General features: G+C 73.1%; 52 protein-coding genes, 1 pseudogene and 1 other annotated feature (1 of these 54 running past the window's edge). Of the genes and pseudogenes, 33 read left to right on the forward strand and 20 right to left on the reverse strand.

Features of this window, described 5'->3' with window-relative positions; all coding sequences use genetic code 11:
• Together MY520_RS02315 and MY520_RS02320 are read right to left on the reverse strand one after the other, a co-directional pair.
• Window positions 1-509: DDE-type integrase/transposase/recombinase (locus tag MY520_RS02315; protein WP_436689681.1), on the reverse strand; the 509-nt coding region annotated here is incomplete at its 3' end.
• Window positions 510-581: 72 nt separating this feature from the next.
• Window positions 582-709 (reverse strand) — a sequence feature (AL1L pseudoknot).
• 29 nt (window positions 710-738) lie between these two features.
• Window positions 739-1026 (reverse strand): annotated as a pseudogene (locus tag MY520_RS02320) (transposase); the annotation flags it as partial.
• A gap of 939 nt (window positions 1027-1965) precedes the next feature.
• Here MY520_RS02320 and MY520_RS02325 point away from each other — a divergent pair.
• Window positions 1966-2466 carry a hypothetical protein gene (locus MY520_RS02325; protein ID WP_436689683.1) on the forward strand — a complete coding sequence of 167 codons (501 nt, stop codon included), beginning with the start codon at window positions 1966-1968 and terminating at the stop codon, window positions 2464-2466.
• A 250-nt stretch (window positions 2467-2716) separates the two neighbouring features.
• Here MY520_RS02325 and MY520_RS02330 read toward each other — a convergent pair whose 3' ends face one another.
• Entirely contained in the window at window positions 2717-3340 is a 624-nt protein-coding gene (locus MY520_RS02330) for a hypothetical protein (protein ID WP_436689685.1), read from the reverse strand.
• 1519 nt (window positions 3341-4859) lie between these two features.
• On the opposite strand from MY520_RS02330, the gene MY520_RS02335 reads away from it, so the two are divergent.
• The 4 genes from MY520_RS02335 to MY520_RS02350 all read left to right on the forward strand — a co-directional run bounded on the left by MY520_RS02335 (window position 4860) and on the right by MY520_RS02350 (window position 7174).
• Complete coding sequence (locus MY520_RS02335) at window positions 4860-5312, forward strand: SRPBCC family protein (RefSeq protein ID WP_436689687.1); 453 nt, start codon at window positions 4860-4862, stop codon at window positions 5310-5312.
• Entirely contained in the window at window positions 5305-5829 is a 525-nt protein-coding gene (locus MY520_RS02340) for a TetR/AcrR family transcriptional regulator (protein WP_436689689.1), read from the forward strand. The genes MY520_RS02335 and MY520_RS02340 overlap by 8 nt, the downstream gene beginning before the upstream one ends.
• 197 nt (window positions 5830-6026) lie before the next feature.
• Window positions 6027-6413: a hypothetical protein gene (locus MY520_RS02345; RefSeq protein WP_436689691.1), complete on the forward strand. Its 387-nt coding sequence runs from the start codon at window positions 6027-6029 to the stop codon at window positions 6411-6413.
• Between the two features lie 224 nt (window positions 6414-6637).
• Complete coding sequence (locus MY520_RS02350) at window positions 6638-7174, forward strand: tryptophan-rich sensory protein (protein WP_436689693.1); 537 nt, start codon at window positions 6638-6640, stop codon at window positions 7172-7174.
• Between the two features lie 143 nt (window positions 7175-7317).
• On the opposite strand, the gene MY520_RS02355 is transcribed toward MY520_RS02350, so the two are convergent.
• Window positions 7318-9336 (reverse strand): transcriptional regulator, encoded by a 2019-nt coding sequence (locus MY520_RS02355; RefSeq protein WP_436689695.1) that lies wholly within the window; start codon window positions 9334-9336, stop codon window positions 7318-7320.
• Window positions 9337-9500: 164 nt separating this feature from the next.
• On the opposite strand from MY520_RS02355, the gene MY520_RS02360 reads away from it, so the two are divergent.
• From MY520_RS02360 to MY520_RS02380, 5 genes are all read left to right on the forward strand, one after another.
• Complete coding sequence (locus MY520_RS02360; RefSeq protein WP_436689697.1) at window positions 9501-10319, forward strand: alpha/beta fold hydrolase; 819 nt, start codon at window positions 9501-9503, stop codon at window positions 10317-10319.
• A 167-nt stretch (window positions 10320-10486) separates the two neighbouring features.
• On the forward strand, window positions 10487-11101 hold the full coding sequence (locus MY520_RS02365; RefSeq protein WP_436689699.1) for a hypothetical protein: 615 nt from the start codon (window positions 10487-10489) through the stop codon (window positions 11099-11101).
• Between the two features lie 109 nt (window positions 11102-11210).
• On the forward strand, window positions 11211-12023 hold the full coding sequence (locus MY520_RS02370) for an SRPBCC family protein (RefSeq protein WP_436689701.1): 813 nt from the start codon (window positions 11211-11213) through the stop codon (window positions 12021-12023).
• 134 nt (window positions 12024-12157) lie between these two features.
• Complete coding sequence (locus tag MY520_RS02375) at window positions 12158-12664, forward strand: SixA phosphatase family protein (RefSeq protein WP_436689703.1); 507 nt, start codon at window positions 12158-12160, stop codon at window positions 12662-12664.
• Window positions 12665-12837: 173 nt separating this feature from the next.
• Window positions 12838-13485, forward strand: a complete 648-nt coding sequence (locus tag MY520_RS02380) for a DUF6308 family protein (RefSeq protein WP_436689705.1) — start codon at window positions 12838-12840, stop codon at window positions 13483-13485.
• 7 nt (window positions 13486-13492) lie between these two features.
• Here the strand turns inward: MY520_RS02380 and MY520_RS02385 are convergent, their stop codons facing one another.
• The 3 genes from MY520_RS02385 to MY520_RS02395 all read right to left on the reverse strand — a co-directional run bounded on the left by MY520_RS02385 (window position 13493) and on the right by MY520_RS02395 (window position 16658).
• Complete coding sequence (locus MY520_RS02385; protein ID WP_436689707.1) at window positions 13493-14956, reverse strand: protein adenylyltransferase SelO; 1464 nt, start codon at window positions 14954-14956, stop codon at window positions 13493-13495.
• 9 nt (window positions 14957-14965) lie between these two features.
• Window positions 14966-15934: a hypothetical protein gene (locus tag MY520_RS02390; protein ID WP_436689709.1), complete on the reverse strand. Its 969-nt coding sequence runs from the start codon at window positions 15932-15934 to the stop codon at window positions 14966-14968.
• Window positions 15935-16238: 304 nt separating this feature from the next.
• The gene (locus tag MY520_RS02395) at window positions 16239-16658 is read right to left on the reverse strand and encodes a DUF1761 domain-containing protein (protein WP_436689711.1); all 420 of its coding nucleotides are present in this window, start codon (window positions 16656-16658) and stop codon (window positions 16239-16241) included.
• Between the two features lie 86 nt (window positions 16659-16744).
• Between MY520_RS02395 and ppk2 the strand changes: the two genes are divergently transcribed.
• The 3 genes from ppk2 (at window position 16745) to MY520_RS02410 (ending at window position 20434) form a co-directional block, all read left to right on the forward strand.
• Entirely contained in the window at window positions 16745-17581 is an 837-nt protein-coding gene (gene ppk2, locus MY520_RS02400; RefSeq protein WP_436689713.1) for a polyphosphate kinase 2, read from the forward strand.
• 66 nt (window positions 17582-17647) lie between these two features.
• Complete coding sequence (locus MY520_RS02405) at window positions 17648-18946, forward strand: nucleotide disphospho-sugar-binding domain-containing protein (RefSeq protein ID WP_436689715.1); 1299 nt, start codon at window positions 17648-17650, stop codon at window positions 18944-18946.
• A gap of 87 nt (window positions 18947-19033) precedes the next feature.
• A complete protein-coding gene (locus tag MY520_RS02410) occupies window positions 19034-20434 on the forward strand; it encodes a TonB-dependent receptor (protein WP_436689717.1) in 1401 nt (466 codons plus the stop codon).
• A gap of 16 nt (window positions 20435-20450) precedes the next feature.
• Here MY520_RS02410 and MY520_RS02415 read toward each other — a convergent pair whose 3' ends face one another.
• Window positions 20451-20669: a hypothetical protein gene (locus MY520_RS02415; RefSeq protein WP_436689719.1), complete on the reverse strand. Its 219-nt coding sequence runs from the start codon at window positions 20667-20669 to the stop codon at window positions 20451-20453.
• A gap of 191 nt (window positions 20670-20860) precedes the next feature.
• Between MY520_RS02415 and MY520_RS02420 the strand changes: the two genes are divergently transcribed.
• The gene (locus tag MY520_RS02420; RefSeq protein WP_436689720.1) at window positions 20861-21076 is read left to right on the forward strand and encodes a hypothetical protein; all 216 of its coding nucleotides are present in this window, start codon (window positions 20861-20863) and stop codon (window positions 21074-21076) included.
• Between the two features lie 9 nt (window positions 21077-21085).
• Here MY520_RS02420 and MY520_RS02425 read toward each other — a convergent pair whose 3' ends face one another.
• Window positions 21086-22438, reverse strand: a complete 1353-nt coding sequence (locus MY520_RS02425) for a GmrSD restriction endonuclease domain-containing protein (protein WP_436689722.1) — start codon at window positions 22436-22438, stop codon at window positions 21086-21088.
• Between the two features lie 201 nt (window positions 22439-22639).
• Here MY520_RS02425 and MY520_RS02430 point away from each other — a divergent pair, with 201 nt between their 5' ends.
• The 6 genes from MY520_RS02430 to MY520_RS02455 all read left to right on the forward strand — a co-directional run bounded on the left by MY520_RS02430 (window position 22640) and on the right by MY520_RS02455 (window position 28426).
• On the forward strand, window positions 22640-23035 hold the full coding sequence (locus tag MY520_RS02430) for a nuclear transport factor 2 family protein (protein ID WP_436689724.1): 396 nt from the start codon (window positions 22640-22642) through the stop codon (window positions 23033-23035).
• A gap of 126 nt (window positions 23036-23161) precedes the next feature.
• A complete protein-coding gene (locus tag MY520_RS02435) occupies window positions 23162-24343 on the forward strand; it encodes an acyl-CoA dehydrogenase family protein (RefSeq protein WP_436689726.1) in 1182 nt (393 codons plus the stop codon).
• A 113-nt stretch (window positions 24344-24456) separates the two neighbouring features.
• The gene (locus MY520_RS02440) at window positions 24457-25461 is read left to right on the forward strand and encodes an ABC transporter substrate-binding protein (RefSeq protein WP_436689728.1); all 1005 of its coding nucleotides are present in this window, start codon (window positions 24457-24459) and stop codon (window positions 25459-25461) included.
• A 63-nt stretch (window positions 25462-25524) separates the two neighbouring features.
• A complete protein-coding gene (locus MY520_RS02445; protein WP_436689730.1) occupies window positions 25525-26397 on the forward strand; it encodes an alpha/beta hydrolase in 873 nt (290 codons plus the stop codon).
• A gap of 122 nt (window positions 26398-26519) precedes the next feature.
• Window positions 26520-27659: a globin domain-containing protein gene (locus MY520_RS02450; RefSeq protein ID WP_436689732.1), complete on the forward strand. Its 1140-nt coding sequence runs from the start codon at window positions 26520-26522 to the stop codon at window positions 27657-27659.
• The gene (locus MY520_RS02455; protein ID WP_436689734.1) at window positions 27656-28426 is read left to right on the forward strand and encodes a DivIVA domain-containing protein; all 771 of its coding nucleotides are present in this window, start codon (window positions 27656-27658) and stop codon (window positions 28424-28426) included. The genes MY520_RS02450 and MY520_RS02455 overlap by 4 nt, the downstream gene beginning before the upstream one ends.
• 16 nt (window positions 28427-28442) lie before the next feature.
• Here the strand turns inward: MY520_RS02455 and MY520_RS02460 are convergent, their stop codons facing one another.
• Window positions 28443-28622: a hypothetical protein gene (locus MY520_RS02460; RefSeq protein WP_436689736.1), complete on the reverse strand. Its 180-nt coding sequence runs from the start codon at window positions 28620-28622 to the stop codon at window positions 28443-28445.
• 192 nt (window positions 28623-28814) lie between these two features.
• On the opposite strand from MY520_RS02460, the gene MY520_RS02465 reads away from it, so the two are divergent.
• A complete protein-coding gene (locus MY520_RS02465) occupies window positions 28815-29573 on the forward strand; it encodes a DUF5642 family protein (protein WP_436689738.1) in 759 nt (252 codons plus the stop codon).
• 2 nt (window positions 29574-29575) lie between these two features.
• On the opposite strand, the gene MY520_RS02470 is transcribed toward MY520_RS02465, so the two are convergent.
• Window positions 29576-30925 (reverse strand): multidrug effflux MFS transporter, encoded by a 1350-nt coding sequence (locus MY520_RS02470; protein ID WP_436689740.1) that lies wholly within the window; start codon window positions 30923-30925, stop codon window positions 29576-29578.
• A gap of 138 nt (window positions 30926-31063) precedes the next feature.
• Here MY520_RS02470 and MY520_RS02475 point away from each other — a divergent pair, with 138 nt between their 5' ends.
• From MY520_RS02475 to MY520_RS02490, 4 genes are all read left to right on the forward strand, one after another.
• Window positions 31064-31678: a hypothetical protein gene (locus MY520_RS02475; RefSeq protein WP_436690004.1), complete on the forward strand. Its 615-nt coding sequence runs from the start codon at window positions 31064-31066 to the stop codon at window positions 31676-31678.
• A gap of 139 nt (window positions 31679-31817) precedes the next feature.
• Window positions 31818-32825 (forward strand): ABC transporter substrate-binding protein, encoded by a 1008-nt coding sequence (locus MY520_RS02480; protein ID WP_436689742.1) that lies wholly within the window; start codon window positions 31818-31820, stop codon window positions 32823-32825.
• A gap of 142 nt (window positions 32826-32967) precedes the next feature.
• Entirely contained in the window at window positions 32968-34413 is a 1446-nt protein-coding gene (locus MY520_RS02485) for a M1 family aminopeptidase (RefSeq protein ID WP_436689744.1), read from the forward strand.
• An 89-nt stretch (window positions 34414-34502) separates the two neighbouring features.
• A complete protein-coding gene (locus MY520_RS02490; RefSeq protein ID WP_436689746.1) occupies window positions 34503-35360 on the forward strand; it encodes a CmcJ/NvfI family oxidoreductase in 858 nt (285 codons plus the stop codon).
• A 5-nt stretch (window positions 35361-35365) separates the two neighbouring features.
• On the opposite strand, the gene MY520_RS02495 is transcribed toward MY520_RS02490, so the two are convergent.
• Window positions 35366-36253, reverse strand: coding sequence for an acetoacetate decarboxylase family protein (locus MY520_RS02495; protein ID WP_436689748.1), 888 nt, complete (start codon window positions 36251-36253; stop codon window positions 35366-35368).
• A gap of 220 nt (window positions 36254-36473) precedes the next feature.
• Here MY520_RS02495 and MY520_RS02500 point away from each other — a divergent pair, with 220 nt between their 5' ends.
• Together MY520_RS02500 and MY520_RS02505 are read left to right on the forward strand one after the other, a co-directional pair.
• Window positions 36474-36824, forward strand: coding sequence for a hypothetical protein (locus MY520_RS02500; RefSeq protein WP_436689750.1), 351 nt, complete (start codon window positions 36474-36476; stop codon window positions 36822-36824).
• Window positions 36825-36915: 91 nt separating this feature from the next.
• Complete coding sequence (locus MY520_RS02505; RefSeq protein ID WP_436689751.1) at window positions 36916-39213, forward strand: putative bifunctional diguanylate cyclase/phosphodiesterase; 2298 nt, start codon at window positions 36916-36918, stop codon at window positions 39211-39213.
• Between the two features lie 2 nt (window positions 39214-39215).
• Here MY520_RS02505 and MY520_RS02510 read toward each other — a convergent pair whose 3' ends face one another.
• The 4 genes from MY520_RS02510 to MY520_RS02525 all read right to left on the reverse strand — a co-directional run bounded on the left by MY520_RS02510 (window position 39216) and on the right by MY520_RS02525 (window position 43418).
• On the reverse strand, window positions 39216-39755 hold the full coding sequence (locus MY520_RS02510) for a PaaI family thioesterase (RefSeq protein WP_436689753.1): 540 nt from the start codon (window positions 39753-39755) through the stop codon (window positions 39216-39218).
• A 170-nt stretch (window positions 39756-39925) separates the two neighbouring features.
• Window positions 39926-40759, reverse strand: a complete 834-nt coding sequence (locus MY520_RS02515; RefSeq protein WP_436689755.1) for a succinate dehydrogenase/fumarate reductase iron-sulfur subunit — start codon at window positions 40757-40759, stop codon at window positions 39926-39928.
• Window positions 40756-42702 carry a fumarate reductase/succinate dehydrogenase flavoprotein subunit gene (locus tag MY520_RS02520; protein ID WP_436689757.1) on the reverse strand — a complete coding sequence of 649 codons (1947 nt, stop codon included), beginning with the start codon at window positions 42700-42702 and terminating at the stop codon, window positions 40756-40758. Before MY520_RS02520 ends, MY520_RS02515 begins: the two co-directional genes overlap by 4 nt.
• An 11-nt stretch (window positions 42703-42713) precedes the next feature.
• Window positions 42714-43418 carry a succinate dehydrogenase cytochrome b subunit gene (locus MY520_RS02525; RefSeq protein WP_436689759.1) on the reverse strand — a complete coding sequence of 235 codons (705 nt, stop codon included), beginning with the start codon at window positions 43416-43418 and terminating at the stop codon, window positions 42714-42716.
• Between the two features lie 179 nt (window positions 43419-43597).
• On the opposite strand from MY520_RS02525, the gene MY520_RS02530 reads away from it, so the two are divergent.
• Genes MY520_RS02530 through MY520_RS02540 form a run of 3 tightly spaced genes read left to right on the forward strand, consistent with a single transcriptional unit; the run spans window position 43598 to window position 46530 of the window.
• Window positions 43598-44206 carry a molybdopterin-dependent oxidoreductase gene (locus MY520_RS02530; RefSeq protein ID WP_436689760.1) on the forward strand — a complete coding sequence of 203 codons (609 nt, stop codon included), beginning with the start codon at window positions 43598-43600 and terminating at the stop codon, window positions 44204-44206.
• The gene (locus MY520_RS02535) at window positions 44199-44921 is read left to right on the forward strand and encodes an FAD-binding oxidoreductase (protein ID WP_436689762.1); all 723 of its coding nucleotides are present in this window, start codon (window positions 44199-44201) and stop codon (window positions 44919-44921) included. The genes MY520_RS02530 and MY520_RS02535 overlap by 8 nt, the downstream gene beginning before the upstream one ends.
• A 31-nt stretch (window positions 44922-44952) precedes the next feature.
• Window positions 44953-46530 (forward strand): succinic semialdehyde dehydrogenase, encoded by a 1578-nt coding sequence (locus MY520_RS02540; protein WP_436689764.1) that lies wholly within the window; start codon window positions 44953-44955, stop codon window positions 46528-46530.
• A gap of 27 nt (window positions 46531-46557) precedes the next feature.
• On the opposite strand, the gene MY520_RS02545 is transcribed toward MY520_RS02540, so the two are convergent.
• Entirely contained in the window at window positions 46558-48039 is a 1482-nt protein-coding gene (locus MY520_RS02545) for a M1 family metallopeptidase (protein WP_436689766.1), read from the reverse strand.
• A gap of 137 nt (window positions 48040-48176) precedes the next feature.
• Window positions 48177-49481, reverse strand: coding sequence for a BtrH N-terminal domain-containing protein (locus MY520_RS02550; RefSeq protein ID WP_436689768.1), 1305 nt, complete (start codon window positions 49479-49481; stop codon window positions 48177-48179).
• 266 nt (window positions 49482-49747) lie between these two features.
• Here MY520_RS02550 and MY520_RS02555 point away from each other — a divergent pair, with 266 nt between their 5' ends.
• Window positions 49748-50263 carry an N-acetyltransferase family protein gene (locus MY520_RS02555; protein WP_436689769.1) on the forward strand — a complete coding sequence of 172 codons (516 nt, stop codon included), beginning with the start codon at window positions 49748-49750 and terminating at the stop codon, window positions 50261-50263.
• Here MY520_RS02555 and MY520_RS02560 read toward each other — a convergent pair whose 3' ends face one another.
• Window positions 50264-50962 carry a monooxygenase gene (locus MY520_RS02560; RefSeq protein WP_436689771.1) on the reverse strand — a complete coding sequence of 233 codons (699 nt, stop codon included), beginning with the start codon at window positions 50960-50962 and terminating at the stop codon, window positions 50264-50266.
• Window positions 50963-51198: 236 nt separating this feature from the next.
• Between MY520_RS02560 and MY520_RS02565 the strand changes: the two genes are divergently transcribed.
• Together MY520_RS02565 and MY520_RS02570 are read left to right on the forward strand one after the other, a co-directional pair.
• Window positions 51199-54315: an ATP-binding protein gene (locus MY520_RS02565; RefSeq protein WP_436689773.1), complete on the forward strand. Its 3117-nt coding sequence runs from the start codon at window positions 51199-51201 to the stop codon at window positions 54313-54315.
• Between the two features lie 154 nt (window positions 54316-54469).
• On the forward strand, window positions 54470-56467 hold the full coding sequence (locus tag MY520_RS02570; protein ID WP_436690006.1) for an AarF/UbiB family protein: 1998 nt from the start codon (window positions 54470-54472) through the stop codon (window positions 56465-56467).
• A 39-nt stretch (window positions 56468-56506) separates the two neighbouring features.
• Here MY520_RS02570 and MY520_RS02575 read toward each other — a convergent pair whose 3' ends face one another.
• On the reverse strand, window positions 56507-56546 hold the final stretch of the coding sequence (locus tag MY520_RS02575; protein WP_436689775.1) for a hypothetical protein. 350 nt of this gene lie beyond the right edge of the window; 40 of the gene's 390 nt are visible here — the last part of the coding sequence; the start codon falls outside the window, past its right edge — the gene reads right to left on this strand; its stop codon occupies window positions 56507-56509.

A 56546-nucleotide genomic window follows, 5' to 3' on the forward strand; every position in this document is an offset into this window, starting at 1 on the left:
CCATCGAACACCTCCGTGATCACGGGGTGTTGCGACGACCGGTTGAGTCCGCCCTGCGACCCGCGGTCGGTGTGGTGAATGAGCCCGCGGACTCCGTGGCCGTCGACGGCGCGCTGCCACAGCCCCTGCTCGAGGGCGTCGGCAGCCAGGTCGGTGCGCAGCGAGGTCGAGCAGCGCCAGCCGACGATGCGCCGCGAGTAGACGTCCATGACGAAGGCGACGTACACCCAGCCCGACCAGGTCGCGACGTAGGTCAGGTCGGCCACCCACAGCCGGTTGGGCGCCGAGGACCGGAAGACGCGCTGCACCAGGTCATCGGGGCGGGTGTCGACCGTCGGCGCCGGGACGGTGGTCCGCTTGACCTTGCCGCGCACCGCGCCAGCCAGGCCGAGGTCGCGCATCAGCCGCTCGACCTGGCAGCGCGGCACCCGATGGCCCTCGCGCTTCAGGGTCCGCCAGACCTTGCGGACTCCGTAGACGCCGAGGTTCGCCTCGAAGACCCGCCCCATTTCGGGCTAGAGCTGCTCGTCGCGGACCGCCCGATCCGAGAGAGGTCTGGTCCGCGCGGCGTAGTAGGTGCTCGAAGCGATCGCCGCGCCCGCCTCGGTGAGCGCGCGGCAGATCGGCTCGACTCCGAACTCCTGACGATGCTGGTCGATGTAGTCGATCAGCCTGGGATGGCCGGTCGAGCTCGGCTGCGAAGAAAGCCGACGCGCTCTTGAGGATCGCGTTGGCCCGGCGCAGCTCACGGTTCTCCCGCTCCAGCTCGACCAGTCGCGCCCGCTCGTCGGTCGTCAGACCCGGCGCGCTGCCCGCGTCGATGCGGGCCTGCTGCACCCAGTTCCGCAGCGAGTCCGGCACGATCGCCAACTGCTCGCCGACCCGCTTGCACGCGGCGTTGACGCTCAGCTTCTCCGGCCCCTCCACCAGATCGAGCGCGAGGCGGATCGCCCGCTCACGCAGCTCGTCGGGGTACTTCCGCGGTGCCGCCATGACTTCCGTCCTTCGGTGGTTGGAAGCCTCCATCAATCCCGGGGCGGTTCAACCTCAAGCGCACCGAGACAGTCACTCGGCCAAGCGCCATGCTCCCGCTGGATAGGTCTACGGCCCTCAGGTGTTACTGCCCATGGCGGCCCGCCTTGCGCGAGCCGGTCGGCCGGGACGTGTAGAGGCTCTGTTCGGACTACTGCGTGGCCGCGTACTGCACGGACACCGAGGGCATGGGCCGGTATTGGACGGCAGTGTGCTTGGCCTGAATGAGCTGGGACGGCCTTGTGTGACACCGTCCGCCACGTCGGGCTGAGACTTGTGATCTGCTGGTTGGCACGGCGGTGTCGTCCCGAACGGCGACTCCGGGCCACGCATGTCTGTCTGTGAAGACGACGCTGCTCAACTGCCTGTGCGCGGCCATCCCGGCGCGCGAGCGGGTGGTCACCTGCGAAGAGGTGTTCGAGCTCACGGTCACCGGGATCGCTGCACAGAGTGTTAGCCATGTCCCACCGGCCAGATGTGGCTGCTCACCTGCCTGTGCGCGTCCATCCCGGCGCGCGAGCGAGTGGTCGCCTGCGAAGAGGTGTTCGAACTGTCCCGTCCCTCGCCCCAGGTCTACGGCGGTCGCCTTCGGTGCCGGGTCCGGCAGGCGCCCGTTCCCCCGATCTTGGTGAGGGTGCGTGCGCCCTCGTGCATGGACACCGCGCCGCGCACAGGGCAGCGTGCCCGAGGGGATGAGGAGGGGATGTGGCAGAACAGGGACGGCTGACCCGCCGGCGGCAGTCGCGGTGGTCCGGTCGGCTCCCCTTCATCATCAGCATCGCTGCCGTCCTGGTCGCCTGTGGTGGAGACCCGACGACTCCTGGCATCCCGGACTCCTCCGTCCCCGACGCGCTACCCGGCACCCCGGCGGAGGTGGAGGAGGCCCTCTTGACCACCGACGACCTGGGGGAGGGGTGGGTCGACCTCGGTGCGGTGCCGCTCGACGAGCGGGGTTTCGACGGTTGTCCCGAAACGCGGGTGGTCACCTCCGGAGCGGACCCCACCCGGCTGGGGGAGGCGCAGAGCCTCTACGCCGAGGGCGACCCGCCCGTCCCGACGTTCGGCGAGTCCGTCTCCCTGTGGGAGTCACCGGAGGTGGCGACGGAGAGGTTCGCTGCGTTCGCGTCGATGACGTCGGAGTGCCGGTCCTTCGAGCACGAGATGCCCGACGGGAGCACGGCCACGGTGAGGATGCTCTCGCGCGAGGCGCCGCAGTTGGGCGACGAGGCAGTGGGCGTGGTGATGGAGGCCGACCACGACGACGGGCCCACGATCCTGCGGGACACCATGATCGTCCGCATCGGCGACGTGCTGGTGCTGGCCGAGGGCGTCGACCGCTCTGAGGACGATCCCGAGGCCGACCGCCAGCAAGAGCGCTTTGACGAACTGACCCGGCAGGCGGTCGACAAGGCGACCTCGATCCTTTCCGACTGACGGCCCGGGCCCCTCCACGGGTCGTCATGGCGGGGGCACGCGTGGGTCCCGACCTGCTCAGCGACACCGGCTGACAGCAGATCCGCTCTGGCGGGCTCGAGCTCACCGCGTGACCCGTCTTGGGCACGGGGAGGCCCTCGTAGAGGCGCACGACGGGAGCCACCTGGCCGATCGCGCCGCCTGGCGTGACCAATCCATGACCGAAGCGGCGGTGCGCGCCCTGGCAAGACTGGAGGCCCTCTGTCGCCCGCTACTCGTCATCGGGGAGTCTTGCGTCTATGTCGTCATTCCAGTAGGACAGCTCGTACGTTCTGATGATCGCCCACTTACGGAATGCTGCAGACTGGTACAGGCATCCCGCTGCGACAAGTGCGAGGACGAGCGCGGTCAGTCCTGCAAACAGTGGAGAGCTACTCGTGAAGGTCTCCACGAGAGCCATCAAGGCGCCCAGGGCGAGTGGGGGGACCGAGCGACTCAGCATCAGGCCGATGGCTCTCAAGCGCGAGATCTCAGCAGCAGCCTCGTTGTCGTCCGCCTCCAGCGCGGCGAGGAGCGTGAACGGATCCAACTGCAGGAAACGTCGCGGGGTTGCAATGGCGTTGCGTCGAAGAAACTCCTCCTTCGCCTCTACCGACGGTTCGATCGAGCTGAACGGGTTTAATCGATCGATGATGCTACCGAGAGGGCTTGACGCCTGTCCCGTCAAGAACGCCGCGACAGCCAAGGCGGTGAGCAGCAGCAGAGAGGGAAGACCCAGAAGGCTCGGGACTTCGATCCAACCGGCTCGGTGAGATGCGTACGCGAGAGCTGTCAGGTATAGCGATCCTGGTACCGCGTACGCGAGCAAGTCGAAGAGGCCGAGTACTATCGCCATTCCTTGCTCCCAGTGGTCGACCTGACGGGGCGTTGGTGATCCGCTGACCGATGTCGTCTGTGTGGGGTTCCACTTCGACGTGCGACCTGTAGGGGACTGTCCCGAGTCCTGTTGGCTCGTCGGGTAGGCGTCAGGCCGCGGGTAAGAGACTCGCACCTGACGGGGTCAGACGTCCGGGGCGGTAGTTCCGCTCGATCGTCACTCGTCGGCACAGGCGCTTGGTCGACAGCCCCCTCCGTCGATGTCCACAGATTGCCGATGACCCGCTGATCGTTCGCTCCGGCGTCTGATGGCGTGTCAGACCCGTGCCCGGAGGATGCGGCGGAAGTAGATCCCGGCAGCACGTATCGGTCGACGAACCAGGTCGTGCGGCGGGGCTTCATCGGATCGACGAACGGCACCGACGGGGTCGGCCGGCTGTCGCGATCGACCTCGACGAGCGTCAGCTTCCGTCGGCTCACGGTGATCGGCATGACCGTGTAGCCGTCGAACCGCTGCATCGGCTTCCCGTTCCGGGCGGCGGCCGTGTCATGGGCCAGTATCTGGACCTGGTGCCGGAGCGCCCCGCCCGACGGGCGGGTCGCCACGTCGGCCGCATCGCCGATCGTCCAGATCGACTCGTGCCGTCGGGAGCGCAGCGTGTGCGGGTCGATGTCGACGAGGCCAGGGACCGAGTCCGCGGTGAGGCCGGCCTCCGCGATCCAGCGCGGAGCCCGGCCCGATGGTGCGAGACAGTGGGGGTGAAGTCGAGCTCCTCGAGCACCCGTCGGCCCGTCCGCGAGGTGACCGTGATGGCGTGGGTGTCCCAGTCCACCCGCTCGATGCCGGCCTCGCGCAGTACCTCCACCCCGTAGCTGGCGAAGGTGCCGTCGAGGTGTCCTCCGGTGCGGCCGTTGCGGTCGGTCCAGAAGGACCAGCCGGACCTCGAGGTCTGCCAGGACGCCGGTGCGCCGCCAGTGATCGCACGCCATGAGCAGCGGCTTGAGCGCCGTCGAGCCGCAGGAGGCCGGTTCCGGTGGCATGGTGTCCTCCACCAGACCGGGGCAGAGGTCGAGGGTCGAGGGTCGAGGGTCGAGGGTCGAGGAGTGCAGCGTGCGCCCTCCGCGCGTGCGCACGGTCATGGCGCCCGGATCGACGGTCTCGACGCTGTCGCGGACCCAGCCGCACCCGTCGGGGACGACGTCTCCCATCGGGCGCTCCAGATCCGCCGTCGTCGCCTGCCCGCCGGCGACGTGGTTCAGCCGCGGCTTGTACCGGTGCACCGGCTGAGGGGCCACGAGGGTGAGGTCCGAGGCGCCGTTGTGGATCAACCCCGCCGCAAAGGGAGATGCCGGGTTGCCGCCGCCGACGAACAGCACCTCGGATGCTCCACGTCCGCCTCCTGAGCATGGCGGACATGCGGGTGATCTGGCCCCGGCTCTCTACCGGAGGACCATCAGCATCAAGGGTCTTGACGAGAGCTAACGTTGTTAGCCACTCTGTGCGCTAACAACGTTAGCCAGCGCGGAGGAGGAACGTCATGGCCAAGCGACTGATCGCCGACGTCGACATCGCTGCGACACCTGACCAGGTCTGGCGGGTGCTCACCGATCTCGCCGCCTATCCGGCGTGGAATCCGTTCATCGTGCGGGCAGAGGGGGTCGTGGAGCCGGGCCGTCGGCTGACCCTGACCATGCAGCCGGTAGGCGGTCGAGCGGCGACCCTGCACCCCCGGCTCATCGAGGTGGACGTGGGCCGGCAATTGCGGTGGCGCGGCACGGTGGGGATTCCCGGCTTGATGGACGCCGAGCACACCTTCACGCTCGAGCCGCGGGGCAGCGACACCCGGCTGATCCAGCTGGAGGAGTTCCGAGGCGTGCTCGTCCCGTTCCTCGCAGCGTCGCTAGACCGGACGACGCTGCCTGCGTTCGAGGCGATGAACGAGGCGCTCAAGAGCCGGGCGGAGCACGCCACGTCGCGCCGTCGTGGCTGACCCGCTCTCGACCCGCGCGCGCGAGATCGTGGCCGTGGCCCGCGATGTCCTGGAGCGGGAGGGCTCAGACGCGCTGACCATGCGTCGGATCGCCGAGGTCCTGGGGATCCGGGCCCCGTCCCTCTACAAGCACGTACCCGGCAAGGACGCGCTGGAGGTCGCGATCATCATCGCAGGCTTCGAAGAGGCCGCCGAGGCGTTCGAGACGGCCACTGACGGAGCGTCGGAGCCCCTGGCGGCCTTCGTCGGGGCCTATCGCGCCTTCGCCCACGGACACCCGCACCTGTACCGGCTGATGACCGATCGACCCCTCCCTCGCGCGGACCTGCCTCCGGGGCTGGAGGAGCGCACCGCCGCGCCGCTCCAGCGAGCCACGGGCAGCCCCGCCCGGGCTCGCGCGGCGTGGGCCTTCATCCACGGCATGGTCCTGCTCGAGCTGACGGACCGCTTCCCCAAGGACGGGATCACCGAGCAGGCCTGGCAGGCCGGTATCGCCGCGATGCAGCGCCCCGAGTGATGCGCCCCACCTGAGCCGTGCGGTCGCGCAGATGGATCGCTCCTCCATGGAGTACCGGGATGGAGCACAGCGTCGACCCATCGCCGTGGCGCGCCGATCGTCGAGAGAGATGCCCTCGGGATCGTCGCGCTCGTCGCACTGATGACAGGCGTCGTCGATCACCCCGTACCAGTCACATCCACTCCTGGGAGACCGTCGTGGACATCCCGCACTGCCTGGCCGACTTCGGCGACTGGGCCTTCGACCGCCACGCCAACCCGCTCAGCTGGTACATCAGGCCGCTGTTCCTCCTGCCGCTGGCGTGGTTCGCCTACCGACGCAGCGGCTGGGGCATGGCCTGCACCCTCGTCGCGCTGGCATCCAGCATCTTCTGGTTCCCGGCGCCGGCGCAGCCCGATCCGCAGGTCCTGGAGTTCCTCGACTTCGAGCGGAAGTGGCTCACCGGCAACTGGAACGCCCAGAAGACCCTGCTGGCGCTGGTCGCTCCCCTGTCACTCGCCGCCTTTTGTCTCGCGTTCTGGAAGCGGTCCGTCGGGTGGGGGCTGGTCATCCTCAACCTCATGGCCGGCGCCAAGCTGCTGTGAGGCGTCGTCTCCGGGGACGGCACCGGATGGGCGATGACCGCGCCTGCGCTGGTCGGCCTGGTGCTCGGGGACGTCGCCTTCCTATGGGCGCTCCGGCGGCTGCGAGAGCGCCGTCACGGGCACGCCGACCAGCTGACGGTCCGGCCCGTCGTGACATCGCCCGAGTTCGTCGTAATCCCGGGCCGCGTCTCGGCACGCCCTACTCACCGGACAGGAGATCCCCGATGACCATCCAGAACCCTCCTGCGGCCACGACCGTGCCCATCCGCATGAGGCGGCAGTCCTTGGTGCGGGCGAGCGTCTGCACAGGGGTGGCCGCGGTTGCCGGGAACGCCTTCGTCGGCAAGGCGGCGATGGACTGGTTCCGAGGCCTCACAGCTCCGCGCTGGCAGTTGCCGATGCCTGCTCTCGTGGTCGTTGCTGGGCTCTACTACGGGGTCATCGGCTACGTGCTGGCACGGAGCATCGACCGTCGCGACGCCAGGAGCACCGCATGGAGCGTGGCGGTCATCGTCGGCAACGAGGCCTGGAACGGAGCCTTCTTCGGCCGTCGAAGCACTCGTGCCGGCGTCGTCGGACTGTGCGCCTTCATCGTTCCTCTGGTGGCGCTACAGCGATCGGTTGCGGGGGACGCACACTCGCGCCACGCATTGACCCCGTACACGGCCTACGTCGTCATCTACGACCTGCCGTGGGTCTACCGGCTGTGGCGGCTGAATCCCACACGCGTGCGGACACACCTCCCCGGGACCGATGACTGACCAGCGGGGCGCCGAGGCGCAGTCCCGCGGCTCGGTGCGCATGGAGGGCGAGGACCACGTCGGGCAGGACGGCGACCTCCGTGGAGTTCCGCTTCGATGTGTAGCTGCAGCAAGGGTCGATCGCCGGCCGCCGCCTCCCGATGTCAGAACACCCATCCGGCGGGCGCGCGGGGATCGGGGACGTAGGCGCAGTACGTACCGGTGCGGATCGTGCGGTCCAGGTGCTCGCCGAGTTCGAGATGGTGCTCACCGATCCGCGCGATCGCCTGACGGATCGCGCGGGTGACGCCGGCTCGGGCGCGCTCGGACGAGGACGCAGCTCGTCGACCACGGCCACCGAGCCCGAATGCACGGGCGAGCTCGTGCACCAGGAAGTCGCGTTCGGCGTCGGACTGCGCGGCTCGTCCGGCGTCCCCCATCTCGCGCGCCTCGGCGATGTCGTCCTCGATCTCGGTGAGGCGCCGCCGGTAGGCGTCCCTGGCCTGCGCGTCGAGGAGCTCGCCGGCGTCACCGAACGTCGAGTGCGTGACCTCTGCGGCCCGGCCGGTGGCGCCGGGCGCACTCGTGCCGGCCTCCGCGGCGACGAGGTCCAGCACATGGAACTCGTGTCCCGGATGGGCGAGCAGCCGTGCGAGGTACCGCATGCCCTTGAGGTCGCGCACGAGGACCGTCTGCCCGTCGAAGACCACTGACCAGTAGTCGCCCGCGCGACGGAAGACGTTGTCGCTGGCGTCCGACGGCCCGTCCAGGGGAGCCTGGCCGCCGGGGGGGTCCACGAGTGGCGCGGCCGCGATCCTGTCGAGGATCGTCCGGGCTGCTCGGCGCTCCAGGGCGGCCCGGTGCTCGCTTCCGCTGGCGGCGTGTGCCTCGGCCAGGCCCATCCGTGCGCGTGCCGCCTCGTACGGTGCGCCCACTTCGTTCCAGAGTCCTACCGCTTCGGACAAGGACTGCTCGGCCTGGGCCGCATCGCCGTCGGCGAGCTGGACCCTGCCGCGCGCGAGGGCGGCGCTGGCGGTCAAGGCCTTGTTCTGGAAACGGGCGGCGACGAGTTGCAGTTGGTCCGCGGCCGATCGGGCGCGGACGACGTCGCCGGCCGCGATCTCGATCTCGACCTGCGCCTCCAACAGCGGCGCACGCTGCAGGTCGGTGTCCGGTGGGCGCTCTTTCCACGGCACCCGCAGAGGGCGCTCGAGCGCGTCTCGGATGGAGGCGGCCGCGGTGGTCACGTCCCCCCGGCTCAGGCGTACCAGAGCCAGACCCGGTTGGGGATCCCACCCGGCGCGGTGGCTGGCCAGCAGGGCTTCCTCCGCACCCGCGATGTCCCCCTTGTGCAGGCGGATGCGTCCGAGCTCGTTCAGCGGCCACCCGAGCTCGCGTCCCAGGTAGGGGCGTAGTTCCTCGCAGGCCATCAGCGCCTGACCCTCCGCCTCGCTGCACGCCCCCCGGAGCCGGAGGATCTCGGCGCGGTGGACCCGGCAGCGCCCGTGGAGGCTCCCGATGGCACTCCTCTCGCCCCAGCGTTCCATCGCTTCGGTCCACTGCTCGGCCAGGTCGTACTGGGCCAGGCCCTGTAGAGCGCACACCAGTTCGCAGTAGACGACCCCGGTCGAGAGGGGATCGAGGTCCCCGGACACGGCCGTCACCCCGGCCTGGTCGAGCAGCGTCAGACCGCGCCGGACATCGCCGTCCAGGATGAGCAACCGGGCCTGTGCGACCTGTCCGATGGTGGCCGCGGCTGGATCACACGTCGAACCCACCTCGATGGCCTGGCGCGCCCAGCGCCGAGCGTTCGGCAGGTCGCCGGTCAGCATCCGCTCGTACGCGCGGACGACGCCCAGCCACGCGTGCACAGGTGTCGGGCCTCGATCCTCCAGAAGCCCGTCCGCTCGTGCCAACCAGCCACGCACCGGGGCCATGAGGGCGGTGTCGAAGAGCAGGTGCATGGCGACGCGCACGGCGGCTCCCGCGGCCGCGAGATGGTCTCCGGCTTGCAGACCGGCGGCGTGGACCCGCTCCCACGCCTCGATGGTCACATCCAGCTGGCCGGCCGTATAGGCGACCTCGCCGAGCGCCTCGAGATCGGCGGCCTCCAGGAGGCCGTTCGCGTCCGCCTCGATGAACAGGTCGAAGGCCTGCTGCCAGGCGCCTCGGGAAGCTGCCACCCGTGCCCGCTCCACGAGGCCGTGCTCAGCGCCACCGCTCATCGCGCCCCTGCCGTGTCCGACGGCCGCCGTAACCGTGGCGGTTACCGCCGTAACAGTCCTCCTTCCGCATCTCGGGTGGGGACCACGAACCCCCGAATCAGCGAGGCATCCGAGGAGAAGTCATGGAGCGTGCAACCGTCAACGACGTCGAACTCGCCTACGAGGTGGTCGGATCCGGTGAACCCGTGCTGCTCATCAGCCCCGTCCTCGCCGACGGGTTCCTGCCGCTGCTCTCAGAACCGGCGCTCGCCGGCCGCTATCAGCTGATCCGGTACCACAAGCGGGGTTGGGTCAGCAGCACCCACTCGCCGCCGCCGGTGAGCGTGGCGACGCACGCTGCCGACGCCGGGGCGCTCCTGGCGCACTTGGGCGTGCCGCGCGCCCACATAGCCGGCCACTCCAGCGGCGCGGCGGTCGCGGCCCAGCTGGCACTGGACTGCCCGGATCGCGTGCACACGCTGGCCCTGCTGGAGCTGTCGCTGCTCTCCGTGCCCAGCGGCGAGGCCTTCTTCCAGCAGGTCGGCCCCGCGTTCGAGGCGTACGGCAGCGGCGACCACGAGGGAGCGGTGGCCCGGTTCCTGAGTGTCGTGGGCGGCGTCGACTGGGTGACCTGCCGGGCGGTTCTCGACGAGCGGCTACCGGGCGCCGTGGAGCAGGCGGTCAAGGACGCGGACACCTTCTTCGGCGTCGAGCTGCCGGCCCTGGCCGAGTGGGCGTTCAGGTCCGAGGAGGCTGCCGCCATCGATCGCCCCGTCTTGTCGGTGCTCGGCGCGGACACCCAGCCGCTGTGGGTGGAGGTCGCCGGCTTCCTCCGTTCCTCACTCCGGCAGGTCGAGGAGCGCACGATCGACGGCGTCGGCCACCTCCTGCACATCCAGCAATCCCCGCCGGTGGCCAGAGCCATGGCCGACTTCCTGGGCCGCCATCCGATAGCCGGCTGAGGAGGGCCGCGCCGGCCATCCGTCGCCCCCAGCTGCTGGACCCCGTCCAGGCGATCCGGCCCAGCGGGGTGAGCGGCTGTCCTGCCGCTCGGTGACGGCGCGACGGGAACACCCGTTCGCGGGCGCCCTGCCTCTGCGCCGTCCCCTCGACGGTGTCACCGTCGGGCATGCGCACCCGGGGACAGCGGGTGGGGCCGGTGCTCCTGGCGACCGCCCTGGCCCTGTGCGGCTGCAGCGGGGAGGAGTCGGCGGGTGAACCCGTCGCCACGGTCTTGGTGACGGTCGTCCCCGAGCCGGCCGCGCCCGACCCCGCCCCGCCCGACCCGGCCCCGCCCGACCCCGACCCGGCGCCGCCCGACCCGGCGCCGCCCGACCCGGCTCCACCGGACCCGGGCGCGGTCCACCCCGACGCGGGCGAGCCGGAGCAGGCGGCCCCCGTACCGGCCTCGGTCACCTCGTCGCCGATGGCCGTGGCATGTGCCGACGCGGTCGCGGCGCTCACGGATGCGGTCACCGCCTACGAGACCGAGGCGCTGGCCGAGGGCGGGGGTGGCGGCGACCGGGCAGCCACCGCCGCGGAGATGCGCGCGGCGTGGGATCGGGCGTGGGCGGCGGTGTACCGGGTCGGGGCCGGACTGCCCGAGGCAGCGGCGCCGGCCATGGCCGCCGTCACCGCCCTCCACGACGGTCTCGCCACCCGCCCGACGCTGGACGAGAGCGATGCCGATCCCTGGCGGGCTGCCCGGGAGGACCTGCAGGACTGGTGCCAGGCGCAGGGTTGAACGCCCCCGCGCCACGAGGCCCTCAGCGGCCGCGGGCTTCACCTACCGGCACCCGGGGTAGCGCTGGGACACGTTGTTCCGGAAGTCCTGAGACGAGGGAGGGCGCGCGATGACGACCAAGGTGGAGAAGTCGATCCAGGTCGACGTACCGGTGACCACGGCCTACAACCAGTGGACCCAGTTCGAGGACTTCCCGCACTTCATGGGCGGGGTGAAGCAGGTCCGCCAGCTGGACGACCAGCGACTGCACTGGGTCGCCGAGATCGCCGGTGTGAAGCGGGAGTGGGAGGCCGCGATCCTGGAGCAGGTGCCGGACCAGAAGGTCGCCTGGGCCGCCACGAGCGGCGCGACGAACGCGGGTGCGGTCCGGTTCGAGCCCGCCGGGGCGAACTCGACCATCGTCTACCTGCAGTTGGAGTACGAGCCCGAGGGTCTCGTGGAGCAGGTCGGCGACAAGCTCGGCATCGTCGAGCGGCAGGTGAAGTCCGACCTGGAGCGGTTCAAGGCGCTGATCGAGGACCAGGGCTACGCCAGCGGTGCCTGGCGGGGCTCGGTGAACGAGGACCTCGACGTCGGCACGCCCGGGGTCGGTGCCGCCTTCGGCTCGGAGGGCGACAGCGGGAAGGCAGGGGTGTCGGCGAAGGGCGTCATCGCCGGCGCGGCAGCCGTGGCCGGCGTCGCGGCCGCAGGTGTCGCCGCGGCGACGTCCAGGAGCGGCCAGCAGTCCGAGACGGAGCAGGGCGTGGTCCAGCCGCAGGAGGTGGCCGTCGTCCCGCAGCCACCCGACGACGCGGTGCGTGACGACGTGCTGGTCGAGGAGTCGCACCCGGAGGGCTACACCACCGCGCCGTCGACCGAGGGCGTGGAGAAGGGCGTGCGCGACACCGGCGACGACCCGATGATCGGCGGCGGCAGCCGCTGACCACACGCGAGACCTGCGAACTCGGGGCCATCGCCCGCTGATCGCCACGAGTTCGCAGGTCTCGAGGGGGCGACCACGCCGCGGGTCCGCGACTCGGGGTGAGCCCGCGCGCGGGAAGGTGCCAGACTCGGCCGGTGCAGCTGCACAGACTCCTGCTGATCCGCCACGCCAGGGCCGCTGGCGGCCACGTCGATGCGGACCGGCCGCTCACCGAGAAAGGCCGACGGCAGGCCGCGGCGATCGGGACCTGGCTGGCCGAGGCCGGGATGGTGCCCGACACGACGCTCGTGTCTCCGGCCCGTCGGGCGGCGCAGACCTGGGCGCAGGCGAGTGCCGCGCTGGAATCGGGACGGCAGCCGATCGTCGACTCGCGCATCTACGACAACACGGTCGAGGCGCTGCTCGCCGCCGTCCGGGAGACCTCCGAGGACGTGCGGATCCTGGCGGTCGTCGGGCACAACCCGTCGGTCGCGGAACTCGTGAGCACCCTCGACGACGGTCGCGGCGATCCGGTTGCCCGGCGTGCCGTCGAGGCCGGGTTCCCAGCCGGTGGTGTCGCCGTGTTCGACGTCGCCGCGCCGTTCGCCGCGGTCATCGAGGGTTCGGCCACGCTGACCGACTTCCAGGTGCCGGGCGGCTGATCCCCGCACGGCAGCCGCCGGCCACGCGCCAGACCTGCGAAGTCGTGGCCATCGCGCGCTGATCGCCACGAGTTCGCAGGTCTCGAGGGGGCCGCAGAACCACCCCACCCCTCCGGGTGCCCCGGCCGGTCAACCGCGACCGCCCGGCCCACAGCGGATGCGACGGTGGGCTGATGTGCACCCTGACGATCGGTGGACGGACGGTCGACCGCGGCGAGGCCCGCGCGTTCGCCCGGCGGTACCTCACCGAGGGCGTCGGCTGGTCCTACCCCTCCTACGACGGCTTCGACGCCGCGGGAGCGCGGGGACCTCTCGTCGACGGCGACTTCCTGGCGCCGGTCCTGCTCAACGTCCGGCACCTCGCGGTGACCACGTACGAGAACCTGCAGCGGGTGCGGCCGGCGCTCCAGTCGGCGCTCGACGACCTCCCGCCGGACCTGTCCCTGCTGGACGCGCGGCCGGCCGACCACCGCCTGCTCGCCCGCCTGTTCGCGGTGCTCGATGGTCCCGGGGTGGGCGGGGTGAGGGGCACCGTGCTGTCGAAGGTGCTCCACCGGAAGCGGCCGGCGTTCATCCCTCTCTACGACGAGCGGGTCCGCAGCGTCTACCAGGACGGCGTCGACGCCCCCGTGCCCCCGGAGGCCAGGTCCTGGGCGGACTTCTCGATGCTGTTCGCCCAGGCCGTGCGGGCCGACCTCGAGCGGGAGCTCCCGTTCTGGGAGGACCTCACCAGCTTCGCCGCCGGACCGCCGATCACCCCGCTGCGCGCCCTCGACATCGTGGCCTGGTGGGCCGGCGCCGGCCCGATCGACGAGGAGTGACGCGCGCTCAGGTCCCGCAGAACGTCCGGTAGGCGCCGAAGTCCTGCGGGGCCGGGGCGGCGTAGCGCTCCAGGCCCGGCCGCTCGCCGAACGGGTCGGTCACCGCGTCGAGCAGCCGTTCCAGCGGCCCCAGGTCGCCGTCGGTCGCGGCCGCGAGCGCCTCCTCGACGAGGTGGTTGCGGGGGATGTAGGCGGGGTTGACCCGGTCCATCGCATCGGGGTCCGGAAGCAGGGCGCGCCAGCGCTCCAGCCAGGCGTCGAACCCCGCGAGGTCCAGGAACAGGTTGCGGGCCGGGTCGACGTCGCCGCGAGCGGCCGCACCCAGTGCGCGGAAGGACGACGTGTGGTCGACGTGGTCCCGCCGGAGCAGGGCGAGCCACTCGTCGCCCAGCGCCGAGGCCACCGCGTCGTCCAGACCCTCGGGCAGACCGAGCTTCGCGCGCATCCCGGCCGACCAGGCCGCGCCGTACCGACGGCGGAACGCGCCGAGGGACTCCACCGCGAGCGCGACCGCCGTCTCCGGGTCGTCGTCGATGAGCGGGAGGAGGGCCTCGGCGAGCCGGGCGAGGTTCCACTCGGCCACCAGCGGCTGGTTGCCGTACGCGTAGCGCCCGCTCTCGTCGATCGAGCTGTAGACCGTGGCGGGGTCGAACGCCTCCAGGAAGGCACAGGGCCCGTAGTCGATGGTCTCGCCCGAGATGGTCGTGTTGTCGGTGTTCATGACCCCGTGGACGAACCCCACGAGCATCCACCGGGCCACGAGCGAGGCCTGGACGGCGACCACCGCCTCGAACAGCGCCAGGTACGGGCGCTCGGCCGCCGCGGCGCCGGGGTGGTGGCGCGCGATCGCGTGGTCGGCCAGGCGGCGCAGCAGGTCGACGTCGTCGGTCGCCCGGGCGTACTGGAAGGTCCCCACGCGCAGGTGGCTGCCGGCGACCCGGGCGAGCACGGCGCCCGGGAGCAGGGTCTCGCGGCGCACCTGCCGCCCGGTCGCCACGACGGCGAGGGAGCGCGTCGTGGGGACGCCGAGCGCGTGCATCGCCTCGCTGACGACGTACTCGCGCAGCATCGGACCGACCGCGGCGAGGCCGTCCGCACCGCGGGAGAACGGCGTGCGCCCGGAGCCCTTGAGGTGCAGGTCGCGGAGGCGGCCGTCGGCGTCGGCGAGCTCACCGAGCAGGAGGGCGCGGCCGTCGCCGAGCCGCGGGGCGTACCAGCCGAACTGGTGCCCGGCGTAGGCCTGCGCCACCGGGGTGGCCCCCTCGGGAACGAGGTTGCCGACCAACAGCCGCCGGCCCTCGTCGGACCGCAGCCAGCCAGGATCGAGGCCGAGCTCGGTGGCCAGCGGCTCGTTGAGCACCAGCACCTGCGGGTCGGGGGCGGCGTCGGCCTGCCAGGGGAGCGCCAGTTCGGCGAGCTCGCTGGCGAAGCGGTTGCCGAGGGCGATGGTCGGCGGCGGGGCGACGCTCATCCACCGAGGTTACGGGGGAGTTGGCGAGGCGTCAGAAGTCGAGCGGCTCGCCCCGGCCGGGAGGACGTCAGTCGCCGTCTGAACCGCCGTTCTCCCAGAACTGGGATCGCCGTCCAGAGAGGGCCGGTCGCGCTTGTGCGGAGCCGACTCCCCGAGTCGGTACAGCTGATCCCGGCTCGTGAAGTGGGAGGCGATCAACCGTCGACGGTTGTCGATCTCCTCGTCGGTGTAGGCGTTCTCCAGGATCTTTCGGTCGCCAGGCTTGACACGTACGAGGTCGACTTGTCGCTGGTTGGCGAATGACAGGATCTCGCCTGTCGGTTGACCGGTGAGGAACCATCCGTGGCCGAGATTGGCACTCCTGATCTTCTCACCGACCTCGAAGTGGAACTCGCCGATACCCATGACCGGCCCGACCAGCTCGTCCTCGTACTTGTAGGTATGGCCCTCGAACCTGTAGAACAGGCGGACGGGTGCGAGCCTCTCGATGGCCACGGCGGTGGCACCCCACCAGGCCAGGAACAGGCCTTGTGAGTCGTACTGCCTGCCGGACAGGTCGAACGCATCCACGGAGCCGGACAAACGGATCTCCAGCAGGGTCACGGCTTCCAGTCTCGCTCCGCCGTCTCCGCTGGGGACCAGCACGTATTGCCACCAGAGCCCATCGGCCAGCCGGGCCGCCGCCTGGCGCGGTTCGTAGTCGACTATCCAGAACCGCTGTTCTCGCGCATCGCGCAGGGACAACGCAAGAGTGATGGCGGAGCCGGCGAGGACGACAATCGCGACGACGATGATCGTGGTCCTTCTCGTCTCCTCGTCGGTCGAGGTGGAGACGATGGCTGTACCCAGAAGGGTCAGTGCAAGGACGAAGAAGGCGTAAGTGCGATCTCTGAGTTGCACCTCTTTCAGGGAGCGGTTGAGCGCCTGGAGGACCGAGAAGGGGCCGACACCGCTTGACGAAGGTTCGTAACCGGTCATGAGCGTTCCTCGCCGTTGAGGCCGGATCGCAGCGCTCAGCGGTCGATGGGAGACGCGGGCTCGGCTCCTCGACCGAGCAGCTCCATCGGCCGCTCGCGAATGGATCCGTCGAACTCGACGGTCCACCATCCCGGCGACACGTCACGGATGCGTCACCGCAGCGCGCGCCATGGGAACGGATGTCGGCGAGCTGTTGGCGCCCGACGGCGTCGCGGCTCGACCCAACCGACGTTGAGAGCCGCGGACGACTCCCGCGCCTGTAGGTGGCCGGTAGCAGCGAGCCCGGCACTCGCTGAGCCCGCGGTCATCGGGCGGCCCAGTCGGCCCTCCGGCCGCTTCGGCCGGCGACCGCCGAGATCAGCACCAGCTTCACCAGCCAGTCGCCCGCGTGGATCGCGGCCTGCCGCCACGGCACCCTCTCGTGGACGACGGAGCCGGTGAGCAGGACGACGGGGAAGGCGCCCCACAGCGTCAGCCCGAGCGTCACCGCCTCCCGCGTCGTGGTCACCCCGGTCCGCGCGGCGAGGGCCGCCACGGCCGCCGCGACCGTGCCGCTGCGCACCAGCTCGACCGGCAGCACCCAGGCCGGCGTCGAGGGGTCGGCGTAGGCGTCGTCCAGCCGGGCCAGCTCCTTCCCGAACGCCGCGTACCAGGCGCCGCTCGCGGCCACGGCCGCCGCGGATGCGACGCCGACCCTCCGCAGGTCCGTCTCCCGTTGCCTCATGCAGGTCAGACGGCGGGGAGCCGGGGGAGTCATCGGTAGACCGACCCGGGTTGCCGACCTGCCGCGTCGGGTCGATCCTCCGCAGCATGGCAGCAGCCCGTAGATCAGCGCCGTCGGTGGAAGAAGCGCCGCAGTCGACCGCGAAGGTGGACAAGGCCTACTACGAGAAGGAGATCGCCCGGCTGCAGATCGAGCTGGTCAAGCAGCAGGAGTTCATCCGGGCCCGGGGCCTGCGGGTCGTCGTCGTCTTCGAGGGTCGGGACGCGGCGGGCAAGGGCGGGGCGATCCAGCGGATCACCGAGACCCTCAACCCCCGTGCCGCCCGCGTCGTCGCGCTCGCGGCGCCGACCGACCGCGAACGGGGCCAGTGGTACTTCCAGCGCTACGTCGCGCACCTGCCGGCGAAGGGCGAGATGGTCCTGTTCGACCGGTCCTGGTACAACCGCGCCGGCGTCGAGCGGGTCATGGGCTTCTGCACCGAGGCGGAGTACCGCGAGTTCCTCCGCTCGTGCCCGGAGTTCGAGCGGATGCTCGTCCGCAGCGGGATCACGCTGATCAAGTACTGGTTCTCGGTCAGCGACGTCGAGCAGGAGAAGCGCTTCCAGGCCCGGCTCAAGGACCCGACCAAGCGCTGGAAGCTGAGCCCGATGGACCTCGAGGCCCGCAACCGCTGGGTCGACTTCTCCCGCGCCAAGGACGCGATGTTCGCCGCCACGGACATCCCGGAGGCGCCGTGGTGGGTGGTCGAGGCCGAGGTCAAGAAGCGGGCCCGCCTCAACGTCATCAACCACCTGCTCGCCCAGGTCCCCTACGAGGACCTCACCCCCGAGCCGCCGACGCTGCCGCCCCGGCCCCCGGTGCAGGACGACTACGTGCGGCCGCCGAAGGACAGCCAGAACATCATCCCCGACGTCGTGCCCTGACTCCCCGGGCGGAGGAGCGCGCGGCACCCACTCCCTGACCCCGCGGACGACGGCGAAGACTGCCCCATGGCCGCTTCCCGCCCGGGCACCGTCCTGCTCGTCACCCTCCAGGGCGGAGGCAACGTGCCGCCGCAGATGGGACTGGCCCGTCGGCTCACCGGGCGCGGGCACCGCGTCCACGTGCTGAGCGAGCCGAGCGTGGCCGGCGAGGCGCGCGCGGCCGGGTGCGCGTTCACGCCGTGGCCGACCGCTCCCTCCGGCAACGCCGTGGACCGGGACCGCGCGGCGGCCCGAGACTGGGACCTGCGCACCCCCGCGAAGGCCGTGCGGTTCGTGCGGACGGTGGGCGACTTCCTCTTCGGCGCCGCCGGGCTCTTCGCGCGGGACGTGCTGGCCACGCTGGAGGAGGCTCCGGCCGACGTCGTCCTGGTGGACCTGGCGCTGGTGGGGGCACTGGCCGGCGCGGAGCGGTCCGGGCGGCCGACCGCGGCCCTGATGCCGAGCATCTACATGCGGCCGACCCGGGGCCGTCCGGTGCTCGGCAGTGGGTGGCAGCCCGCCCGGGGCCCGCTCGGCCGGCTGCGCGACCGGGCGGCTCCGGCCCTGTTCAGCCGGTTCGTCGACCTCGGCCTGCCGCGGCTCAACGCCGCCCGCGCCGACCTGGGGCTGGCGCCCGTGGACGGCGTCTTCGGCGCCCTGGACCGCTGCGCCCGGGTCCTGGTCATGACCAGCCCGACGTTCGACCCGCCCCCGGACCACCTGCCGGCCAACGTCCGCTACGTGGGCCCGCTCGTCGACGACCCGGCGTGGGCCGGTGCCGGGCCGGTGCCGGTGCCGCCGGGCGACGAGCCGCTGGTCCTGGTCGCGATGAGCTCCACCTACCAGGCGCACCAGGAGGTGCTCGGCCGGGTCGTCCGCGCCCTCGCCGCGCTCCCGGTCCGCGGGCTGCTCACCCTGGGCCCCGGTCTCCGCGCCGAGGAGGTCCGGGGTGCCGGCAACGTCAGCGTCGTCCCCTCCGCACCGCACGCGGTGGTGCTGCGGGAGGCGTCGGCCGTGGTGACCCACGCCGGGCACGGCACCGTGGTCAAGGCCCTGGCCGCCGGTGTGCCGATGGTGTGCCTGCCGCACGGGCGGGACCAGGAGGACAACGCCGCGCGCGTCGTGCGCCGCTGCGCCGGGCTGCGGATCTCCCGGCGGTCGGAGCCGGCCACCATCCGGGACGCCGTGCAGCGGGTCCTGGCCGAACCCCGGTACCGGGAGGGCGCGGGCCGGATGGCCGCCGTCCTCGCCGCGGAGGCCGCCCGTGGGCCGTCGGCCGTCGACGAGGTCGAGGCGCTGCTCCGCGGCGGCCGACGACGGGCGTGATCACGGTCCCGATCGCGCCCGTCCACACGTGCTCGTGAGCGCCCGGCGGGGCTACTCTCGCCGCCACTCACCGGAAGGGGAGCGCTCATGGACGCCGGCGCGGACACGCTCCAGAAGGCGTTGCGGGTCAACCTCGACCCCCGCTGGTACGGGACCATCGCCGAGATCGGCGCCGGCCAGGAGGTCGCCCGCTGGTTCTTCCGGGCCGGCGGCGCGGCGGGCACCGTCGCCAAGACCATGTCGGCCTACGACATGGCGGTCAGCGACGCGGTGTACGGCAAGGCCGACCGGTACGTCTCCAAGGGCCGGCTGCAGGCCATGCTCGACCACGAGTTCCAGCTCAACCTCGACCGGCTCGGCGACGACCGCGGGGACGACACGGCGTTCTTCGCCTTCGCCGACACGGTGGTGGCGCGCAGCTACCGGGGCGGGAACGAGTGCCACGGCTGGATGGGCGTGAAGTTCCAGTCCCACCCCCGCGACGAGCCCAGCCAGGTCGTCCTCCACGTGCGGATGCTCGACGACGAGGCCGCGCTGCAGCAGGAGGCCCTCGGCGTCGTCGGGGTCAACCTCCTGCACGCGGCGTTCTTCCAGCACCACCAGCCCGACGAGCTCGTGGAGAGCCTGCTCGACCGGCTGACCACCGGCCGCATCGAGGTCGACATGATCGAGATGAGGGGGATCGAGTTCCGCGCCGTCGACAACCGGCTGATGGCCCTCAAGCTGGTCCAGCTCGGGCTCAGCGGCGCGGCGATGTTCGGGCCCGACCGGCAGGTGCTGCAGCCGAGCGAGGTGCTGCGGAAGAAGGCGATCCTGGTCGAGCGGGGCAGCTTCCGCCCGCCGACCGTCGTCAACATCGACATGCTCGAGGCGGCCCGAGGGAAGTTCGAGACTGACCCCGCGGTCGCCGGCCGCGACATCCTCCTGCTCACCGAGCTGACCATGGCCAACCTGCGCGCCGGCAGCGACGTCGTCGACCGGCGGGACTTCCTCGCCCGCGCCGACCTGCTGGCCGCCTGCGGGATGACCGTGCTCATCTCCGACTACGTCGCCTACCACCGGCTGGCCGCCTACCTGGCGTGGCGCACCGACGGCCGCATCGGCATGGTCATGGGGGTCCCGAGCCTCGCCGACCTGTTCCACGAGGCCAACCACGCCGCCCTGCCCGGCGGCATCCTCGAGAGCTTCGGCCGGCTGTTCAAGAACGAGCTGAAGCTCTTCGTCTACCCCATGCTGCGCGACGGCGAGGTGGTCACCGTCGACACCCTCGCCGTCGGCGAGGGCCTCCAGCCGCTCTACGACTACCTGTACCGGCGCGGCAGCTTCGTGGGCCTGGACAACTACAAGCCCGACTACCTGCCGATCCTCAGCCGCGACGTGCTCCGGCGGATCCCCACGGACGACGAGACCTGGACGTCGATGGTGCCGTCGGAGGTGTGCGAGGTGATCAAGAAGCGCGGGTTCTTCGGCTACCAGCGCGCCCGCTGAGGACCGGCGGCCCTCGTCAGCGGCGCGGCAGCCCGGCCAGCACGTTGCCGATGCCCGCCGAGTGGGTGTCCTGGCTGTCGAGCTGGCGCACGGTGCGCCAGTGGCCCGGAGCCCAAGCCCGCGACATCAGCCCCTCCGCGGAGAGGGCGATCAGGGCACCGCCCTCGGTCGCGAGCAGTTCCGCCTCGACCCGCTCGTCCTCGCCGCCTGCCGTCCGCACTGTCCACACCGGCATGTCGCGCTCCCCCGGCTCGGGGCGCCGCTGCTTGACGCCCGATCCCGCGTAGCCAACCGGGCACGCCGAGCGAGCGTCAATCGCGGCCGGGCGTGGCATCGCTCTGCGCGACGGAACGAGAGAGATCGGAAACAGGGGGTTGCCCGCTGGGCCGGGACGGCGAGCACTTCTCGGCCGAGCGCGTCGCCCTGGTGCTCGGCGAGCTGCAGCCCAAGCAACTGCGGTACCTCGGCGGCGACCTCGACCGGGTCCAGGTGCGGGCGACCGACGTCGACTGGTCCCACGGCGCCGGAGAGCCCGTGACGGCGCGGGCGGGCGACGTCCTGCTGCTGGCCTGCGGCCGCCGGGTCACCGCCGAGCGGCTGGCCGGGCCGGCGGCCGCGCGGTTCACCGGGTCGGGCGCGTAGCCCGCCGGCTCACTCGCAGCCGACCCCGTCGTCGTCCCGGTCGAACTTCTGGTCCCACCCGGGGTCGCCCGCGCGGATCGGGGCGGCACCCGCCGCCCGGACGGCGTCGCAGTTCGCGTAGGACGGCCCGGGCGCCGGCGCCGGGACGGGGACGACGGGGGCGGGTGCCGGTGCGGGCACGGGCGCGGGAGCCGGCGCGGGCCGCGGCGCCGGAGCCGGGGCCGGCACGACCACCGGAGCCCGCGGCGCCGGGGAGGCAGCCGGGACCGGTGCAGGAGCCGGAGGGGAGGTCGGCGCGGGGAGCTGCGCCACCACACCGCCGGGCAGCGGCTCGTCGGGGCAGGCGCTGAGCACGGTCGCGATGGCGTTCTTCTCGGCCAGCGTCATCCAGAGCCCGTAGCCGACCTTGACCGCCACCTGCCGGGCCACGTAGGCGCAGCGGTAGGAGCGGGCAGGCGGCAGCCAGCTGGCCGCGTCGCCGTCGCCCTTCTGCATGTTGAGCGGGCCGTCGACGGCGAGCAGGTTCAGCGGGTCGTTGGCGAAGGCGGTGCGCCGTCCGCCGTCCCAGCCCTGTGCGCCCTTCTGCCAGGCGTCGGACAGCGCGACGACGTGGTCGACCTGCACGTCGTCGCTCGTGGTCTGTCCCCGCTGGAAGGCGATCGTCCGCCCTGAGTAGGGGTCGGCCAGGGTGCCGGTCAGCACCACGCAGTTGCGGGTGCCCGGCTTGACCGTCTCCCCGGTCAGGTCGCGGGCGAGGACGTCGTTGCGCGTGTCGCAGCCGTTCCGGTCCGTGTCCACCCAGCCGGACCCGAACAGGTCGCGGTCGTACCCGGTCCGCGGTGCCCGGCCCCGCACCTCCACGGCCGCGAGGGCGGCCAGCGCCGACGTCCGCTCCGCACCCGCGACGGCGGCCTGCGCGTCCTGGTCACCGAGCAGGCCGCTCGCGGCGACGCTGGTCGGGGCGCTCGTCGGTGCCGCGACCTCGTCGGTCTCGGTCTGGGCCAGGGCGCGCTCCGCGGCCGCGATCGCCGCCTCGTCCGGGGTGGGGGAGGCGGGGGCGGAGGGAGTCGGCGTGCTCGGCCTCGACGCGGCCGCCGTCGGGACGGTCGGGGGTGCGGTGGCCGCGCCGGCCACCAGCGCGACGACGCCGGCCGCCGCGACCAGGCCGGCCGCCTTCCGGCCGGCGATGAACGCCCAGCGCGCCCGGCCGGTGATGGCCGCCCCCGTGCCCAGCAGCAGCGCCGCCAGGCCGGCCATCAGCACTCCACCGGGGAGACCGCTCGCGGCCAGGCCCCCGACGACGAACAGCAGGACCACCGCGACGGCTGCCCATCGCACGACCCGTACCGGCCGACCGGTCATGGGATCCCCCTCAGGAGCGGAACTGCGGAGTCCGGAAACTACGGGCGCGGCGGGGCCCTCCCGGGGACGTGACCGGGGGCACGCCCGGCGGCGTCCCACCCGCCACACCGGCCACGCCGGGTGCCGGGCGCGGGGGCGGCGCGGAGTCCCCGCGGGCGTGGGACCGTGCTCCGACGCCGGCACACCACCGAGGAGCGGGCCGTGGACGATGCAGCCGTACGGGCAGTGCTGCTCCACTACCTGGAGCGCAGCGCGGCGGGCGACGAGGAGGGGGCGAGCTCGATCTACCACCCCGACGCCGTGCTGGAGTTCCCGCAGTCCGGGGAGCGCTTCGAGGGTGTCGCCACCTTCCTGCCGTGGCGCCGGGAGTACCCCGCGACCTCGATCGAGTACGAACTGGACCGGGTGCGGGGCAGGGGCGACGTCTGGGTCGCCGAGCTGCGCATCCGCTACGACGGCGGTCCCTGGCTGTTCGGGGTCGACGTCCTGGAGTTCCGCGGCGACGAGGTGGTGCGGGAGTCGATCTACGTGGCCGAGGGCTGGGACGCCCCGGAGTGGCGGGCCCGGTGGCGGGCCGCGCCTCCGCCGACCGGGTGACCGCTTGACGTGGGTAACAGTTCGACATGACGGAACTCCTGTCGTGTATCTCTTTGACTGCGGAATCAGCGGCTAACCTCCCTGGAGTGGGCGCAGGAGCGCCCGCCGACGGTGGAGGGACGCACGATGACGACGGTGGACGAGCAGCGGGCGGTCGCCGGGCCGGGGCAGGCGGATGCCGCCGAGGTGATCCGGCAGGCCGAGGGCCTGTTCGACCTGATCGACAGCCACGGCGAGGAGAACGACCGCGAGGGCCGCATCGCCGAGCCGGTCGTCGAGGCGCTCTACCGGATCGGCGCGATCGGCGTGTTCACCCCGCGCGAGCTCGGCGGCCTGGAGATGACCCCGCGGCAGTCGATGGACCTCTTCCGCACCCTCTCGTACGCCGACCCGTCGACCGGTTGGGTGACGATGGCCATGGGCCTGGCCACCGGCCTGGCGGGGGCGTTCTTCGACCGCGCGACGGCCGAGGAGCTGTTCGCCACCCCCCGGCTGGGCATCGCCGGCCAGGGCACCAAGCCGGGTCGCGCCGTCCCCGTGGAGGGCGGCCACCGGATCAGCGGTGACTGGTCCTTCGCGTCGGGGATCAAGCACTCCACGCACCTGCACACCGCAGCGCAGGACACCGAGACCGGCGAGACGCGGTTCTTCATCGTCCCGGTCGAGCAGGTGACCTTCATCGAGAACTGGGACGTCCTGGGGCTGCGCGGCACCGGCAGCATCGACTACACGCTCGAGGACTGCTTCGTCCCGATCGAGTACAGCTACCCGTCGTTGAGCACCGAGCCGGTCACCGGCGGCGACCTCTACCGCATCGGCATCGGCAACTTCGCCAGCATCAACCACGGTGGCTGGGTGCTCGGCGTCGGCCGCCGGCTGCTCGACGAGCTCGCCGCCGTCGTCCGCGCCAAGGCCGGCCGGCCCGGCGCGCAGACCGACACCGCCGCCTTCCACGAGAACTTCGCGAAGGCCGAGGTGGAGCTGCGCGCGGCCAAGGCGCTGCTGTACGAGGTGTGGGAGGACACCGAGCAGGTGCTCGCGCGCGGCCAGGAGATCCCGCTGCGGCTGCACACGCTCAACCGGGTGGCGCTGCACAACGCCACGTTCTCCGTGGCCGGGATCGCCCAGTTCGTCTACACCTCGGCCGGCACCGACGCGCTGCGCCGCGGGACCATCCAGCGGCTGTTCCGCGACGTCCACGGCGGCACGCAGCACGTCTCGTCCTCGCCGCTGATCATGCAGGCGGCCGGGCAGGAGCTGGCCGGGCTCGCCGAGGGCAAGCGGTGGGTCCACTTCTCCCTGAAGTGAGATTCCCCAGCACGGAACTTCCGTGTCAGTCATTGCAGTCACAGGAAACGGTGACGTACGTTACGGCGCCCCCCGGGACCACCGACGTCCCGAACGAACTACCGAGGAGACCGATGAAGCGCTCGAAGGCCGCCTGGGCGGTGGTCACCGCCGCCGTCCTCATGGCCGGCACCGCGTGTGGCGGGTCGGACGACGACGCCTCGAGCAACGCGTCCGGCGCGACGACCGGGGGCGCGGACGGTGGCCCGACCACGCTGACCATGGCCGAGACGCCCGGCAGCCCCTTCGCCTTCGTCAGCTACGGGGTCCAGCGCGGCCACTTCGAGGACGAGGGCATCGACCTGCAGCCGCGGGTCAACCCCGGCGGCGGGACGTCCAGCGTCCCGGCCCTCCTGCAGGGCGACATGGACATCCTGGGGCTGGACTTGGTGTCCACGCTGACCAGCATCGGCGCGGACCTGCCGATCAAGATGGTCGCCGCCGGCAGCGCCACCTCCGAGGACGCCGAGGGCGACTTCGCCGCGGTGCTGGTGCGGGCCGACAGCCCGATCCAGGGCCCCGAGGACCTCGACGGCGTCCGCATGGGCGTCAACGCGCTGCGCAACGTCAACGAGCTCTACATCCGGGAGACCCTGGACGAGCTGGGCAAGCCGCAGGAGGCCATCAGCCCGGTCGAACTGCCCTTCCCCGACATCCTGGCCGCCATCGACCGGGGTGACGTCGACGCCGGCGTGGTCATCGAGCCGTTCGCGACCATCGGCCAGAACCAGGGGCTGCGCGTCGTCGACCGCCCGTGGCACGCGATCGAGCCGGGCCTGCAGATCGGCACGATGGTCATGACCGACGAGACCGTCGCCCGGGTGGGCGAGGACGTCGTGGCGGCCTTCGGCCGGGCCGTGCAGGCCACCGCCGAGGACATCCAGCAGGACCCCGACGCCTTCCGGGAGGCCCTCCCCGGGCTGGTCGAGCTCGACCCGGCGCTGGCGCAGTCGATCAACCTCATCCAGTGGCGCGGCCAGAACGACCGCGAGTCGATCGAGCTGACCGGGGAGCTGATGACGCAGTTCGGCCTGCTGGACGCGGAGATCGACTACGACGAGGTCATCCTCGACGACTGATCACGGACCCCGGTGCGGCAACGGTGCCGCACCGGGGACGCCGTTCTCCCGGGGAGGAGACCCATGACGAGCGGCCTGCCGACCGGCGGCCCGCAACTGGTCGACGTCCCGGCCGAGGACGGCGTCCTGCTCCAGGGCCTGCTGTACCCGCCGCCGGCCCGCCCGGCGGCGGCGCTGCTGCACGTGCACGGCAAGGGCGGCAACTTCTACTCCGGGCCGCCGCGCACCCTGCCGCCGCACATCGCGCCCGACCGGTTCGTCCACCTCGCGCTCAACCTGCGCTGCCACGACCTCGCCTACAGCCGGCTCGGCGACGCGCCCGGCATCGCCACCGGAGCCGAGGCCGCCGACGGGGGCATGTGGGAGCGGCTGGACGACGGCCCGATCGACATCCGCGCCGGCGTGGCCTGGCTGCGCGAGCGGACCGGCCTGCCGGTGGTCGTCGTCGGCCACTCCGCCGGTGGCTACTTCCTCGGGGACTGGGCTCCCGGCCCCGGCGAGGTGGCCGGCCGGGTGTTCCTCTCCCCGCTGACCTCCGTCCGCTTCCCCCTGTCGGCGTGGTTCGCCGACGACGCGGAGCTGGAGCGTGCGCGGGCGCACGCCGAGCGGCTCGTCGAGGCGGGGCAGGGGCACCTGCTGCTCCCGGTGCCGGCCTGGTACTTCGCCATCTCCGCGGCGTCGTTCCTCGAGCGCCTCGCCGAGCGCCCCGGCCGCTGGCTCGAGGGCGTCGAGGCCTCGGCGAGCCCGCTGCTGCTGGCCTGGGGCGGCGCGGAGACCCGGGCCGCCGCGTGGCGCGAGCTCTTCGACCGGATGACCGTCCCCGACCGGAGGTGCGTCGAGCTGCCCGGAGCCGGGCACGAGTACGGCGGCCACGAGGCCGCCCTCGCGCGGGAGATCACCCGATTCGTCGAGGCCCACGTCCGGCCCCGCCCCTGAGATCGCGACCGAGCCGGACCGTCGATACGGTAGCTCGGACGCGACGTCTCCGTCACCGGCTGTAGACCACGGCCGCGGGGAGTCGCACGCAGTGTCGACAGCACGGGGGAACGGAGGTGCTGGTGGACATCCCTGCGATGCGGGCGAGCTTCGCCAAGGCGGCCGCCGCCGGTGACGAGGCGCCCCTCTACTTCTACTCCCACCTGTTCCTGAGCCATCCCGAGGCGCGGAAGCTGTTCCCCGTCTCGATGGCCCACCAGCGCGACCGGCTGTTCCAGGCGCTCGGCGACGTCATGGAGTACGTCGACGACCTCGACCGGCTCGTGCCGATCCTCCAGGAGCTCGGGCGCGACCATCGCAAGTTCGGCACGGTCGCCGCGCACTACCCGGCGGTCGGCGCCAGCCTGATCGCGACGCTCCGGCACTTCGACGACCAGTGGAACCCCGCCCTCGAGCAGAGCTGGGCCGAGGCCTACGGCGTGGTGGCGCAGGTGATGATCGAGGCGGCGGAGGCGGGGGCGGACCAGCCCCCGTGGTGGGAGGCCGACGTGGTCACCCACGAGCGCCGCACGATCGACACGGCGGTCATGTGGCTGCGCCCCCGGCCGGAGTTCCCCTACCGGGCGGGGCAGTCGGTGTCGCTGGAGAGCGACGTCCGGCCGAAGCTGTGGCGCTACTACTCGCCGGCGAACGCCCCGCGCCCCGACGGGCTCATGGAGATCCACGTCCGGGCCTACGACGGCGGCCCGGTGAGCACCGCCCTCGTCCGCCGGGTCGGCCCCGGCGACGTGCTGCGCCTCGGCCCGCCGATGGGGCACATCGCCTTCGACGCGGACTCCGACCGCGACCTGCTGCTGGTCGCCGGCGGCACCGGCCTGGCGCCGCTGAAGGCCGTCGTCGACCACGTCGCCCGGTACGGTCCGGCGCGGCGGGTCGACCTGTACGTCGGCTCCCGCACCGAGGAGCGCATCTACGATCGGGTCGACCTGGAGCGGATGGCGGGGGAGCACCCCTGGCTGACCGTGACGTTCGCCGTCTCCGGGGACGACCTGTCGCCGCTGGAGCAGGGCGACGTCGGTGAGGTCGTCGTGCGGCACGGACCGTGGTCCAGCCGCGACGTGTACGTGGCGGGCCCGGCCGCGATGGTCGAGGACACGACGACGAGGCTGGTGAAGGACGGCGTCCGCCCGGAACGCATCCGCAGCGAGGTGTTCGCCCCGAGCCGGCTGGGACCCAGCCTTGACGGAGAGGTGACCGAATGACCGGCGACGAGTACGGGCAGGCGCGGGCGGGACGGCGGCTGACGCCGGGCGACGTCCGCAACGTGCAGTTCGCCCGCGCCACGATGCTGCGGCCCGGGTACAACGACGTCGAGGTCGACCGCTTCCTCGACCGCATGGCCGAGGAGCTGGCGCAGCTGCACGCCGAGAAGGCCGAGCTGCGCGACGAGGTGCACGTGCTGCGCGACCAGGTGGCCGGGGCGGCCGCGGTGGAGCCGCCCAGCGACCAGGCGGTGCGCATCCTCGCGACCGCCCAGCAGACGGCCGACGGCTACGTCGCCGAGGCCGAGGACTTCAGCCGGCAGATGACCGCCGACGCGCGGGCCCAGTACGAGGAGCAGTTGCGCCGGGCCAAGGAGAGCGCCGGCGAGATCATCCACGCGGCGCAGGAGGCCGCGGCGCGGATGGTCGCCGGCGGCGCGCCGCCGGTGCCGGCCGAGGGCGGCAGTGCCGGCGAGCGCACCACCCAGGAGCTCGAGGACCAGGTCGCCTACCTCAAGGCGTTCGCCCAGGCCTGCCGGGTGCAGCTGCGCGCCTACCTGGAGGCGCTGCTCACCGACGTCGAGAGCGAGTGGGGACGGGCCGACCCGGGGTCGTTGCCGCAGGTCCCGATCCGCGCGTCGTCGCACCGCCCCGAGGTCTCGCGCAACGTCGCCCGCGAGGTGCCGCTCGACGACAGCACCAGCGAGCGACCGGCGGTCACCCCGGGCGAGGGCGCCGAGGTCGCCACCCGCCGCCGGGGGAGCTGAGCCCGGGCCTCCGCCCTCAGGCGGACGGCGTCGGGCGCCCGGGTGCCGGCTCCGTCGGCCAGGGCAGGTCGACGCCGTCCCCCGGCGGCTCGCCGGGCTCGCTCGAGCGGGCCACGCCGACCGCCACGGCCAGCCACAGGACGCCGACCGAGGCGGCGATCGCCCACGCGACCACCGCCCACATCCACCAGTCCATGACCGTCTCCCCCTGAGCCGTGCGGTGCGGAGGACGACGGTCGCGCCGCCACCCCGCTCCGGCAACGCATGCCGGGCCGGGAGCACCCGGACGGGTGGCCCGGGTCACACGGGGTGACGCGGTGTCACCCGATCGGGCGACGCCGCAGGTCACGCTGAGCGACGTCCGGGCGGCCCCCATAGCGTCGATTTCATGATCGCCTCGATGCGCCGCCGCCGCAGCCTGCCGATCGTCCTCGCCGGTCTGGGGGTGGCGGCCGCGGTGGCCGGCTGCGCCGACCGCGGGGAGGGTGAGGCGGCCGCTCCCGCGTCGGGCGAGCCCGCGTCGGCCGGCAGCTCGGCGGCCGCGGAGGAGGACGGCGGCAGCACCCAGGACGAGCTGGCCGCCGCGCTGCTCCCGGCGGAGGCGTTCGGGCCGGACGCCAACGTCGTCACCGTCGACGTGCGGCAGGTGAGCACGTCGGCCACGGGCGGGCTGCCGCCGGACGCGACGGTCACGCCGCCGGAGTGCGGGCAGAGCGTCGGTGCGACGCAGCTGACCCCGGAGGACTTCGGGGCGATCGTGGCCCAGTCGGCCACCGGCCCCGCCGACGTCACCGTCGAGGTGCTGGCCGAGAGCGAACAGCTCGACGGCGAGGCCGCGAGCTTCGACGAGCTGGTCGCGCAGTGCCCCCAGGTGACCGTCAGCGCGCCGGACGGCACCACCGCCACCATCGACTTCACCGACCTCGCGGTGCCGGACCTCGGTGACGCCAGCGACGGCGTCGCGTTCACCACCGCCGTCCGGGCAGCGGACGGAACCGGCCTGACCGTCCCGACGTTCCTGGCCGTGGTCCTCGACGGGCAGCGCATGGTGTACCTGCAGCGGACCGGGACCTCGTCGGCGCCCCTGGACGAGGCGGCCTTCGGCGAGCTGTTCGAGCAGGCCTTCGCGGCCCAGCAGGACGGCTGAGCTCAGCCGGACGCCGGCTGCTCGTCGGCCTCGGTCAGCTGCCACGGCCGGACGACGGTGACCAGGACGGCGATCGCCACGAGCAGCGCGCCGACGACGACCGTGCCCATCGCGGCGGCGTCGTTGCCCAGCACCCCCACCAGCGGGGCGACCGCGGCACCGACGCCGAACTGGACGGCACCCAGCAGCGCCGCGGCCGCGCCCGCCGCCTCGCCGTGCCGTGCCAGCGCGAGGGCCGGGGCGTTGGGCAGCGCCAGACCGCCGGCGAAGAGCACCGCCCACAGCGGCAGCACCACGCCGGCGAGACCGCCGGTGCCGGTGGCGGCCAGCACGAGCAGCACGGCGCCCGCGACCGTCCCGGTCAGCACGCCGGCGACCAGGATCTGCGCGGGTGACCAGCGGCGCAGCGCGACCGGGTTGAGCTGCGTGGCGGCGATCAGCCAGAACGCCCCCGCCCCGAACAGCAGGCCGAACTGCTGCTCGTCGAGGCCGAACTCCCGCTGGAAGACGAACGAGGAGCCGGACACGTAGCTGAACAGCCCGGCCATCGTCAGCCCGGCGACCAGCACGAGCCCGACGTACGTGCGGTCCCGCAGCAGACCCCGGTAGGTCCGCAGCGTGCCGCGCACGCCGTCGCTGCTCCGCCGCTCGACGGGCAGCGTCTCGCGCAGCACGAACGCCCCGACGGCGAGCATCAGCAGCGCGTAGCCGGCCAGCAGCACGAAGATGCCGCGCCAGGAGGTGAACCGCAGGACCTCCCCGCCGATCGTCGGGGCCAGCACCGGAGCTGCCCCGAGCACGAGGAACAGCCGGGAGATCATCGTGGCCGCGGCCCGCCCGGTGAGCAGGTCGCGGACGACGGCCATCGCGATCACCGCGCCGGCCGCGCTCCCCATCCCCTGCAGCACCCGCAGCGCGCCGAGCACGCCCACGTTCGGCGCGACCAGCACCAGCAGCGAGGCCAGGACGTACAGCGCGGTCCCGGCCAGCAGCGGGCGGCGCCGGCCCAGCGCGTCCGACAGTGGCCCGAGCACCAGCTGGCCCAGCGCCAGGCCGACCAGCGTGCCGGTGAGCGTGAGCTGGATCGTCGCCGACGTCGCCCCCAGGTCGGCGGTGATCGTCGGCAGTGCCGGCAGGTACATGTCGATGGTGAGCGGCCCGATGGCGACGAAGGCGCCCAGGACCAGCGTGAACAGCGCCCGCCGGCGGCCGTCCAGGGGAGGGGCGACGGCGGGCGGGCGGACCGGAGAGGTGGTGGTGGCGGTCACGGGGTCCCCCGGCTCGAGACGGTGTCGGATGAGGCCCTCGTCGGCCACGTACGTGCAGGCGAAGTCCGCAGGTGGGTCGTTCATTCCGCCCGGCAGGGTGGTCGGGGTGTCGGTCGGGCCACATCCGGGCCGGGCTCCGCGGCGGACGGGGGGATGCCGGACCGCGCGGTGCGCGACGATGGGCCGCCACCTGCGTCCGACCACGAGGAGACCGACGTGACGATGCCCCCGGGAGCGCAGCACCAGGCCGCGATGGTGGTGCCGATGTTCTTCATCAAGCAGCGGATCACCGTCATGGTCAACCGCTACGAGGTGATCGCGGCCAACCCCGACGGCTCGGAGGCCGACCTGCTCGCCTTCGCCGAGCAGAAGCGGATGAAGCTCAAGGAGGAGGTGGTCTTCTGGGCCGACACCGCGAAGACCCGCCAGGTCTTCTCCTTCAAGGCCCGGCAGCGGCTCGACGTCCACGCCGAGCACGACGTCTTCGACGAGTACGGGCAGCCGCTGGGCACGTTCAGCAAGCAGTTCGGCATGAGCCTGCTGCGCTCGACCTGGAACCTGGACGCCCCGGGGATCTCCGCCGTCGGCCGCGAACGGCGTCCGGCCATCGCCGTCCTGCGCCGGATCTGGGACTTCCTGCCCTTCGTCGGTGACATCTGGGTGCCCTTCGTCTTCCACTTCGACTTCGTCGACACCGCCACCGGCGCGACCGTGCTGGTCAGCGAGCGGCAGAAGGCGATCCGCGACCGCTACACCGTCACCGTCCCGGATCCCCGCCTGGACTTCCGCGTCGCGGCGTCGATGGCCGTGGCCCTGGACGCGCTGCAGAGCCGGTGACCGAAAGCCGCGCGGACAGTTGACCGTGTGATGGCCGTCACCTAGGTTCCGCTTCGGACAACTCGTCCGGAAACCGCACCTGCGTTCGGATGCCGCACGTTCGTCGTCCCGCCGGCGCGCCCGCACCACTGGAGGACCGTTGCGCACTTCGACCAGGGCCCGTGCCACCTCACTCGCCGCCGCGCTCGCGCTGCTGCTCAGCGCCTGTGGCGGGGACTCCGGCGAGGAGGGCGGCGGAGGTGGGGACGGCGGCGCCGAGGCGACCGGTACCCAGACGGTGCAGGTCGGGATCATCCCGGTGAGCGACGTCGCGATCCTCCACCTCGGCCAGGACCAGGGCTTCTTCGCCGAGCGCGGGATCGAGCTGGAGTTCAACCTCGGCCAGGGCGGCGCAGCGCTCGTGCCGGCCGTCGTCACCGGCGAGTACGCCTTCGGGTTCAGCGGGATCGTCTCGATCCTGCAGGCCCGCGAGCAGGGCCTCCCGGTCACCGCGATCGCGCCGACGTCCTGGAGCAACGGGCAGGAGGGCCAGCACATCAACGCCCTCATGGCCAGCGACCCGGCGATCCAGGACGCCGGGGACCTCGAGGGCCGGACGGTCGCGCTCAACATCCTCAACAGCCAGGTCGAGACCCTCGCCCGCAACTCGATCGAGGTCGCCGGCGGCAACCCCGACAACGTCAACTTCGTCGAGATGTCGCTGCCCGACGCGGTCACCGCGCTCGGCAGCGGCCAGATCCAGTCCTTCGTGTGCGGCGAGCCGTTCTGCACGCTGGCCATGGACGGCGGCGCCCGGGTCATCGCCGACAACTGGCTGGACCTCGTGCCCGACGGGATCGGCCTCTCCGGCGTCTACTTCTCGACCACCGACCAGATCGAGGCCGACCCGGAGCTGTTCGAGGGCATCCAGGCCGCGATCCTGGAGTCGCTGGACTACGCGGCCGCGAACCCCGACCAGTGGCGCGCGCAGATCCCCGAGTACACCGAGATCGACCCGGGACTGGTGGGGCGGCTGACCATGCCGCTGTTCAAGTCCGAGCTGGAGCCCGAGGAGTACGAGGCCGCGCCGCAGAAGGCGCTCGAGTACGGCATCCTCGACGAGGACGTGCCCTCGGTCGAGGAGTTCTTCTGGCAGCCGGAGAACTGACCGGTACTTGACGATTGCAGTTCCGGGGGCGCGACGGGTGCCGCAACGGGGGGATTCGCCCTAGATTGCGCGCCAGCGGGGGCGGTCGTGAGCAGACCCGTCGAGCGCGGGCCCGGCCGCACCCGCGGGGTGGGCAGAGACGATGCTCGACGCGACCGACCGCAGGACCGCGGGACGCCGATGGGCCGCGGGCTGCGGCGCGGTCGTGCTGCTCGCGGCGTGCACCTCGTCCCCGGAGGAGCGGGCCGAGCAGGCCGGTCCCGCCGCCGACTGCAGCACGGTGGAGCGGGCCGCGCCCGCCCCGGACCGGCCGGTGGTCACCCTGGACTTCCGGCTGGACGACGACCGGCGCACCGTGACAGGGACCGAGACCGTCGTCTTCACCCCCGACCTGGCGGTCGAGGAGATGTGGTTCCGGCTCATCCCCAACGCGCCGCAGTCGGCGGGCCACGAGTTGCGGGTCGACGCGGCGCGCGGGGACGACGTGGCCGGCGGCCGGCACGTCGCCGCCGAGGCCGCGCCCGGCACCCCCGGCGGGCTCTACCGGGTCGACCTGCGGTCGCCGGTCGCAGCCGGGGAGACCGTCGAGATCGAGCTGGACTTCACCCTGCGGCTGACCACCGGGCGCACCCCGGCCGGCTTCGACCGGCTCGGCTCCCGCGACGACGTCACCTGGTGGGCCGGCGGCTATCCCGTCCTGACCTGGGAGCCCGGGCACGGCTGGGCGGAGGACCCGTTCAGCGAGATCAGCGGGGAGACGACCGCGACCGCGGTGGCCGACACGACGATCACCGTGTCGGCACCCGAGGAGCTCACCGTGCTCATGACCGGCGACCAGGAACCCCCGCAACCGGCCCCGGGCGGCCGCCGGGTGTGGGAGTCGCACGAGCCCGTCGCGCGGGACGTCAACGTGACGGCCGGTGAGTTCGAGACCGCCGAGGTGCAGGCGGGTGACACGACGGTCACCGCGGGCGTGCTGCCGGGGGCGGACGACTCCGCGGAGGATCTGGCCGAGGACACCGCCGCGGCGATCGCCCTGCTGGAGGAGCGCTTCGGCCCGTTCCCGTACCCGACCCTCACCGTGCCGCTGGTGGCGGACGACGGCGGCGGCGAGGAGTACGGCTCGTCGATCCTGCTGGGCAGCGACGGCTTCGGCCTGGTCCTCCACGAGGTCGCCCACATGTGGTTCTACGGGCTGGTCGGCAACTCCCAGTTCCGCGACCCATGGCTGGACGAGGCGTTCGCGTCCTTCGCCGAGTCCGTCGCCGACGACGGCCACGACGGCCACGACGGGGACGACCTGGACCGGGGCGGTCCGGTGGCCGGCACGATGGCCGAGTTCAGCGACCAGGACGACTACGAGAACCGCGTGTACTCCAAGGGCTCGGCGGCGCTGCACGCGGCCCGGGAGGCGGCCGGCGAAGAGGCCTTCGACGAGGCGATCCGCTGCTACGTCGAGACCCAGGCGTGGACGATCGCCCGCCCCGAGGACGTCGCCCGCGCCCTGGCCGACCTCGAGCCGGCCATCGACGTGCTCGTCGAGGCCGGCGCGCTCGACCGGCAGGACGTCGAGGCCGCCGCCGAGTGACCGGTCTTCCGCCTGACCGAACGCGCGGTGACGGCGGGGGCCCGGCGTGCCCAGACTCGGGGGCCGGATCCCGAGAGAGGCCGACGACGATGACGCTGACCCCCGCACCCGACCAGGGCACCGCGGTCCAGGCCGAGCTCAGCTACCTCGCCGAGGGGTCGACCGTGCTGCGCCGGTTCACCGCCCCCGGCCACAGCGTGAACACCGGGCGGTACGAGACGCACGTCGTCCCGATCCGCAACGGCCGTCCGGTGCAGGACCGCTTCACGGTCGCGGAGAACGGCTTCCGCATCGCCCGGCACGAGAGCGCGGTCCGGGACTTCACCGACAAGCCCGAGGTGGACGACGTGTACGTCCCCGAGGTGCTCGACTTCGTGAAGGAGCAGCTCGGCGCGGACCGGGTGGTCTCCCGCGGCTGGGTGTTGCGCCGGTCGGCCGCCCCCGGGGAGAACGCCTCCCAGCCGCAGGCCGGCCTGGTGCACATCGACTACGCGCCCGAGGGGGCCGCCGAGATGGCGGCCGCGGTCTACGCCGAGCACTGCCCCGACGGCCCGGGCTTCCGGCGGGCCGTGGCGACGAGCACCTGGCGGGTCTTCAGCCCGCCGCCCCAGGACTGGCCGCTGGCCCTCTGCGACTTCCGCAGCGTCGCGCCCGGGGACGGCCTGCCCAACACCCTCTACTTCGTCGACCGCGTCCCCGACGACCCGTTCGGCCCGGTCGACGGGCTGACGCGGGTCACCAGCGGTTCGGAGTTCCACCACGACCCGGCGCACGAGTGGTGGTACTTCCCGGACATGACCCGCGACGAGGTGCTCTTCTTCGTCTTCCACGACTCCGACCACGAGCGTGCCTGGCGGGTGCCGCACTCGGCGTTCCGGGACCCGACCGCGCAGGCCACCGTCCCGCGGCACAGCATCGAGGTCCGCACCTTCGCCTTCTTCGAGTAGACGGCTCAGGTCGCGACCGGCACCGGCGCCGACAGGTCCAGCGGCGGGGTGTGCGGGTAGCGGACGGTGAACCGGCCCGCCTCCCGGTCCGCCCCCCGGTGGCCGCTGTACGCCGGGGCCGGCCCCACCGGGCGCCCCGCCGGGAGCACACTGCGGTGGTCCAGGTAGTCGAAGACCGCCAGCGGCCGCGGCGCGATCCCCAGCCCGCGCAGGGAGTCGGCCACCGGGTGGTCGCCCAGCCGCAGCTCGCCGGCGTCGGCCCCGAACGCCACCCGCAGCCGCCCGGCCATCGGCACGACCGTCTCCAGCAGCTGCCCGCCCAGCGTCGTGTACATCGCCGCCGGACGGCGGTCGGTCACCACCGGCCCGCGGCCGCGCACGGCCAGCTCGAGCACCGTCGTCCCGCCCTCGGCGAGGGTGACCCGGCGGACCGGCCGCTCCTCGGCGAAGTCCATGTCCGCGACGAACTTGGGAAAGCCCCACAGGGCGGCCCCGGCGTCCCGCGCCTCCCGTGTCGTCACCGGGAGGTGCAGCACGAACATCGACAACCGGCGCCGCAGCACCGGCAGCAGCCGTGGCGCCGGCCCACGGGTGACCACGACGCCGACCGACACCTCCCCGTACGGGGCCAGCAGGCCGGCGGGGCTGTCGGCGGTCGTCACCGCGCGGTAGCGGAAGGCGGCCACCGAGACCAGGGCGCGGCCGTCGGTCCAGCGGGCCGGCCGCAGGTCGCTCGCCGGCAGCGCGGCCGCGACGGCGTCGTAGGACGCCGGGTGCACCGCCGCGAAGCAGGAGGAGTCGGAGTAGCGCAGCGGCAACCGCAGTGAGCGGTCCCCGACGCGCACCTGCGGCGTCGGCCCGTCCCAGTCGTCGGGCTCGTCCCGGTGGGTCACGGCGACCTCCCTCGCGCGGCTGCCCCCAGGCTCCCGCGGCCGGGGTGCCGCGGTCGAGGGGGCTACGCCCGCGTCGGGGCTGCGGCGACGCCGGCGGCCACCTGCACCAGCCGGCCGTCCTGTCGCAGCGGCGCCGACACGGGGGCCGCCCGGCTGGAACCCGGGACGACCGGCACTCACCCGTCAGGGGGGAACCGGGTGAACAGTCCGCCGAGGATGGGTGACGTCGCTCGAGGGAGCCCCCGCGGCGGCCGATCGTGGGGACGTGGACGTCTCCGGCGCTCTCCTGCTGCTCCTCGCCGCCGCCACCGCCGCGGCGGCCGGTCTCCTCATGACCGGCGGCTCGACCCGCGAGCGGTCGGCGACGGCGGGGCTGGTCGTCGCCTGGGTCGCGGTGGCCGCCGCGGCCACGGGGGCGGCGTCGCTCAGCTCCGGAGCGGTCTCGGTGCGCGGGCTCGCTCCGTTCGGGCTCGCCGTGGTGGCCGTCGTCCTGCCCCTGGCCGCAGCGGCCGCGTGGGGGCGTGCCCGGCCGCACGCCCAGGGACGGCGGGTCCGCGCCCCGGGGCACTGACGACCCGCCACGTGCCCCTTCCGGGGGGAGCCGGCCGGTCCGGGCGACGGCTGGGGTTGAGGGCCGCCGCGGGGCGGCCGATGCCTTGGACGTGGTCGAGGAGCACCGCGCCCGACGGCGGGCCCGCACCCGGCAGATGACCGACCGGTCGCTGCGGTGGGTGCGGATCGCCGCTGCCCTTCTCGGGATCACCTACGTCGCCTCGGTGGTGGCCCTGGCGCTCGGCGCCACCGGTCCGCTGGCCGTGCTGGCCGGCAGCGGCAAGCTGCTGTTCCTCGCGGGCGTGGCCGTGCTGCTGGCCAGCCGCGCGGTGGTCCGGACCGCCGATCGCGCCGCCTGGCTGTGCTTCGCCGGCGCGGTCGCCTCCTATCTGGCCGGTTCCCTCCTGCACGAGGTGCTCTACGCCGACCGGGCGGCGGTGCCGCGCCCGTCGTGGGCCGACCTCGGTTGGATGGGCCTCTACCCGCTGGCCTACGCGGGGCTGTTCCTCCTGCTGCGCGCGCGGATCCGCCGGCTCACCTCGAGCATGTGGCTCGACGGCGTGGTGAGCGGGCTCACCGCGGCCGCCGTCGGCTCCGCGCTCGCCCTCGGCGCGCTGCTGCGCGCGGCCGACGGCCCCGCCGGCGCGGTCGTCACCGCGGCCGCCTACCCGGTGGCCGACCTGCTCCTGCTGGTGCTCATCGGCGGCGCGCTCACCGTCATCGGCCGTGGCGCCGGCGGGGTGTGGTGGTGGGTGGCCGGGGGGATGGTGCTGTTCGTCGTCACCGACACCGTGTACGCCTTCCAGGTCGTCCACGAGACCTTCGTCCCGGGCGGCGTCCTGGACGTCGGCTGGGGCCTGGCCTTCGCCTGCTTCGGCCTGGCCGCCTGCCAGCGTCCCCGCGCCGGCGGGACCAGCCGGCTGGAGGGCCTCGGCGCGCTCGCCGTCCCGGTGGTCTGCGCGCTGACCGCGCTGCTGCTGCTGTTCGCCGGCTACCTCGACGACGACGACGACCCGCTGGCCGGCTTCCTCGCCCTCGTCGCCGTGCTGGCCGCGCTGGCCCGCACCGCCCTGACCTTCCGCGACGTCCGGGCGCTGGCCGACAGTCGCCGGCAGGCGCGCACCGACGACCTCACCGGACTGCCCAACCGGCGGCACGTGTTCGAGGCGCTCGCGGCCGCCGACGTCGAGCTGGCGCGCGGTGGCTCGACCGCGGTGCTGGTCATCGACCTCGACCGGTTCAAGGAGATCAACGACTCGCTGGGGCACGACGTCGGGGACGCGCTGCTCCGGCAGGTGGCTCCGCGGCTGGTGGCGCAGCTGCGCGACGGGGACCTGCTGGCCCGCCTCGGCGGCGACGAGTTCGTCGTCCTCACCGCCGGTCTGGACGAGACCGCCGCGCTCGCCCTCGCCGAGCGGCTGTGCGCGGCCCTGCAGCGGCCGTTCCGGCTCTCCGGGATGGCGCTGAGCGTCGACGCCAGCATCGGCATCGCGCTCGGGCCGCAGCACTCCCGGTCGGCCGAGGAGCTGCTGCAGATGGCCGACCTGGCCATGTACTGCGCCAAGGCCGGCCGCCGGGGCGCCGCCGTGTACGACGAGGCGCGGGACGGCTCGGGCCGGCACCGGATCGAGGCGGTCGAGCAGCTGCGCGCGGCCATCGGCGGCGGACAGCTGGTGCTGCACCACCAGCCCAAGCTGACGCTGGCCACCGGCCGCGTCGAGGGGGTCGAGGCGCTGGTCCGCTGGCAGCACCCCACCCGCGGGCTGCTGTGCCCGGACGCCTTCATCGAGCTCGCCGAGTCCGCCGGGCTCATGTCGGCCCTGACGAGGGCGGTCGTCGACCTGGCCCTGGCCCAGCGCAGGGCGTGGGCCGACGCGGGCCGGGAGCTGACGGTGGCGGTGAACGTCAGCCCGTCCGACCTGGTCGACGAGCGCTTCCCCGACGAGGTGGCCGAGCTGCTGGCACACCACGGGGTGCCGGCGCCGGCGCTGACCCTCGAGGTGACCGAGAGCCTGCTCATGGAGGACCGCGAGCGCGCCGTCCGCGTGCTGGCCCGGCTGCGCGCCTCGGGCATCGGCGTCGCCATCGACGACTACGGCACCGGCTACTCGAGCCTGGCCTACCTGGCGGCGCTCCCGGTGACCGAGCTCAAGCTGGACCGGACGTTCGTCGGCGCGCTCACCGGCAGCCCCCGGTCGGCCGCGATCGTCACCTCCACCCTGCAGCTGGCCCACGCGCTCGACCTGACGCTGGTCGCCGAGGGGGCGGAGGACCAGGGGACCGTCGACGCGCTGGCCGCCCTCGGCTGCGACGTCGTCCAGGGCTACCACCTGAGCCGCCCGCTGCCGGCCGACCGGCTGACGGAGTGGATGGCCGACCGGGAGACCGCCGCCGACCTCGTGGGGTGAGCTCAGCCCGGGATCGGGAACACCAGCAGGGAGCTGGACGCCGTCGCCACGGTCGTGCCCGCGGCGTCGCGCACCTCGCCCTCGGCGAAGGCGACCCGCCGGCCCGGCTTCACCACCGTGCCGATCGCGGTGAGCGGCCCGCTGCCGGCGTGCACCGCCCGCAGGTAGCTCACCTTGAGCTCGATCGAGGTGTACGCCAGCCCGCGGGGGAGCGTGGAGTGCACCGCGCAGCCGGCCACGGTGTCGAGCAGCGTGCAGACCAGCCCGCCGTGGACGACACCGATCGGGTTGTAGACCGACTCGTCGACCGCGCAGCTGAACTCCACCCTGCCCTCCTCGACCGCGATCAGGTCCATCTGCATCAGCGGCACGATCGGCGGGGGCGGGAGGACGCCGTCACGCAGCGCCTGCAGCGTCTCCAGCCCGGAGCGCTCCAGCCCGCCGGCGGCGGCGATCATCGGGTCGTACCAGGTCACGGTGCGGGAGCGGGGCTCGCCCCACTCGGCCGGCGCGGTCGGGACGTCGGTCTGCTCGGTCGTCACCCGGCTAGGTTCGCACACCGAACTCAGCAGCGTCCACCCGGGGGCCCTCGAGGGGCCGAAGTGGCCACCTCGGCCTCTCCGGGGTCCGCCGGAGACGCCGCGGGCGGGGACCCCGATGGGGATCCCCGCCCGCGGCCGGCCCTCCTGCGCGGGGCAGGAGGACCCCTTCGTCAGCTCTTCGGCCGGGCGCCGGCGCGGAGGGCGCCGAGCAGGTCGTGGTTGAGCCGGGAGATGGTCTCCATGGAGATGCCCTTCGGGCAGGCCGCCGAGCACTCGCCGATGTTCGTGCAGCCGCCGAAGCCCTCACGGTCCTGCTGGGCGACCATGTTGACCACGCGGTCGTTGCGCTCGGGCTGGCCCTGCGGCATCAGGCCGAGGTGGGTGACCTTCGCCGAGGTGAACAGCATCGACGACGCGTTCGGGCAGGCGGCCACGCACGCGCCGCAGCCGATGCAGGTCGCCGCGTCGAACGCCGCGTCGGAGTCGTTCTTCGGGACCAGGATCGAGTGGGCCTCCGGCGCGGTGCCGGTCGGGGCGCTGATGTAGCCGCCGGACTGGATGATCCGGTCGAAGGCGCTGCGGTCGACCGAGAGGTCCTTGATCACCGGGAAGGCCGAGGCACGCCACGGCTCGATGTCGATGACGTCGCCGTCCCGGAACTTGCGCATGTGCAGCTGGCACGTGGTCGTGGGCCCGTTGGAGATGCCCCGGCCGTGCGCAGTCCCGTTGATCATCAGGCCGCAGCTGCCGCAGATGCCCTCGCGGCAGTCGTGGTCGAAGACCACCGGCTCGTCGCCGGCGAGGATCAGCTGTTCGTTGAGGACGTCGAGCATCTCCAGGAACGACATGTCCGGCGAGATGTCGGCGACCTTGTAGGTCACCATCTTGCCCTTGACCGTCGGGCCCTTCTGCCGCCAGACCCGCAGGGTCAGGGTCATGCCCCGCTTCTCGCCGGGCGCACCCCCGCCGACGGTGCGGATGGCGCCCTCTTCCGTGACTGTCACTTGTAGCTCCGCTGGGCGAGGTGGACGTACTCGTACTCGAGGTCTTCGCGGTGCAGCACCGGGGGAGCGCCCTCGGGCGTCCACTCCCAGGCGGCGACGTAGGCGAAGTTCTCGTCGTCGCGCAGCGCCTCGCCCTCGGGGGTCTGGCTCTCCGCGCGGAAGTGCCCGCCGCAGCTCTCGTTGCGGTGCAGCGCGTCGACGCACATGAGCTCGGCGAGCTCGATGAAGTCGGCCACCCGGCCGGCGTGCTCCAGCGTCGGGTTCATCGACGTCCAGTCGCCGGAGACCTTGACGTTGGTCCAGAACTCCTGGCGGATCTCCGGGATGCGGTCCAGCGCCTTGCGCAGGCTCTCCTCGGAGCGCTCCATCCCGCAGAGGTCCCACATCAGCTTGCCGAGCTCGCGGTGGAAGGACGCCGGCGTGCGGTTGCCGTTGATGTCGAGCAACCGGCGGACCTGCTCCTGCACGCCGCGCAGCGCCTCGGCCGCCGCCGGGTGGCTGTCGTCGATCCGCTCGAACGGGGCGTCGGCGAGGTAGTCGGTGATCGTCGCCGGCAGGACGAAGTAGCCGTCGGCCAGGCCCTGCATGAGGGCGCTGGCGCCGAGCCGGTTGGCGCCGTGGTCGGAGAAGTTCGCCTCGCCGATGACGAACATGCCGGGGATCGTCGACTGCAGGTCGTAGTCGACCCACAGGCCGCCCATCGTGTAGTGCACCGCGGGGTAGATCCGCATGGGCGTCTCGTAGGGGTCCTCGCCCGTGATCTGGGCGTACATGTCGAACAGGTTCCCGTACTTGGCCTCGATCGCCGGGCGGCCGAGCCGCTGCATGGCGTCGGAGAAGTCCAGGTACACGCCGAGGCCGCCGGGCCCGACACCGCGGCCCTCGTCGCAGACGTTCTTCGCCTGGCGGGAGGCGATGTCGCGCGGCACGAGGTTGCCGAACGCGGGGTAGATGCGCTCGAGGTAGTAGTCGCGCTCGCCCTCGGGGATGTCGCGAGGGTTGCGGCTGTCACCGCGCTCCTTGGGCACCCACACGCGGCCGTCGTTGCGCAGCGACTCGCTCATCAGCGTGAGCTTGGACTGGTAGTCGCCCTTCACCGGGATGCACGTCGGGTGGATCTGCGTGTAGCAGGGGTTGGCGAAGTACGCGCCCTTCTTGTGGGCCCGCCAGATCGCCGTGGCGTTGGAGCCCTTGGCGTTGGTGGACAGGTAGAAGACGTTGCCGTACCCGCCGGTGGCCAGGACGACGGCGTCGGCCATGTGCGTGCTGACCTCGCCGTTGACCAGGTTGCGGGCGACGATGCCCCGGGCCCGGCCGTCGACGACGATCAGGTCGAGCATCTCGTGCCGGGCGTACTGCTCCACGCTGCCGGCCGCCATCTGCCGCTCCAGGGCCTGGTAGGCGCCGTAGAGCAGCTGCTGGCCGGTCTGGCCGCGGGCGTAGAAGGTGCGCGACACCTGCGCGCCACCGAAGGAGCGGTTGTCCAGCAGGCCGCCGTACTCGCGGGCGAACGGGACGCCCTGGGCCACGCACTGGTCGATGATGTTGACGCTGACCTCGGCGAGCCGGTGCACGTTGTTCTCGCGGGAGCGGAAGTCGCCGCCCTTGACCGTGTCGTAGAACAGCCGGTGCACGCTGTCGCCGTCGTTGCGGTAGTTCTTCGCGGCGTTGATCCCGCCCTGGGCGGCGACGCTGTGCGCCCGGCGCGGGCTGTCCTGGTACCAGAACGACTTGACCTTGTAGCCGGCCTCGCCGAGCGTCGCGGCAGCAGCGCCGCCGGCCAGGCCGGTGCCGACGACGATGACCGTCATCTTCCGGCGGTTGGCCGGGTTGACCAGGCGGCCACGGAAGCGGCGGGTGCTCCACCGCTCGCCGATCGGCACGTCCATCGGCGCCTTGGTGTCGGCGATCGGGTCGCCGACGGTGAACAGATCGAGGGGCATCGCGGAGCTCCTTAGTCGATGAGCCCAGAGAGGACGGAGAAGGGCACGAGCAGGAAGCCGCCGATCAGGACCACCGAGAAGCCCAGGGCGAAGAGGCTGACGGTGCGCTCCCGGCGCTTGTTGCTCTGCCCCAGCGTCTGCGTGGCGCTCCAGATGCCGTGGCGCAGGTGCATGCCGAGCAGGATGAGCGAGATCGCGTACGCGATGACGACGATCGGGTTGTTGAACCCGGCGACCAGGCGGTCGTACGGCGTGCTGCCGGTGCCGTCGGGGTTCGCCACACCCAGGGTGAGGTCGAGGATGTGGTAGATGATGAACGCCAGGACGATCACGCCGCCCCAGCGCATGGTGCGCGACGCGTAGCTCTGCGCCACCGCCTTCTTCGTGACGTAGCCCTCGGGGCGGGCCCGCTTGGCCTGGCGCCAGAGCAGCACGGCCGACACGATGTGCGCGATCACCGCGACCAGCAGCACCACGCGGATGATCCACAGCGTGGTCTGCGCCGGGACGGCGGGCTCTCCGATGGTCCGGATCCACTCGGAGTAGTGGTTGAAGGACTCGCGGCCGGCGAAGGCCTTGAGGTTCCCGATCATGTGGGCGATCAGGTAGAGCACCAGGATGATGCCGCTGACCGCCATCACCGCCTTCTTGAAGACCGAACTGGTCTTGGCGGCCTTGGGCGTCCTGCGCTGGCCCGACTGCGTTCCCGTCACCACGGCGCCAACGCTAGGTCGTTGCCGTCTTGACGGCCAAGTTAACGCGTGGTGACACAGCTCTCGTAAGGCTGCCCTAACCGCTGGGAGCCGCTAGGGTGCGCTCGGCCGCCGCTGCGGCGCACCGGGCAGCGCCTCCTCCTGGGAGGTCGCGGCCCACCCCGGAGGGCGAGGAGGAGTCCGTGCCCGGACCCACCCGCGGCTTCCTGAGCCGCCGACGTGACCGCGATCCCCGGCTCCCGCCGGGGCAGTACGACGCCGGCCGGGACTGGCCGGTCCTCACCGCCGAGCCGACGCCGCGGATCGCCCCGGAGACGTGGAGCATCACCGTCGACGGGCGGGTCGCGACGCCGACGACGTGGACCTGGGACGAGGCCCACCGGCTGCCCGGGTCGGAGTACCGCGGGGCCATCCACTGCGTCACGACGTGGTCGAAGTTCGACACCTGGTTCGCCGGCGTCAGCGTCGACACGCTGCTCGAGGCGGCCCGGCCCACGCCCGAGGCGCACTTCGTCATCGCGACGTCGAAGACCGGGTACACGACCAACCTGCCGCTCGAGGACGTCACCGGCGGGAAGGCGTGGGTCGTGTGGGAGTACGACGGCGGGCCGCTGCCGATCGAGCACGGCGGGCCGGTGCGGCTGCTCGTCCCGCACCTCTACTTCTGGAAGAGCGCCAAGTGGGTCACCCGGCTGACCCTGGTGCAGCGGGACCAGCCCGGCTTCTGGGAGCAGAACGGCTACCACGACCGCGGTGACCCCTGGCGCGAGCAGCGCTACCAGGGTGACTGAGCGCCTCGGGGCCGGGCTGCCCGGCGCGCCCAGCGGGGGCTGGCGGACCGCGACGGTGGTGGCGGTCGACCACCCCCTCCCGCGGTCGGTCCGGCTGCGGCTCGACGTCGCCGACCGCATCGGGCACATGGCCGGCCAGCACTACGTCGTCCGGTTGACCGCGCCCGACGGCTACACCGCCCAGCGGTCCTACTCGGTGGCCTCGGCGCCGGGGGACCCCCTCGTCGAGCTCTTCGTCGAGCGGCTGGAGGACGGCGAGGTCTCCACGTACCTGGCCGACGTCGTCGAGCCCGGTGACGAGCTGGAGGTCCGCGGGCCGATCGGCGGCTGGTTCGTGTGGGACGGCGAGAGCCCGGCGCTGTTGGTCGGCGGCGGCACCGGGGTGGTGCCGTTCGTCGCCATGCTGCGGTCGGCGCGGGAGCTCGGGCGCACCGGGCTGCTGCGGACCGCCGTCTCCACGCGCACCCTCAGCGGGCTGCCCTACGCCGACGAGCTGCTCGCCTCCGGAGCCCTGGTCGTGACCACGCGGGAGGCGCACGGCATCCGGCCCGCCGGACGGCTCACCGACGCCGACCTCGTGCCGCTGTGGGAGCCGGGCCAGACCGCCTACGTGTGCGGATCGGCGTCCTTCGCCGAGGCGGCCAGCCAGCTGCTGGTCGGCATGGGGGTGCCGGCCCCCCACATCCGCGTCGAGCGCTTCGGCCCCAGCGGCTGACCCGCACGCCGCGCGAGCGAGGGGAGCCGCCATGACCGCCGACGCCACCGACCGGGCACCGGCCGCCGCACGGCTGGGCGCGGAGACCGCGCCACGGCTCGCGGCGCTGGTCACCGCCGCTCCGGGCCGGCCCCGGCAGACCTCCGCCTGCCCGTTCGACGGGTCCCCGGTCGGTGAGGTGCCGACGTGCACCGCCGAGGACGTGCGGACCGCGCAGCACCGTGCGCGGGCGGCGCAGCGGGACTGGGCCGGGCGCCCGCTCGCGGAGCGCCGCCGCGTCGTGCTGCGCTTCGGCGACCTGGTCGTGCGGCACCGCGAGCGGCTGATGGACGTGCTCCAGGTCGAGACCGGGAAGGCCCGCATCAGCGCCTTCGAGGAGGTCGCCGACGTCGCGATGACCGCGCGGTACACCGCCCGGGCCGCGGCCGCGCACCTGCGGCCGAGCCGCCGGCGCGGGGCCGTGCCCGGGCTCACCCGCCCGGTCGTGCACCACCGCCCGAAGGGGCTGGTCGGGGTGATCAGCCCCTGGGACACCCCGATGACCCTGGCGGTCTCCGACGCCCTCCCCGCCCTCGTCGCGGGCAACGGCGTGGTGCTGAAGCCGGACGCCCAGACGCCGTTCTCGGCACTGGCCGTGGTGGAGCTGCTGTACGAGGCCGGCCTGCCCCGCGAGCTGTTCCCGGTGGTCACCGGGCGCGGCACGGTCCTGGGCCCGCCGCTGATCGACGGTGTCGACCACCTCACGTTCACCGGCTCGACCGCCACCGGGCGCACCGTCGCCGAGCGGTGCGCCCGCCGGCTGATCGGGTGCTCCGCGGAGCTGGGCGGGAAGAACCCGATGCTCGTGCTGGCCGACGCCGACCTCGGCCGCGCGGTCGAGGGCGCGGTGCGCGGCTGCTTCTCGAACGCCGGCCAGCTGTGCATGCACGTCGAGCGGATCTACGTGGAGGACGCCGTCCACGACCGGTTCGTCCCCGCGCTGGCCGACCGGGTCCGGCGGATCCGGCTCGGCCCCGGGTTCGGCTGGGACGTCGAGATGGGGTCGCTGGCCAACCGGCAGCAGTTCGACGTCGTGACCCGGCACGTGGAGGACGCCGTCGCGCGCGGCGCCCGGGTGCTGGCCGGGGGCCGGGCGCGCCCCGACCTCGGCCCGCTGTTCCACGAGCCGACCCTGGTCGAGGGCGTCACCGGCGACATGCTGCTCGCCCGCGAGGAGACCTTCGGACCGGTGGCCGGCGTGACCCGGGTGCGGGACGCCGCCGAGGCGGTCGCGCGGGCCAACGAGAGCTCGTACGGCCTCAACGCCAGCGTGTGGTCGACACCGCGGCGGGGTGCGGCGGTCGCCGCCGCCCTGCGCGCGGGGACGGTGAACGTCAACGAGGGCTACGCCGCCGCGTGGGCGTCGCACGACGCCCCCATGGGCGGCATGGGGGACTCCGGCCTGGGGCGCCGGCACGGCCGCGAGGGCACCCTCGCCTACACCGAGGCGCAGACGGTCGCCGTGCAGCGCGGCCTGCCGCTCGGGCCGCTGCCCGGGATGCCGCTGGACCGCTACGCGCGGGTCATGACCCTCGCGCTGCGGGCGCTCCGGCGGGTGCCGACGGCCTGACCGCCGGCGGCACCCACCGCGGAGTCGTCAGCCGAGCGCCGGCCGCTCGGGGGTGAACAGCCACGCCTGGAAGAGGTCGTCCAGGTCGCGTCCGGCGAGCTCCTCGGCCAGGGCGGTGAACTCGTCCGTGGTGACCGCCTCACCGGCGCGGGAGGTGGCCCACTCCTCCAGGATCTGGAAGAAGGCGGTGTCGCCGACGACCTGCCGCAGCGTGTGCAGGGCCATCGCACCGCGGAAGTACACGGCGATGTCGAAGATCCCATCGGGCCCTGGGTCGCCGATGGCGACCTGCCAGAACTCCGGCGGCGCACCCGTGTAGATGGCGTCGAACTGCTCCTGGGCGGTGGCCACACCCTCCTGCTCCAGCCACAGCCACTCCGCGTAGGTCGCGAAGCCCTCGTTGAGCCAGATGTGCTGCCAGGCGGCCAGGCGGACCGAGTCGCCGTACCACTGGTGGGCGAGCTCGTGCACGACGACCGTGTCGGCGAGCACCGGGTCGGCGAAGAAGCCCGGGGCGTAGACCGGCCGGGTCTGGTTCTCCAGGGCGAAGCGCAGCTCCGGGACGGCGTCGACGATGCCCCCGGAGGTGCTGAAGGGGTACGGGCCGAACACCCCGGACAGGAACCCGATGATCTCGGGCTGCCGCGCCAACGCCGCCCGGACCTGGTCGACGACCGACACCGGCTCCGGCGCCGGCGGCGGAGGAGCCGCTGGGTCCTCGGGTGGCGGCAGGAACGGGACGGCGGTGGTGTCGAGGTCGATGGCGTCCCAGAACCGGATGCCGTCGGCCTCGTACTCGCTGACCTCAAACTCGCCCACGGCCAGCGTCGTCAGGTAGGGGGCCATCGGCTCCTCGGCCTCCCAGGCCCAGGTCGTCCACCCGTCCTCCGTCGCGGCGTCCTCGAGCGCGCCGTTGGAGATGCCCTCCAGCCCCTCGGGCACGGCGATCGCGACGTCCACCGTGGCGGCGTCGAGCGGGTGGTCGTTGGCCGGGAACCACGTCGCCGCGACGTCGGGCTCACCGATGACCAGGGCGCCGTCGTCGGTGTGGATGAAGCCCGACGGCCCGATCAGGGGGGCCTGGATGGTGGCCGGGACGCCGGAGTACGTGACGACGACCTCGAAGGCGTGCTCCTCGCGGAGCGGGCGCTCGGGGGTGATGGTGAGCTCGCCCTCGGCCCGGGTGTAGGTGGCCGGCCGCCCGTCGACCGTGAGCTCCGAGATGTCCAGGCCGACGAAGTCGAGGTTGAAGGCCGACAGCGACTGGGTGGCCTCCGCCTCGATGGTCGTCGTCCCGGAGAGGACGTCGGTCCCCGGGTCGTAGCGCAGGTCGAGGTCGTAGTGCTCGACGTCGTACCCGCCGTTGCCGTCGAGCGGGAAGTAGGGGTCACCGATCCCGGGAGCGCCGGGGGACGGCGACCCGCCCTCTTCCTCCTGGGCGCTCGCGGTGGCCGGGACGAGCCCGACCAGGACCGTCGTCGCCATCAGCACTGCAGGCCTGTGGGTCATCGGACCCTCCTGAGAGTGTGCGCCGTCGTCCCCGCGCCGGGACACCGTGATGCTGGGCCCCGGCGCGGGTTGCTGCACGACGGCATCTCGGATCAGGAGCGTTTCGTCACCCTCGGCGGGTACGACGTCGCCCGCCGCTACGCCCCGGCCACCTGCCGCAGGGCGGCGCAGGCCTCCCGCTCGACGTCGAGCACGTCCGCGGCCAGCTCCCCGATGCGGTCCAGGCGGTCCAGCCGGTCGGCCTCGGACACGTCGTACGCGGTGGCGAACGCGGCTGCCTGCCGCGCCAGCTCCTGCAGCTCGGCGGTTGCCGCGCTGCCGCGGTCGAGCAGCAACTCCACCCGGCGCTCGGCCAGCTCCCGGTAGGGCGCCATGGGACCGTCCACCGCCGCGTCGGCGATCCGCGTCCACAGGTCGCCGGCGCGGCGGTAGAGGACGGCGCACTCGGCGGCGGCCGGAGCGTCCAGGACGCCGGCGGCCGCGTCGAGGCAGTCGGCGTAGAGCGGCCGCACCGCACCCGGCGAGGAGTGGTCGGTCGTCAGGCAGTCGTGCAACCGGCGCATCGCCGTCGCGAACGCCGGACCGCTGTCGAACAGCCGGGCCCAGCCGGTCTTCGTGCGCCGGTCGGCCACCGCGCCGGCCCACTTCGCCAGGCCGCGCAGGCCGAAGTTGCCGGCGAAGTTGTTCGGCATGACGTCCTCGGTGAGGTCGTGGGCCGTTCCGGCGAGGGCGGCCCGGATCGCCGGAGCCAGCGCGACGGGGGCTGCGGCCGGCTCCACCACGACCATGCGCTGCCGGCTCTGCCGGTGCGCGGCGCGGGCGGCGGCGAACACGTCCTCGGCGACCGCGTTCGGCTCCAGGCAGTCGTCGTCGAGCAGCACCGTGCCGTCCCGGCGCCCGAGGACGGCCACGTCGTAGGGGGTGGCGCCCTCGAGGTCGTCGGCCCAGGCCTGGTAGGGGACGCTGCCCCGGTCGAGCGTGCACACCGGAGTGCGGCCGGCGGCCAGCGCGGCGTCGAGCTCCCGGGCCGCCTTGGCGGCGCTGGTCGTCTCGACCACGCGGTGCCCGACGCCGGCGCGCTCCAGGGCACCGCGGACGAACGGCCGCGGGTGGGTGCGCGGCACGATCGTCATCGTCGGCAGCCAGCCGGCGTAGGCGAACGTGAAGTACATGAAGCCGATCCCGCCGGCGAGACCGGCGACGACGGCCTCCTCCAGCGGTTCGCCGTCGGTGTCCGCAGTGACGCCCGCCGCCGCCAGGACGTGCGCGAGCAGCGCGCTGTCGTGGTGCCGGCCGCCGCCCACGGCCGGGTAGCCGGCGGGCAGGTCGGGCCGGTCCTCGCCGGCGGCCGCGGTGAGGTTGCGGTGCGCGGTCGTGTAGTGCTCGCCGGTGCGGGCCATGCGGGCGCGGACGGCGGCCTTCAGGTGCTTCTGGCGGGTCATCGTGAGCTCCTCGGCGGCAGAGGTCCGACCGACCCCACGCGTCGCCGGACCCGGCCGCAGCGGAGAGGGCTCGACTGCTGCAGGTCGCGTTCCCCGAGGACACCGATCCCCTCTGCCCTCGCACGGCCGGAGGCGTGGGCAACCGGTCAGAGGGTCCGGCGTGGGGCACGCCGCAGGCGGACGGTACCGGACGCCGGGAACCGCCCGGAAGGCGCGACGGACCGCCCGCGTCGGGGGCCCGCGGCGGCACCCGGAGAATCGGCGGCATGCGCACCGACGTCTCGCCGATCGTCACCGTCGACGAGGAGCTCCGGTCGGAGCTGCTGGCCTGCTGGATCGACGTCAGCAACGCCGGGGGAGCGGTCGGGTTCGTCGCCCCGGTGACGGCGGACGACGTCGTGCCGGTGCTCGACGCGATGGTCGAGCGGGTGAACCAGGGGCGCGACGTGCTGGTCCTGCTCCGCGTGGACGACGAGGTGGCCGGGTTCGCCGTCCTGTCGCTGTCCCTGTCCCCCCTGCGCACGCACTGGGCCAGCGTCTTCCGGGTGCAGGTGCACCCCAGCCGGCAGGGGCAGGGCCTGGGCACGGTGCTGATGTCCGGCGTGCACGACATCGCGCGTGCCCGCGGCATGGAGTTCCTCCACCTGACCGTGCGCGGCGGCACCGGCATCGAGCGCTTCTACGCCGGCTTCGGCTACCGGGAGTTCGGCCGCATGCCCGGCGCGATCCGGGTCGCGCCAGGGGACGACCGCGAGGAGATCCACCTGACCTGCCGGCTGTAGTCAGCCCAGAGGATCGCGCCCGCCGACGGTGCCCGCGGCCGAGAGCAGCGCCAGCCGGGCGAACAGCTCCTCGGCGTACCAGCCCTCCTGCGCCGTGCGGGTGACCACCGCCGCGTGCGGCGCGCGGTCGTAGGCGAAGGAGTTCAGCGCCGCGGCGGAGTCCCAGACGCTGAAGGTGCCCTGCAGGCCGATCGGCGCCTCGCCGATGCCGAGGGCGAACCGCAGGCCGGGGCTGGCGTGCAGGTCGGCCGAGACCGGCGGGACGGCGCGCCAGAACGCCAGCGCCTTGCGCGGGACCAGCCGGGCGCGGGTCACCGCGGCGACCGGCCCGTCCCAGCGCTGCGGCCAGGGCCGCCCGAACGGCTCCTCCCTCGACCAGCGGCCGCGGGCGGCCAACGGGCGCAGCCGGGCGGCCCACTGCTCGTCGGCGATCCTCCGCCACCGGCGCAGCACGTCGCCGCCCTCGAAGGCGTCCGCCGCGGGGGCGTCGTCCCAGACCGCGAGGAGCGCCCAGCGGCGGGGGTCGGCGTCCCGCACGGTGAAGGTGCGGCCGCTGCCGGTGCCGAGCAGCTTGGCGAACCGCAGCCCGGGGGTGCGGCGCAGCGCCCGCCGGTCCGCGGCCATCCGGACCAGCGCGGCCGGCACCGCGCGGCCCGGCACACCCCAGACGTGCAGCGTCGCCACCCGTCGAGACGTCACGACCGTGGATCCTCCCCTCCGGACACCCGGGCAGCACGACGGGCGGGGCTCACGCGATGGGCGCGGTGCCGCTGGAGCGGCGCGACGTCGGACCGCCTGGGCTCGATACCGCCACCGACGACCGAGCCGGACGGGTTCGTCGGGCCTATCGTCCCCCCATGCCGACCTGCGGGGCATGCGGTGAGGACCTTCCTCCGCGCTTCCGCTTCTGTGGTGCCTGCGGCACGCCCGTGGCCGTGGAAGCAGCTCCGCAGCGCGAGATCCGCAAGACGGTGACGGTCCTCTTCTGCGACGTCGTCGACTCGACACGGCTGGGCGCCCGACTCGATCCCGAGTCGCTGCGGCAGGTCATGAGCCGCTACTTCGAGGTGGCCCGGGCGGCGCTGCAGCGGCACGGCGGGACGGTCGAGAAGTTCATCGGTGACGCGGTCATGGGTGTGTTCGGCGTTCCCACGGTGCACGAGGACGACGCGTTGCGTGCCGTCCGGGCCGCGGCGGACCTCCGGGACGCGATGCGGGGCCTCAACGACGAGCTGGCCGGCCAGTGGGGCGTGGAACTGACGCTCCGGATGGGTCTCAACACCGGTCAGGTCATCGCCGGTGACCCGGCCGGCGGCCAGACACTGGTGACCGGTGACGCGGTCAACGTCGCCGCGCGGTTCGAGCAGGCCGCGGGCCCGTCGGAGATCCTCATCGGGCCGGTCACGTGGACGCTCGTCCGCGACGCCGTGGTCGCCGAGCCGGTCGCCGGGCTCGTGCTCAAGGGGAAGGACGACGTCAGCCAGGCCTACCGGCTGGTGTCGGTGACCCCGAACGTGCTCGGCCGTGCTCGACGGACCGACACCCCGATGGTGGGGCGCGAGCGTGAGCGCCGCCTGCTGGACCAGGCCTTCGAGCGGTCGGTCGCCGAGAGCGGCTGTCACCTGTTCACCGTCCTGGGGCCGGCAGGAGTGGGGAAGTCGCGACTGGTGCACGACTTCCTGGCCGACGTCCGCGCGACGGCGACCGTGGTCAGGGGGCGGTGCCTGGACTACGGAGAGGGGATCACCTTCTGGCCGATCGTGGAGATCGCGCGGGAGGCGGCCGGCGCCGAGGAGACCGACGACGTCGAGCGGCTGCGCGCCCGCCTGACCGAGCTCATGGCCGGCGATCAGCACGGTGAGCTCGTCGCCGACCGGCTGGCCGCGCTCGCGGGCACCGATGAGGTCGCCAACCGGGCGGAGGAGGTGCCGTGGGCCGTCCGCAAGTTCCTCGAGAACCTGGCCCGCCACCGGCCGCTCGTCGTCGTCCTCGACGACCTGCACTGGGCCGAGCCGACGTTGCTGGACCTCGTCGAGCACGTGGCGGACTGGAGCCGCGAGGCGCCGATCCTCCTGCTGTGCATCGCCCGCCCGGAGCTGCTCGACGAGAGGCCGGGCTGGGCCGGTGGGAAGCTGAACGCCACCTCCATCCTGCTGGAGCCGCTGAGCCCCGTGGAGTCCGCGACGCTGGTCGCGAACCTGCTCGGGCAGATCGCCGACGGGGAGGCGGTCCGGACCCGCATCGCGGCCGCGGCGGAGGGCAACCCGCTGTTCGTCGAGGAACTGGTCGCGATGCTCGTCGAGGACGGCCTTCTCGTTCGCGAGGGGAACCGGTGGGTCGCCACGGCCGATCTCGGCACGACCCCGATCCCACCGACGATCTCGGCACTGCTGGCCGCGCGGCTCGACCGGCTCGCCGTCCAGGAGCGGTCGGTGGTCGAGCGCGCCAGCGTCGTGGGCAAGGTCTTCTACCGCACCGCGGTCGCCGAGTTGTCGCCGTCGGAGGTGCGGCCCGACGTGGCGAACAGCCTCATGGCACTGGTGCGCAAGGAACTGATCCGACCGGACCGGTCCGGGTTCCTCGGCGACGACGCGTTCCGCTTCCGGCACCTGCTCATCCGGGATGCGGCGTACGAGGCGATGCCCCGTCGGGAACGGGCCGAACTGCACGAGCGCCTGGCCGACTGGCTGTACGACGCCGCCGCCGGCAAGCTGGCCCAGTTCGAGGAGATCCTGGGCCACCATCTCGAGCAGGCCTACCGGCAGCGGGCCGGCATCGGCATGGCGGACGAGCACGTCATCGGGCTCGCGAGGCGCGCTTCCCGCCACCTGGCCGCCGCCGGCCGCCGTGCATCCGCACTGTTCGACGTCCCGGCGTCGCTCGGCCTGCTGCGCCGCGCCTGGGAGGTGGCTCCGGAGGAGGACCGAGCGGCCATCGCCGCCGACCTGGTGTCGGTGCTGGTGGATGCGGGACGGCTGGACGAGGCCCGCGAGGTGCTGGACGGGACCGAGGCGCCCGCAGCGAGCCCGGGCGCCGTCTCGCTGCGTGTGGCCGGGCTGGAGCTGGAGTGCACCACCAGGGGTCGGGGTCTGATCGACCTGGAGGCGGAACTCGAGTCCCTCCTCCCCGTGCTCGAGCGGGAGCCGGTCGGCCCGGCGCTGGTCCGGGGGTTGCACCTCCTGGCCCGGCTGCACTGGGAACAGGGGCACGTCCGGCGGGCGGACGAGCTGACCCAGCGGGCGCTCGACGGCGCGCGCGGGGTCGGGGACATGCGGCGCGCCAGCCACGCGCTCACCCAACTGGCCTATTGCAGTCTGATCGGGCCGACACCCGTCGACGAGGCCATCGACAGGTGCCAGACCTACCTGGTCGAGGCGGGGGAGGACCGGCGCCTGCGGGCATCGCTGCTGCAGACCGTCGCCGGCCTGCGCGCGCTGCGCGGCGAGTTCGAGGAGTCGCGGCGCCTGGCGGCCGAGTGCACCGCGGTCTTCGAGGACCTCGGACTCGAACTGGCCGCGGGCCAGGCAGCCATGGAGTTCGCCATCCGGGAGTTGCTGGCCGGCGACCCGCTCGCCGCAGAGGCCGTGGCGCGACGGGGCTTCGAGACGCTGCAGCAGATGGGCGAGAAGTCGTTCCTGTGCAACTGCGCCGCGGTGCTGGCCCAGGCGTTGTCGTTGCAAGGGCTGCACCACGAGGCCGGCCGGTTCGCGGCCATCAGCGCGGAGGTCACGGACGACGACGATGTGGCCGGGCAGGTGCAGTGGCGGATGGCCAGGGCCCGGGTGGCATCCGCGCTGGGGCGATCGAGCGAGGCGGTGTTCCTCGCCGAGTCGGCGCTCGAGCGGCTGGCGGGGACCGAGTTCGACTTCTTGCACGGCGATGCCCTCTTCGACCTCGCGCAGGTCTACCGCCAAGCCGGACGACATCCGGACGCGGTCCGGGCCGCGCGGGCGGCCCTGGAGGTGTTCGAGCGCAAGGGCGTCGCCGCCGTGACCCCGTACGTCGTCGCGTTCCTCGACGAGTTGTCCGACGAGCAGCTCAGTGGGGTCTAGAGCCGTGCCCCGGCCCGGACCCGGCGTCGTGTCAGGCAGACTGCGTGCCGCCGGTGCCCAGGTGGGTCGGGGGCTGCGGCTACCACTGGTCTTGGGGGGCCGGGCGCCGGGGCTGGCCCGTGCCGCGCTCACGGACGGTGACCGGTTGCCCGCCATGGTCCGAGATCTGCTCGTCGCACTGGGCCCCGCCTACGTCAAGGTCGGTCAGGTGCTCAGCACCCGCGTGGACGCACTGCCGGCGCGGTGGGTCGCCGAACTCGCCGTCCTGCGCGACCGGATGGCCCCCGAACCGGCTGCTGCTGTCACCGCCGTGCTGTCGAGGGCCTTCCCTGACGGTCTGGCCCGGGTCTTCTCCGAGTTCTCCCAGGTGCCGGTGGCAGCCGGGACGGTGGCCCAGGTCCACCGGGCGCGCCTGGTCACGGGCGAAGTCGTCGCGGTCAAGATCCTCCGGCCTCGTGCCGAGGACCGGCTGCGGGCGGACTTCACGGTGCTCCTGGCGCTGGCCGGCGCCGCGGAACGGTTGAGCACGGCCGCACGGGTGCTGAACCTCCGCGGGCTGGTCGTCGAGTTGCGCGACCTGCTGCTCTCGCAGACCGACCTGACCCGGGAGGCGCGCAACCACCGGCGTTTCGCCCGCGAGTTCGCCGACGACGACACGATCCGCATCCCCCGGGTCTTCGGTGCGCTGAGTTCACCGGAGGTGCTGGTCACCGAGTTCGTCGAGGGGATCGACCCCTACGACATCGGACGGGTCGCCTGCGATGCCGGCACCCTGGCGCGGCGGGTCGACGACCTCGTCGACCGCATGATCTTCGTCTCCGGCCTCTGCCACGCGGACCTGCACCCGGGGAACTTCTTCTGGACCGCCGCCGGCCGGATCGTGCTGGTCGACCTGGGACTGGTGCACGACGTCTCCGAGGAGGAGCGGCAGCACCTGCTCGCGTTCTACTCCGCCGTCCTCGACGGCTTCGACGAGTTCGCGGCGGCATACGTCCTCCGGCACCTCACCCGCCTCGCCGGCGAGCCGGTCGAGGAGTCGGACGTTCCCGCCGCGGCCTTCGAGGCCGTCGGCCGGCTGGTGCGGAAGCACTGGATCGACTCCGCGGGCCGGCCGAGTTTCTCCGCGATGTTCGTCGACCTCCTCGGCGTCCTCGGGCAGCACCGGCTGCAACTGAGGCACCACTACAGCAGGCTCTTCCTGACCCTCGTCACGGTCGAGGGGTACCTGTTCTCCCTCGACCCGACGTTCGACACGCTGGAGAACGCGCGACGCAAGCGGGTCGAGCAGGCGGAGTACGTGAGCATCCCCCCGGCGGCCGACGCGCTGGTCCTGCAGGGCTTCGCCACCTACTCGACAGCCCTGTTCGGCGACGGCGCAGACCCGCGGCAGGCGTGGGCCGACCGCGACCGACTCGTGCTCGACGCACTCGGCGTCGGGCCGGGCACGTCCTTCCTGGACGTCGGGTGCGGCCGTGGACAGTTGCTCGTCGCAGCCGAGCACCGCGGCGCCAAGGCGCTCGGCGTCACGATCAGCCGGACCGAGCACGAGGTCTGCACCGCCCGGGGACTGGACGTGGTGCTCAGCAGCTGGGAGGACGCCGACCGCCACCTCGCCGGCCGTGCCGGCGTGTTCGACGCCATGGCCGCCATCGAGATGGACGGCCACCTGGGAACGCTGCACGAGAACCGGGTCGGCCTGTTCGACCTTCGGCTGGAGCGCTTCTTCGCCTGGGCTCAGGCCCACCTGCGGACCGACGGGAAGCTCTTCGTCCAGACGCTCAGCGTTCCCGAGCAGCTGCTGCACGACCCCGCGGAGGCCGCCGAGTTCGAACGGCTGACCGGTGCACTGCCGTGGTTCGGGTTCAGCACGCTGCCGCAGATGATCCGGTGCTCGGACCGGTACTTCGCGGTCGAGCAGGTGCTCGACCACTCCGGCGACCTGCTGCCGACCCACGCGTTCTGGCGGGACAACGTCAACCGGCAGCTGCCGGACCTGCGTCGGATCGCGAGTGACGAGACGATCGTCCTGGTCCGGCGGCAGCTGGACACGCTGATCGGCTTGGCGGAGTCCGGGCGGCTGTCGCTGTACCGGATCCTCCTGCGGGCACGGAACGCGCCGGACCGGACGACCGCGAGTCACCGGCCAGGGTGACGAGCGGCCGGTGCCTGTTCGACTCCGGCCGCCCGGCCCTCAGGTCCCGTCCTCGGTCTTCTTCTTCGATCCGAGTGCG

This window comes from Geodermatophilus sp. CPCC 205506, assembly GCF_051383635.1.
Lineage (GTDB): Bacteria > Actinomycetota > Actinomycetes > Mycobacteriales > Geodermatophilaceae > Geodermatophilus.

Bases quoted from the DNA above. Each gene is read 5' to 3' on its own strand.
- MY520_RS02365 (WP_436689699.1), top strand. From the start codon at position 10,487: ATGCGCACCCGGGGACAGCGGGTGGGGCCGGTGCTCCTGGCGACCGCC.
- MY520_RS02540 (WP_436689764.1), top strand. From the start codon at position 44,953: ATGACCGCCGACGCCACCGACCGGGCACCGGCCGCCGCACGGCTGGGC.
- MY520_RS02455 (WP_436689734.1), top strand. From the start codon at position 27,656: ATGACCGGCGACGAGTACGGGCAGGCGCGGGCGGGACGGCGGCTGACG.
- MY520_RS02370 (WP_436689701.1), top strand. From the start codon at position 11,211: ATGACGACCAAGGTGGAGAAGTCGATCCAGGTCGACGTACCGGTGACC.
- MY520_RS02520 (WP_436689757.1), bottom strand. From the start codon at position 42,702: ATGCCCCTCGATCTGTTCACCGTCGGCGACCCGATCGCCGACACCAAG.
- MY520_RS02360 (WP_436689697.1), top strand. From the start codon at position 9,501: ATGGAGCGTGCAACCGTCAACGACGTCGAACTCGCCTACGAGGTGGTC.
- MY520_RS02405 (WP_436689715.1), top strand. From the start codon at position 17,648: ATGGCCGCTTCCCGCCCGGGCACCGTCCTGCTCGTCACCCTCCAGGGC.
- MY520_RS02445 (WP_436689730.1), top strand. From the start codon at position 25,525: ATGACGAGCGGCCTGCCGACCGGCGGCCCGCAACTGGTCGACGTCCCG.
- MY520_RS02395 (WP_436689711.1), bottom strand. From the start codon at position 16,658: ATGAGGCAACGGGAGACGGACCTGCGGAGGGTCGGCGTCGCATCCGCG.
- MY520_RS02475 (WP_436690004.1), top strand. From the start codon at position 31,064: ATGCCCCCGGGAGCGCAGCACCAGGCCGCGATGGTGGTGCCGATGTTC.
- MY520_RS02380 (WP_436689705.1), top strand. From the start codon at position 12,838: ATGTGCACCCTGACGATCGGTGGACGGACGGTCGACCGCGGCGAGGCC.
- MY520_RS02425 (WP_436689722.1), bottom strand. From the start codon at position 22,438: ATGACCGGTCGGCCGGTACGGGTCGTGCGATGGGCAGCCGTCGCGGTG.
- MY520_RS02410 (WP_436689717.1), top strand. From the start codon at position 19,034: ATGGACGCCGGCGCGGACACGCTCCAGAAGGCGTTGCGGGTCAACCTC.
- MY520_RS02545 (WP_436689766.1), bottom strand. From the start codon at position 48,039: ATGACCCACAGGCCTGCAGTGCTGATGGCGACGACGGTCCTGGTCGGG.
- MY520_RS02435 (WP_436689726.1), top strand. From the start codon at position 23,162: ATGACGACGGTGGACGAGCAGCGGGCGGTCGCCGGGCCGGGGCAGGCG.
- MY520_RS02460 (WP_436689736.1), bottom strand. From the start codon at position 28,622: ATGGACTGGTGGATGTGGGCGGTGGTCGCGTGGGCGATCGCCGCCTCG.
- MY520_RS02350 (WP_436689693.1), top strand. From the start codon at position 6,638: ATGACCATCCAGAACCCTCCTGCGGCCACGACCGTGCCCATCCGCATG.
- MY520_RS02550 (WP_436689768.1), bottom strand. From the start codon at position 49,481: ATGACCCGCCAGAAGCACCTGAAGGCCGCCGTCCGCGCCCGCATGGCC.
- MY520_RS02330 (WP_436689685.1), bottom strand. From the start codon at position 3,340: ATGGCGATAGTACTCGGCCTCTTCGACTTGCTCGCGTACGCGGTACCA.
- MY520_RS02490 (WP_436689746.1), top strand. From the start codon at position 34,503: ATGACGCTGACCCCCGCACCCGACCAGGGCACCGCGGTCCAGGCCGAG.
- MY520_RS02555 (WP_436689769.1), top strand. From the start codon at position 49,748: ATGCGCACCGACGTCTCGCCGATCGTCACCGTCGACGAGGAGCTCCGG.
- ppk2 (WP_436689713.1), top strand. From the start codon at position 16,745: ATGGCAGCAGCCCGTAGATCAGCGCCGTCGGTGGAAGAAGCGCCGCAG.
- MY520_RS02465 (WP_436689738.1), top strand. From the start codon at position 28,815: ATGATCGCCTCGATGCGCCGCCGCCGCAGCCTGCCGATCGTCCTCGCC.
- MY520_RS02440 (WP_436689728.1), top strand. From the start codon at position 24,457: ATGAAGCGCTCGAAGGCCGCCTGGGCGGTGGTCACCGCCGCCGTCCTC.
- MY520_RS02335 (WP_436689687.1), top strand. From the start codon at position 4,860: ATGGCCAAGCGACTGATCGCCGACGTCGACATCGCTGCGACACCTGAC.
- MY520_RS02390 (WP_436689709.1), bottom strand. From the start codon at position 15,934: ATGACCGGTTACGAACCTTCGTCAAGCGGTGTCGGCCCCTTCTCGGTC.
- MY520_RS02385 (WP_436689707.1), bottom strand. From the start codon at position 14,956: ATGAGCGTCGCCCCGCCGCCGACCATCGCCCTCGGCAACCGCTTCGCC.
- MY520_RS02485 (WP_436689744.1), top strand. From the start codon at position 32,968: ATGCTCGACGCGACCGACCGCAGGACCGCGGGACGCCGATGGGCCGCG.
- MY520_RS02570 (WP_436690006.1), top strand. From the start codon at position 54,470: ATGGTCCGAGATCTGCTCGTCGCACTGGGCCCCGCCTACGTCAAGGTC.
- MY520_RS02415 (WP_436689719.1), bottom strand. From the start codon at position 20,669: ATGCCGGTGTGGACAGTGCGGACGGCAGGCGGCGAGGACGAGCGGGTC.
- MY520_RS02470 (WP_436689740.1), bottom strand. From the start codon at position 30,925: ATGAACGACCCACCTGCGGACTTCGCCTGCACGTACGTGGCCGACGAG.